Source organism: Furfurilactobacillus sp. WILCCON 0119 (assembly GCF_053471565.1).
Window position 1 is genome coordinate 7971 of record NZ_JBPCCV010000004.1, and the last position, 57671, is coordinate 65641.

Genomic DNA, 57671 nt, shown 5'->3' on the forward strand with positions numbered 1-57671 from the left:
GCTAGCGCAAACGCGAAACAAATTTTAGACTTCGACTCCTGTAAGACAAACAGCCCCCTCACTGACATGGACCGTCAGTTTGGGAGGCCACGTTTTTTGCTAGCGCAAACGCGAAACAAATTTTAGACTTCGACTCCTGTAAGACAAACAGCCCCCTCACTGACATGGACCGTCAGTAAGGGGGCTGTTTGTTTTACAGGAGGGAGCCTTAACAAAATTTGTTTCGCTCTCTACTTTGTCATAAAGATATAAATATCCGCACTCGACAAGCCGATTGTGAACTTCACGCCCTTCGAGTAGATGGGATCAATGTTTGTTGAACCCTTTTTGGCCTTCCTTGTTTCCTTACCGAAGTCCTTCATCACCTTCTTGGCGTCCGCGCCCGTTCCATTAACAAGTAACGCAAAGCTGGTTCCAAACTTCTTTTGACCACTCTTTTGCTTAAAGTTCTTTGTTGGCACGATCATGGTCGATCCCATCACCTTACCATCCTGCACGTTCATCCGGATCTTATAATCCTTGGTGCTCACAACGGTGTGCACACCATTTGACGGTGTTTTGGTTGGCAACAGCTGGCCTTTGACCTGTTGGTTAGCTGTCGCCATGGCCGTTTGAACGTCCTTTTGTAAACTTTGCACCGTGGTCATCGCCTGCGCACTTGGTTGTTGCTTCAGACTTGCGGCAGCGGCCTGCAACTGAGCGGCCTTCTTTTGGTCAGCCGGGCTTAATTGCGAACCAGCCAACGCTTGGTTAAACGACGTTCGGAGTGTTTGGTAATCTGCGAGTGCCGTTGCGGCCGCAACATGAACCGTTTTGTGGTCACTGCCAGCCGTTAACTTCACCTGCTGGTTCTTCGTTGAGCTGGGCACCTGAATGACAAACGTTCCGTTGCGAACAGTCAGCGTTTTCTTAGCCTGATCATCCACTTGATACGTGACCTTTTTGGCACTTGTGTTTCCTTTTACAGCCGCAACCATTCCATTTTGGTGATACGTTGTCTTAGTCGTCGTCAGTGATGTCCGACCACAACCGGCCAAACTCAGGGCCGAAACGGCGGCAGCAAATAGCATTAATGATTTTCGTTGCACGACTATTCCTCCCCTTCATCCATACTGATGTTTCCAGAAAATTGACTATTGTACAGGTCCGCATAGAACCCATTTGCAGCCATCAACGCTTCATGGTTTCCGGTTTCAACCACAGACCCATGATTCATAACAATGATGTTATCAGCATTTTGAATGGTTGATAGCCGGTGCGCAACAACGAAACTCGTCCGGTTTTCAAGTAACTGTTCCATCGCGTGTTGAATCTGCACTTCTGTCCGCGTATCAACAGAACTTGTTGCTTCATCCAAAATCAAAATTTCAGGATCAGCCACAAACGCCCGGGCAATGGTCAATAATTGCCGTTGCCCTTGAGAAATGTTCGACGCCTCTTCATTCAAGATGGTCTTGTAACCGTCAGGCAGTTTCCGAACAAATTCATCCACGTGCGCTGCCTTAGAGGCGGCCAAAATGTCGTCATCCGTGGCATCTTCACGACCGTACTTCAGGTTATCCCAGATTGTTCCCGTAAATAACCAGGTATCTTGAAGCACCATCGCAAAGTGGGACCGCAGATCTTCACGATCTAAGTCACGCGTATCGACCCCGTTTAACCGGATCGAACCACCACGGACATCATAAAACCGTTCCAGAAGGTTAATGATCGTTGTCTTCCCAGCACCAGTTGGTCCCACAATGGCAACTTGTTGACCGGCCTTAACGCCAAGGTTGTAGTCCGTCATCAATAATTCATCGTCGTAACCAAACTGAACGTGGTCCAACGTCAGCAGATTCTGATCATCCGTTTGGGGTGCCAAACCGGACTTCGTTTCCTGCATTTCCTCTTCATCAAGAACATCAAAAACCCGTTCGGCAGAGGCAATGGTTGATTGAATCGTGTTCAGTAAGTTTGCTAATTGTGAAATTGGTTGTGAAAACTGTTGAGTGTATTGCAAGAACGCCTGAACGTTCCCTAAACTAACACTCCCGTTTGCCACTTGAATCCCACCGACAATGGCCACAAACACGTAACCAATGTTATTCAGGAACATCATTAATGGCATGATGACCCCTGAAATAAATTGGGCCTTCCAAGCAGCGCCAAAGTAGGCTTTATTCTGCTTTTCAAACTCAACAATGGCGTCGTCTTCCTTATTGAAACTCTTAACCACTTCGTGACCAGAATAATTTTCTTCAACCTGGTCGTTGATCAATCCTAAGCTCTTTTGTTGTTGACCAAAGTAACGTTGTGACCGTGGTGCAACAATCCCTACAACCACTAAACTCAGTGGAATCGTTACTAACGCGATCAACGTTAACTGCCAACTGATCGTCAGCATCATCCATAACGTTCCAACAAACGTCACCAGACTGGTAATGGCCTGCGTTAAACTTTGTTGCAGCGTGCTGGCAATGTTATCCATATCATTAACCGCACGACTCATGATGTCCCCGTTGCTGTGCGTATCGTAATACTTAATCGGCACAACCCGCATTTTGCCCTTAAAGGACCGCCGCAGTTTATAAACAGTGCGTTGCGAAATCCGGGTCATGATGAATTGCTGAAGGAAGCTAAAGACCGCAGAGGCAAGGTACATCATCAAAACAATGACAATGATCTGAAAGACCTTATCAAAATTGATTGGCCAGTGACTCATGTTGATGCCGGCCTTTTGTTGTGCCGTCCCCTTCATGATCCCCTTGTAAATTTCAGTCGTCGCTTTCCCTAAGATCTTTGGCGTCCGAATTTGGAAAATAACGGATGTGATCGCAAAGACCAGGACCAAAAGCATTCCCAACCACCGGTCAGACATGTAGCGCATCAGGCGAATAAAGGTTGGCCAGAAATGATTGGCCTTTTCAACCAATCCGGCACCGCCACCAGGGCCATGACCGGGTCCGCCTGCTGGACGTGGTGCGTTTGTTTGTTTCGCATTTTGACTCATTAGAGACCTGCCTCCCCTTCACGTAATTGAGACCGCATGATTTCTTGGTAAACCTTGTTCGTTTCTTTCAGTTCGGCGTGGGTTCCCTTACCAACTAACTTTCCGTTATCAAGAACCAAAATCAAGTCTGCATCGGCCACCGTTGCAATCCGCTGGGCAACAATGACAACAACACTTTGTTGGATTCGGGCATCTTGCCGTAAGTCACCACGTAGCTTTGCGTCTGTTTTAAAGTCCAAGGCAGAAAAAGAATCATCGAAGACATACACACTCGCATGCTTAACCAATGCCCGGGCAATGGCCAAACGCTGCCGTTGTCCACCAGAGAAGTTCCCACCACCCTGTTCAACGTGGGCATCAAGGCCACCTTCTTCTTTAACAAAATCTGTCGACTGGGCAATGGCCAGTGCCTGCCAGATTTCGTCATCAGTGGCGTCATCCTTACCGTATTTCATGTTGTCACGAATGGTTCCTGTGAACAGCGTTGCCTTTTGCGGCACCATGGCGACGTGTTCATGAAGCTCCTTGACGTTTTGTTGACGAACATCGACACCGTCAACACTGACAGCCCCCTGTTCGACATCAAAGAATCGGGGAATCAGGTTGATCAAGGTTGTCTTCCCTGAACCAGTTCCCCCGATGATGGCGACCGTTTGACCGGCTTTGGCACTAAAATCAATATCCGTCAGCGCTGTTTGTTCAGCCTGTTGGTACCGGAAATCGACGTGATCAAATGCCAAACTCTTTGCAGCGGTTGCTGGTTCTGTCGCTGTTTTCGGATCATTAATTGTTGATTCTAATGACAACACTTCCTGAATCCGCGTTGCCGAAGCGGCTGCCCGTGGCAGAAAGGCCATAATCATTGCTAGCATCATGAAACTCATCAACACTTGCATGGCATACGTCATGAACGCGATCATGTTCCCAACCTGCATGGTCTGCGTGCTGATCAATTGACCCCCGAACCAGACAATCGCAACGTTTGTCCCACTCATGACCAACGTCATCACTGGCAGTGCAAACGCCACAATGGTATTAACCTTAATCGAATTCTTTGTGTAATCTTGGTTCGCTTCTTCAAACCGATCTTGTTCAAACTTGTCCTGACGAAAGGCCCGGATGACCCGAACACCCGTCAGTCCCTCACGGAAAACTAAGTTCAACCGGTCTGTTTTCGTTTGCATTGCCCGGAATAATGGAATGGCTAACCCCATGATGACACCAATACAAATAAGTAACACTGGAATTGAAACCACGAAGATCAGGGACAACTGATGGCTCTTGTTATAGGCTAAGAAACTGGCACCGATCAACATAATTGGCGCCATAATCATCATCCGCAAAGCCATCATGGCCACGTTTTGAATTTGAACCACATCGTTTGTTGTTCGCGTAATTAATGATGATGTTTCGACCTTGTTAAACTCATCGTTGGAAAAATTCATAACCTTCCGGTAAATGTCACTCCGTAAGTTTTGACCCAACTTTTGTGATGAGCGTGCTGCCAAAAACACGTTACAAATTGCGGCAGCAACCGATAGTACAGAAAATCCGATCATTTCGAACCCGATTTTCCAAATGTAGCTAATGTCCCCCTTGGCCACACCATTGTTGACGATGTCAGACGTCAAACTTGGTAGGTTCAAGTTGGCAACGACCTGAACAATCATGAATAAAACGGCACCCAGTACCGCCCATGATGAAATTCGGCCCTTTGCTATTTTCAGCATTTAGCACGTTCCTCCTACTTCTACACGATAGTTATGTAACAACATTCATTTCCGATAATGCCACTCATTATGCACCATTAACGGCGGAATCAACCCCATTTGCCGCAAATAATGCTGCAAATTAATTCACGTTAACGCACATAGATGAATAGTACACGTTTTGCGGGATTTCACAAAACGTTTCGAATGGAAACAGTAACGAGTATAGCACTAACTCTTTCGCTAGGAAACAATTGTTTATTGCCCCCGTTTACTTCGACTTAAAAACGTCAATAAGCGTAATCCGGCTTCTTCCAGATTACGCTTATTGACGTCATGCTTGTTCCACGTGAAACGGTCCTTATTCAATGCCCACCCGGGCAAAAATCTCATCAACATAGCGAAGGTGCCGCTGCACATCAAATGCCTGCGCGATGTCCGTTGGCGTCAAATGTTCATTAACATAGTCGCTTTGTTCCACCAACGTTTTAAATGGCGTTCCCGTTGTCATCGCTGTTTGGGCTAACTGTTGGACATGATCATACGCAACTTCACGGCTCAATCCTTGATCAATTAACGCTAACAACACCTGCTGGCTAAAGACAAGACCACCGCTCGCGTCAATGTTTGCCTGCATTCGTGCTTCATTGACCACTAAGTTACCGACAATTTTGTTTAACCGGGTCAGCATGTAATCCAGTAATTCAGTGGTGTCCGGCAAAATAATGCGTTCAGCTGAGGAATGCGAAATGTCCCGCTCATGCCACAACGCAACGTCTTCAAACGCCGTCATCATGTGCCCCCGGATGACCCGAGCTAAACCAGTAATGTTCTCTGAGCCGATTGGATTATGTTTGTGCGGCATGGCCGACGAACCCTTTTGACCAACACTAAACGGTTCAGCCACCTCGCCTAATTCCGTTCGTTGAAGCCCCCGAATTTCGGTCGCAAAATTCTCTAGGCTTGTCGCAATCAACGCCAACACGCTCATGTAATGGGCATGAAGATCCCGTGGCAACACCTGGCTGGTTACCGGTTGGGCCCGAAGACCTAACTGGTCACAAACGTCCGCTTCAACTTGTGGCGGAATGTTGGCAAACGTTCCAACTGCACCACTGAGTTCCCCCACCGCCATCTCAGCTGCCGTGGCTTTGAACCGTGTAATGTCACGATTAAGTTCATCCACCCACCGGGCAAGTTTCAGGCCAAATGACATTGGTTCTGCCTGAATACCGTGGGTCCGACCCATCATGGGAACGTTTCGATACCGTTTGGCCTGCGCGATAACCGTGGCCCGCAACGTTATCAAGTCAGCTAGCAATAGGTCATTCGCGGCTTTTAGCTGGAGCGCTTGGGCGGTATCCACCACGTCAGTGCTTGTCAGCCCATAGTGCACCCACTTGCGCTCATCGCCTAATGACTCCGACAACATGCGCGTAAAGGCCACCACGTCATGGTGCGTTTCTGCCTCGATTGCCATCATTCGGTCCACATCAACCTTCGCATTGGCTTTCAATGCATCGACATCAGCTTGCGGAATTTTCCCCTGATTGGCCCATGCCTGGCACGCTGCCAACTCAACGGCCAACCATTGATTTAATTTTTCTTCCTGTGACCAAACTGCGCCCATTTCTGGTCGAACATACCGATCAATCATGTTTGCTCTCAACTTTCTTCATTAAATAACGTTATTTTACCCAGACATCCTGCAAAATCATGGTCTGTTCACGATCAGGGCCAACGGACAGGGTTACCAGTTCTAATCCCGTTAGCGCCGTGATCCGTTCAACATAGTGTTGCGCATTTTCTGGCAATTCGTCAAACGTCTGGCACTGCGTAATGTCTTCTGTCCAGCCAGGCAACGTTTCATAAACAGGTTCGCACCGCAGTAGGGCCTCGCGACCAGCTGGATAACGATCAATCTGTTCACCATCAAGTTTATATGCCACACAAATCTTCAACTCTGGCAGCCCACTCAACACATCCAAGCAGTTCAACGCCAAATAGTTTAGTCCCGAAACACGTTTAGCATGCCGGAGCACCACTGTATCGAGCCAGCCGATCCGCCGGGGGCGTTTCGTTACCGTTCCAAACTCATGGCCGACTTCCCGAATGTGATTCCCAATTTCATCATTTAATTCTGTTGGAAATGGTCCCGCACCAACCCGTGAGGTGTACGCCTTGGCCGTTCCAATAACGGATGTCACCTTATTTGGGCCGACACCGCTCCCGATTGTCACCCCACCGGCCACCGGATTTGAGGACGTCACGTAGGGATACGTTCCGTGATCAATATCCAGCATTACACCCTGGGCCCCTTCAAAGACAACCCGCTTTCCTGCGGTCAATACCTCATCAAGAATCGCTGAAGTATCGGCAACGTACGGTTGTAACCGTTTTGCGTAGCCTTGATATTCCGTTAGTAGCGCCTCAAAATCTAGTGGTTCAGCACCATACAGCTTTGCCAAGAGTTCGTTTTTCGCAGCCACATTTCGGGCAAGCAATTCTTTAAACGTCGCTTCTTCTAGTAAATCTGCAATCCGAATGCCCGTCCGTGAGGCCTTATCCATGTAAGCTGGGCCAATTCCCTTATTCGTCGTTCCAATTTTATGCCCATGCTTTCCCGCTTCTTCCAGTTGATCCTGTAAGATATGGTACGGAAAAATCACGTGGGCACGGTTCGAGATCTTCAACTGCGCTGTTTTAACGCCACGGTCATGCAAGTAATCAAGTTCGGCTAATAAACTTTTCGGGTTAATCACGACCCCGTTACCAATCAAACAGGTCTTATCTGCTTCAAAGATACCCGATGGCAATAACTGAAGTTGATACTTTTCACCATTGAATGTAATCGTATGTCCAGCGTTATCACCACCTTGGTACCGGGAAACAACATCGGCTCCTTGACTCACAAAGTCCGTAATCTTTCCTTTTCCTTCATCGCCCCATTGACTACCAACGATCACTACAGCTGTCATCTTTTCACCTCAAATTAGAATTGTCGAACAACAAAGAGAATTGTAACAGCAATCATTCGGATAATCAACAAAAGCAGAATAAAAATAACGATTTTAATTTTATTGTTCTTTTTTTGGTGAATTTACGTTTGACATTCTCTTTTTTTACGGTTATTGTACTCCTGTTGACGAACTTGATTTACATTCCCGCTAAGAAAGAGGTTCTTGTTCAATATGGAAATTTTCGATTACGAAGATGTGCAACTAATTCAGAACAAATGCTTAATTGATAGTCGGACCGAAGCCGATCCAACGACCGTGTTCGGCGGTCATCATTTTAAGCTTCCCGTTGTCCCTGCTAACATGGCCACCGTTATTGATGCACCGTTAGCCACCTGGTTAGCCGAACATGGTTATTTTTACATCATGCACCGGTTTAACCCAGAGACACGGTTAGCATTTGTTCAATCGATGACTGAAAAAAACCTCATCAGTTCCATTAGTGTTGGTGTTAAAGAAGAGGAATATTCGTTTATTGATACTGTTGTTGCCGCCGGCTTGACACCAGATTACATTACCATCGACATCGCTCACGGTCATGCCAACAGTGTCATTAAGATGATTCAATACATCAAGGCCCAGTTACCCGGTAGCTTCGTGATCGCCGGAAACGTCGCCACTCCCGAAGCTGTCCGTGAACTTGAAGACGCTGGTGCCGACGCAACAAAGGTTGGTATTGGGCCCGGGAAGGCTTGTATCACTAAGCTTAAAACAGGTTTTGGAACCGGCGGCTGGCAGTTAGCAGCGGTTCGGTGGTGTGCTAAGGCCGCCCGCAAACCCATTATCGCTGATGGCGGAATTCGTCATAATGGTGACATCGCAAAGTCATTACGCTTTGGCGCCAGCATGGTCATGGTCGGTTCACTCTTTGCCGGCCACAAACAATCACCCGGAACAGATCTAATGATCAACCAACGTCATTTCAAACAGTATTATGGTTCTGCCTCCGCACAACAAAAAGGCGCTCATAAAAACGTGGAGGGAAAGGATCTGTTAGTTCCTTACCGCGGTGACATCAACGACACCCTTAATGAAATGACGGAAGATCTTCAATCCTCCATTTCCTACGCAGGAGGAAATGATTTAACGGCACTTAAAACCGTTGATTACGTTCTGGTTCGCAACACCATTACAAATGGTGACTAATAAAATTCAAAAGGGACGCCCCGTTTATAAACGAGGCGTCCCTTTTAAATTATGTTATCGTTCTGAGACCGGGTTGACATGCTGTTCACGTTCCGGACGTAGCAACGCGTTAAGGATAACGGCTGTAACACTAGCCATGACGATTCCGTTACTCAATAATAGCTGCGCCGTTTTTGGTAACGTTTGGAAAATGGCTGGTTGAACCGTGACCCCTAGCCCTAAACCAATAGAAACAGCTGCCACCAGCAAATTTTTATTGTTACGAAAGTCGACACGGCCCAGCATCCGCACACCCTGTATGGCAACCATGCCAAACATCACAATCATGGCACCGCCAATTACTGGTGCCGGGATAATCGTTGCTAGCGCCCCAACCTTCGGCAACACGCCTAGCGTCATCAGGAAGCCCGCCGCGTAAATCACCGGTCGACGACCCTTTATCCCAGACATTTGCACCAGGCCCACGTTTTGTGAAAACGTGGTGTATGGGAAGGTATTGAAAATGCCACCCAGGGTCACAGCCAATGCTTCAGCACGGTACCCTTTTTTTAAATCCTTTTCTTCAACCGGCCGATTCATGATGTCCCCCAGTGCGAAGAACACCCCGGTTGATTCAACCATTGAAACCAATGACACCATGATCATCGTCAAAATTGAGGAAAGTTCAAAATGTGGTGCCCCGAAATAAAAGGGTTGGGGAAGGTGGAACCAACTAGCCGCCAACACTGGTTTCAGGGAAACCATTCCCACCAAACCAGCAACCACGGTCCCGGATAACAGACCAATCAGGACGGCAATTTGCCGAATAAAGCCTTTTCCCCACACGTTACAAGTAATAATTGTCGCCACGGTCAGGAACCCAACACCAAGATTAACCGGGGAGCCAAAGTTCTTCGCTGCTACATTCCCGCCACCTAAGTTAAGAAACGCAATGGGAATCAACGTCAACCCGATTACCGTAATAACAGTCCCCGTGACCAATGGTGGAAACAACTTACGCAGTTTAGCAAACACACCCGCAATCAGAAAGATAAAAATTCCGGCGGCAATGATCGCCCCGTACATCGTTCCAATCGTGAAGCGTTGGCCGATCATCTGTAAGGGTGCCACTGCCTGAACCGCACAGCCAAGCACGACAGGAAGGCCAATCCCAAAAACACGGTTTGTAAAGATCTGAAGAAACGTTGCCAATCCGCACATAAAAATGTCGACGGAGACTAAATACGTCATCTGTGAGGCATTAAAGTGAAGCGCTCCACCGATGAGTAGTGGCACCAAAAGCGCACCTGAATACATCGCTAATAGATGCTGTAATCCCAACATTGCCGCATGTGATTCCTGAACTGCTCTTCGCTGTTGTGCCATGTGTTATTCCCCTTCGTGTGAAAAGACAACGTGACCATCCTCAAATCCTGCAATACTGGCTAACGCTAACAACGGAATCCCTTGATCGACAATCAATTCATGCCCCCGCTGGAACCGTTTTTCGATCACCACGCCAACGCCACTAACACTGGCCCCTGCGCGTTGACAAATCTCTAGTAATCCGGTGACGGCCTGACCGTTGGCCAAAAAATCATCGATAATAAGCACCCGGTCATTTTTATCAAGAAAATGCTTTGAAATTGAAATCTGGTTCTCGACTTGCTTGGTGAATGAGTAGACCTTCGCCGTGTATAAATCATCCGTGAGGGTCAAACTTTTGTGTTTTCTCGCAAAGACCATTGGAACTCCTAGCGCCAAACTTGCCATCAACGCTGGTGCAATTCCGGACGATTCAACCGTCAGCACCTTCGTTATCCCACTCGTGGCAAAACGCTCAGCAAACGCTTGGCCCATGTCACGCATAAGTTGCGGATCCACTTGATGGTTCAAAAACCCATCAACCTTTAAAATATCCTCACCCAACACGCGACCTTCTGATTGAATTCGTTCTTCAAGCTGTTTGATTACGATAACCTCCATTTTTAAATACAAAAAAGCTCCTTTCGCGAACCACGCAAAAGAAGCTGATAAAATCATCGCTAATTTTGCTTATAGTCCGGAATTTAAGGTTCCAGGTAGAGACAGCCATCCATATCATGGCCCTATATAAGCTTTTTCGTACACTGTTTTGAACTTGTGCTTCACAGGTTATCACAGGAAATGACTTCCTGCAACTCCCTTTATTGATATTCGTTAATGTTTTGGGTGCCATATTCAAACAGTTGGTTGGCGTAATCACGATCACCCTGTTGCTGTTTGATCTGCGCCTTTAAGGTTCCCAATTGGTCCGTAATGACCCCGTCAACGTCCATGGCCATCACCTTTTTCATGTTATCTGGATCATTAACGGTCCACGCAAACACCTTCTTATTTTGACGGTGCGCACTGCTGACAAACCGGTCATTTAGCGTTGTGTATTCCATGGTGTAAAAATCTGCTTTGGTTTGTGGCAAGCCCACAAAGTTATATGGCAAAATGTACCCCACCGTTAACTGCGGCCGTTGCGTTTTCAACTGCTCAACAATGCCATAATCCAGTGAGTGAATAATATCATGGTGTGCCAACAGTGAGTCACTATACCGTGAAACAAAGCGTTTCACTAAGGCATGCCGATCCTGACCACGATTCATTTTAATTTCAACAAGCAGTTTTTGGTGCATATCATGTGCAGCTTGCAGGTACGCGTCAAATGAATCAATCTGAGCCTGTTCGCCGTTTTCATGAATTTGTGTCTGGGTCAAACTAGCCAGCGATTGCTTGGCAACGGCCCGGTTCTCACCAGCAAGCCCGCTCAAGTTTGGATCATGCATCACCACAAATTTATGATCGCGCGTTTCCTGAATATCCATCTCAACGTACGCCGGGTGCTCTTTATGCGTTTTAGCCAGTGCACCCACCGTATTTTGAATCCCATTGCCATCGTCAACACCGCGATGAGAAATGGTTTGCGGGTCAACAATCAACAGCCCGGCAAAATAACTATACCCATAGCCTGCCATCGTAATCGCAACGACGGTCACAGCCACTGGAACCGCGATTCGCCACCACGTTTTTGCCTTGACCACCGGCAGATCCGGTAGATCAGTTAGCGCCTGCACATCGTACATACTCATCAACTGCACACTAAGGTCCAACACCCACACGGTTGCCAAAATCGAAATGGTATAACTCACTAATGACAAGAGGTTAAAGTTAATGATGGCCGCCGTCAGGGCAACGGTATGCCCCTGACCGTCAAACCAGCGCTGCCCACCATAAAAGGCCCCCAGCATTAAGGCATACAAAACGGCAATACTGGCAATAATCCCGATGAGGCGCACCGTGATCCACCAAAAGCGCCCCCACGTTCGTTCCCATGATTGACGCACGGCCTGCCGGACGGTCGTTCGCTCAAACATTAAAATAGGAATAACGAGTAGCAAACGATTGCCAAAATAATAACCAGCAACATAGGCCACCACGAGTAACCCAGTCAGGAGCGGTTTCGTTAAAATAAATTCAACAATGAATTCCGGGACCTGAACCTTTGCCAATAACGGGGTGTTGATGAAATTCCCACCAAACGGCACGATCAGTAAAAAGTACAGGATAAAGAACCCAAACGTCCCCACCGATAACCGTGGCAAGCGATGTGTCAGTTCACCCAGAATTTGCCGAATCGTCGGCCGCTGATGTTTCCGCTGGTAGGCCACCATTAACAACAAGTATGAAAATTGCAGATAAATCGCAATCATCATTACCAGTAAAAGACCAACCAACGCCACAATTGCCCACGGATGGGCCTGAGCAACAGCGCCAACGTTGTCATAGGATAAATACGGAATTTGACTCCACCGTAAAATCCCCGCTCCTAACCATGAAAACAGTGGAATCATCAATGCGTAGACCACGATTGCGGTAAACGAATAATGTTTGAAAAAATACCAAAATGCGCGTAAAAATCGCCAAATACTGATGCGTTTTGTCCCCTTCATGCCCTTGCTCCTCTAAATAAACTCAAACCCTTTGATTTCATTATCCGCGCATTAACGAAAAAATACTTTCTTTTTTTATTTAATCCGCGCCAAGATAATAACGGCACCGGTAAAAAACTACCGGTGCCGTTATTACGTAAATCAATATCCGTGAAGCTTACTCATTATTTTTGTGATTCATTTTTATTGTTTAAAAACAGCTGAATGTACAATTGTTCCGCAAACGGTTTAATTGAATGGTCACTACGGTAAGAATTTCCTAACATGATCACCGCATCTTGACCATCCTTTGAGACACACGACATCGATTGATAACCGTAGCCAAGACCGTGATTCACCGCTGCATCATACAAGTTATAGGTTCCACCACCATACGTACTTGAACTTCCAGACGTGTACAACGTTTTGACAGCGGCTGGTGAGATAACCTTGCCTTGCAACACGCCGCTTATCAGCGTGTACAGATCGCGCGCTGACATGGCAACCCGTCCCGTTCCAAGTTCGTCATGCCAAAAGGCATCAGGGGTTACAACTGCCTTCCCGTAATCAACGTCACCCGCGCTATTTCCTTCATAGGCAACCGCGACATGCTGATCCGTTGACGGCATGAACACCGTTTGCTGTAAACCAAACCGGTGAACAAACTGCTTTTCAAACAGCGTTTGGTACGACTTACCGGTGATTTTCATTAACACACCAGCCAGTAAATTGTAATTGACCTGTGCGTAGTGCCACTTCCCATACATGTTCTGGTCAAACGTCACGTGGTTAAGATCATAATTGACCACTTCTGCGTCCGTCTCAACCATTGTTGGCCCAACTGGATCCGCTAAATGTAACCCGGAAGTCATGTCGAGCATTTGCCGAATGGTAATTTCGTTGGCATGCGGTAGCGTTGGGTAAAAACGGCTAATATGATCGTCTAAAGAAAGTCGATGTTTTTGAACCTGCTGCATGATCAACGCTCCCGTAGCAAGCTTTTGAATCGAATCAATGGGGTACGCTGTATCCTGGCGATTCTGTCGTTTTGTGGCTGCATTTGACTGACCAAATTGCTTTTCGTACATCACCTTACCATGACGAACGATCAGGACAGACCCAACGAACCGAATTTGCGCCATCTTGTCATCTAACGAAGCAGCCTGGCTTTTATCTAGGTCCACCGCCATTTTTTGTGCCGTCCATGTTGGTGTCGCGGCTTTAGTCGACCGCTGCTTTGCTGGCGCAACGCTTGACCGTGTTGTTCGATGAACTTCATGATTAACAACACTCCATGCTGCCAAACTTGCAATCAAGACCAGGATCACAGCACCCCAGACTTTCACTTTCTTTGACATGACTCCTAAACCCCCGAATTATCTTTATGCCGTGCAATTATAACAGTCTTCCTGGCCTTTTCCCATCGTTGTCATTAATTCCAAGAATTGTTTAACTTTACATGATGATTAAATCTTTAATTGCGAATAATTTTGTTATTTTAGCTTATTACTTCACCCATAGTGAGATGCCCCAGATGTTCACTCGGACTAGCTCTTTTTCTTTATCAATCCTTACGAAACAGCTACTTGTATCCACGAAAAAACGTGCTAGAATTTGGTCACGGTTAATAATAACCGACACGTTAACATTTAGGAGGGTCCTCAAATGGGACTATTAATTGGACTAGCTCTGTTACTTATCTTTGGGCGGTTCATCGGTAAAACGATTTTTTGGGTGTTAGGCACCGTGGTTGTTATCGCTGCCTTTCTGTTCTTCATTCGCATCGCTTTTTGGCTTGCGTTACTTTTCGCCGTCATCGGTGGCCTTTCATTTTTAAGTCGAACTTAGCCCACTCACATTAATTAAAATTTTCTGACTACTGTGGCGCCTGCTTAGGCAATCGCGCCCAAATAAAAATAGCCACCTTCCCAATGGGACGGTGGCTATTTTTATTTGACGTTAGCTTATTGTTTCACGTGAAACCTGATTATTCAGCTTCACTGCCAAGCCACCGACCAACAACGGCCGCAATTGCTGCACCAAGAACTGGTGCCACTAAGTAAACCCAGTAGTGTGCCAATGCTGATCCACCTGCAAAGATGGCTGGACCAAAACTACGGGCTGGGTTCAATGAACCACCCGTTAAGTTTAAGGCGACTAAGATCAAGAATCCTAGTGTCAACCCAATGGCCAATGGTGCCATTTGAGCGTTACCGTACCGTTTGCTGGTCACCATTAAGATAACAAACACAAATAAAAATGTAATCAGTGTTTCAGTTGCAAACGCTGCGCCAGCAGAAATGTTTGGAAAATCTGTTTGGCCGAATCCAACCCGTTGTGGTAGGTTCAGTGCATGCTTCATCATGCCAATCACCGCAGAACCGGCAATTGCGCCTAAAAATTGCGAAATCACATATTTAACTGCATCGATCGCACTCAAGCGACCGTTGATGAGCATTGCAACGGACACTGCAGGATTAAAGTGACCACCCGAAATGCCACCCACTGCGTAGGCCATCATCGTAATCGCCAATCCAAATGCCAACCCAATTGCTAGTGGTCCCCCCTTAGTCAGGGTCACCGTTCCGGTCCCAATAAAGACCAGCATAAACGTTCCAAGAAATTCAGCTACTGCGTTCTTCATCATTATCGCCTCCAATGATAGATGTTTTTTTGTAACCTATTCATGGTACACCAAATATGCTTGATAAAGATAACAAACAACCTCGTTAACTATTTAATTACATAAAATACATTGATTTACGACGAAAAAACCACTGCCATTACTGGCAGTGGTTTTATATGCTCACTTCTATTGATGTTGCTCTGCAATTACTCGAATCCGTCGTCCAGCAGTCCACAATAAAATACTGGAGATCCATGACGCCAAGATGAGGCTAATAACCGCCTGCCAGTAAAAGGCATTCGGTCTGGTTAACCACTGCTCGCTGATCTGGTTCACCTTCGTGTACTGCCAAACACCGACAATTGCCGGCACTAAAACAATCAAGTACACCGTAAAGTTTGCACCAGAGGACATCATCGTCCATGCCAGTACAACACCAACAAAAATATTAATAAGACCCGCCCATTTTAGTAACCCACGGACGGCGCCAACTGCCTCGTCATGCCACTGTTGATTCATTGAAGATTCGTCCTTTGCTGTAAAGTTGATCTTTACATTATCCCACACTTCCAGCAAACAAACTACTTTCTCCCGGCAGGATTAACCTTGGTGTTCTTTCAAGACTTTCTCACCCAGCGGGGTTAATCCAGTCACAGTGAAATCCGTTGCTTCAATGTATCCAGCCTGGATCAATGGGCGTGGATTACCACCAATTGCATTGTCACAGTAATCAACAAAGTGGCTCAACGGGGTTCCCGACTCCACGCGCCCATCTGCAATGGCGCTCAAAATGTCAAAATCTGTTGCCGTTAATTCCATTATCTTCACCCTCCTTTTTATTTGCTATCAGTATACCCAACTTGTTAAACAACAGGCATTATCATTCCTCATAACTTTAATCTATTAATTTAATTAGCAAACGACAGGCACATTATTCGCGAGCTTACCATAAACTTGCTATTCTAAACTCAACAAGTCACTCACTTTAGAAACACAGCTCAGGAGGAATAATTTATGCCAAATGCCCTGTTAAATATCGCAACCCTCAACACAATGCTAACGGATCACCCAACGGCCCCCGTGGTGTCGCTGTACGTTAATATTGATCCTGCCGATCGTCAACACACTCGGTTACGGGTCCAAGAGCTACTTCGGCAAGCTAAAACGACTGTGATCGCTGACTTTGGCGCCGACTGGTGGACTCCGTTTGAACACCGCCTTACCAGTGCGCTTAGTGACGACACCCTTTTCGCCCAAAACATTAAAGAGAGTCTCGGCGTCCTCGCCACATCACAACAAATTATTGTTGACCACTTATTAACCGCTGTGGAAGATCATGTCAGCGTGGCAACCACGCCCGAGTTAAGGCCGCTTCTTTTCGAACAACAAACTGACTTTGACTTTGATCTGCTCGCGCTTAATGGTGATTCTTTCCGTCTTTACCAAATTCAAAATCATCGGGCCATTCCAATGCCATTGCCGGATGACGCGCCAACTACTTTAACAAAGGCACTCGGTGATCAAAAGCGCGGCGGTGATTTAAACGCTGTCAGTCGTGGCGATCATGCTGGGTTCCACGGTCATAATTCCAAGGACGCAGAAAAAGAAATCGACTTAACAAACTACTACAAAGCTGTCGAGGACTTTATGCAAGCTAATCACCAACAATCAACTCGACCACTCATTCTGTTTGCCCTTCCGGAGAATCAAGCCCTCTACCGGCGCATTAGTCGGTTAGCACGCCTTTCCACAACATACGCATTGCAAAACTCTCCGGCCGGTTTAACAACTGCGCAAATTCAAACGCAGATCAACCCACTGTTCGAGCACCACGCCCACCTCGCAATCGATCAGGCCTTGAACGATTACCAGTCCGCTGCCAATGCAAACCGTCAGCTCAACGTACCGTCTGACATCGCAACTGCGGCCTGTCAAGGCCAAGTCGAAACATTCATTGTCTCCGAAACGAGCGCTTGGCACGGGACGTTGACTGACGATCAGTTTACACCAACAGATGATGGCCAGGACATCCTTCCAACCCTGTGCACCGCGGTCTTACAAAATGGCGGTCAGGTTGTGGTAGTGCCTGAGGACCAATTGCCAGATGGTCAGCCAGTGGCCATCAGCCGGTACTAGCCTAAACAACGTTACAAAAAATAGCGAAAACAGCCACTTTTCTTTAACTAGAGAAGTGGCCGTTTTCACATCGTCAGTATTCAATCCGTGAATCAAATCAATCTCTGATTAAACCAATTAAATAATTAATTGATTATTTCTTAAGAAAGTTTTTCCGGGGTCAATTCTTATGGATAATCAAAAATGCAAAAATTTTTTGATTACGTTTTTTATGCGAACAATCCCTTTCATACCAGGATTTAACTGCCATAACCACATCAACATTTCATCAAAATAAATCATTAAATCTGAGGTTTTTAAGTTTGCTTTTAGGTTCAATGCGTATATTATAAATATCGAAGGAGTTGATACCCCTCACTCCTTCGACGTAATGTATCTCCCCCCAGATATGTTAAGACTCTCTCTAGAATGATGGCCGACTTAGGATTCCCCGATCCTAAGTCGGTTTTTTTGTATCTTCGTTTACCACCACCATGGGTTACCAAAAAGTGCCTACTTGTTCTAGCCATGGTCGTCACTTATTCTTAAGAAGATAAAACAATCAAGGAGGCTCATCATGGACTTACAATTAACAAACAAACTTGCACTGGTCACTGGTTCAACAAAAGGAATCGGTAAGGCAATTGCCATTGAGTTGGCACGTGAAGGCGCCACGGTCATCATTAATGGTCGGAGCGAGGCAAGTGTCGCTGCAGCCATTGCCGACATTCAGGCCACTGTTCCCACAGCAACACTTCAACCAGCTCCGTATGATTTAACAACCGAAGCCGGTCGTGACCAACTGGAAACACGTTTCCCAACGCTTGATATTTTGATTAACAACATGGGAATCTTTGAAGCCATGGATTACTTTGACATCGATGATGCCACGTGGGAACGATACTTCAAAACAAACGTCCTCAGTGGTAACGCCCTGGCTAAATTTTACCTACCGAGCTTACTTAAGCAATCCTTTGGCCGGATCATCTTTATCGCTAGTGAGGCTGCCATTCAACCATCACCAGAAATGCCACAATACAGCATGACAAAGGCGATGGAACTAAACCTTTCAAAAAGTTTAGCGACGCTCACCCGTGGGACTGGTGTGACGGTTAACACCGTGATGCCAGGTTCAACGTTAACAGAGGGCGTTGTGGACTTCATTAACGACCTTTATCCCGATGACAGCCTCTCCTTTGCAGAGAAAGAACGTGAGTACATGGCGAAGAACCGGCCCACTTCAACGCTCGGTCGCTTAATTCGCCCCGATGAGATCGGTAAACTCGTAGCCTTTGTTGCCAGTCCTGCCGTCGGCGCCTTCAGCGGTAATGCAATTCGTATGGATGGTGGTATCGTGCCAACCATGTTCTAGTTCATTTTAAAAAACACCACTTGCTCGATGAACCCAAACTAAAAGAGCGGCTGACTTCCCAAATTTTTCGGGACGGTCACCGCTCTTTTAGTTTGCTCAAATTCGATTAGTAACGTGTTGTTCGTTTGTACTGCCACTGACGAACAATCATTACGACCACCAGCATTGCAAAGACCGCAATGGCAGCTGTTCCAAACAAGAACTTGTATGACGTCATGTCAATCAAGATTCCCCCTAATAGCGGTCCTAACGCTCGACCGGCCGCGGCCGCGGCGTTAACGGAGCCCTGGTACTTTCCTTTCACTGACAGCGGCGTTAGTTTATTCACCATTGCCGGAATCGCTGGAAATGCCGTCGCTTCACCTAACGTTAACACTGAGATGGCCAGAACAAAGCCGGCGTAATTTTTAACAAATAGCAAGATCACAAATGAGCTCGCAAAGGCTAAAATTCCAGGAATAATCTGGTAGTACGGATTCCGAATTCGATCACCCAGTGCATTGACCCCTAACTGGAAGACCAAAATCAACCCGGCGTTAATGGTCCACAGGAAGCTGTACTTGGTTAAGGGAATGCCTTGATCTGTCATGTAGACCGCCATGTTTGAAACCCACTGTTCATACATGATCCAAATAACGATCAGTGTGATAAAGAACGTCCAGATAATGATGAGGTTCGGTCGCGGCAATTTAAACTTCGTGGTTTCGTGCTTAGTCGGGGCAGCGTGTGCTTTGACAACCGGCACGTTAAACTGCGTCATCGCAATGAAGAAGTACAGCACATACATGGCCGCAGCAATTATGAAGAGGTAGTGCACACCATGCTGGTAAACGAACCCCACCATCATTGTTCCAAACACAGTTCCGAGGTTTTGCATAAAGTAGATCATGTTAAACACGTACCGGCTGTCATGTTTCTTAATCGTCGTTCCCAACGAATTAATCAATGTAATTAACAGCCCACTTCCAAAGCCCATAAAGACCAGCCCAATTGGAAAGGCCGGCCACCCATGCCAGAAGATCAGGAAGACGGCAGTCAACAGTTCGTAAACCGTTGCCACCAGGGTCAGTTTATAGGCGTCAATTCGGTCAAACAACCAGCCACCGAGGTAGGAGCCAACAATTGCGGCTGCGGAATTTAAAAATAAGACCAGTCCCACGACGGTTAGTGATTCATGGAGCGCATCATGAATGTAAATGGTCGTTAACGGCCAAATAAAACTCTGCCCCATATTATTCAGAAGTCCCGCAGCTAGGAGCCATGGTAACTTGATTTCTTTTCCTGTAGCTTGTTGTTGCATTGTCCTCTCCTCCTCAGTGTTTACTATTTCCGGGGAAATAATTGACCATCCAATTAACGGGTACGCATCGACTGATGCGTGCCCGTTAGGATAGCACTTGTTCAACTTGTTATCGCCGTTTACCCCTGTGGTGTGTACGCAATGTTTGAGAACTTGTTAAACGACTTTACGAACAGTAGCTTAACGGTCCCCCGCGCACCAGAACGGTTCTTTTCAATAATCACTTCAACTTCCCCAACGTTTTGATCTTCATCATCACGAGGGTCATTACCGTTATCATCGTCATCATTATCCCGTTGATAGTAGTCATCACGGTAGAGAAAGGCAACGATATCGGCATCTTGTTCAATTGATCCAGATTCACGAATATCAGATAACACTGGTCGCTTATCCTGTCGCTGTTCCAAGCCACGAGACAATTGGGATAGTGCAATCACTGGTACCCGTAGTTCTTTGGCCAACTTCTTGAGTTGCCGCGAAATGTCAGAAACTTCTTGTTGCCGGTTTTCCTTATTACCACCTTCGATCAGTTGCAAATAATCAATGATGATAATGCCAAGCTCATGTTCCTTCGCAAGTCGCCGACACTTGGCGCTGATTTCAGCCATCCGGTTCCCCGGTGTATCGTCAATGTACACACTGGTCTTTGACAACGCCCCCATGGCAACCACTAAGTTTTGCCACTCTTCGTCCGTCAATTGCCCCGTCCGCAAATGGTTTGCATCGATGCTCCCCTCTGCACACAGCATCCGGTTAACCAATGATTCTGCACCCATTTCCAAACTAAACATGGCAACCGTTTTGTTTGTCTTTGTCGCAACGTTTTCAGCGATGTTAAGCACAAACGCAGTCTTCCCGACCCCGGGACGGGCGGCAAGAATAATCAACTCATCCTCGTGAAGCCCCGTAGTCATTTTATCTAACTCATGGAAGCCTGTTGCTAACCCCGTAATTTCGTTTCCATTTTTCGACAACTCATTCACGGTATTCATCGCTTGATTCAAGACATCAGCAATCGGTTTAAACCCACCGCTACTCCGATCATCCGCTACCCGCATGATTTCAGTCTCAGCGTTTTCAAGTAGCGTTGCGACGTCATCTTCTTCGTTGTAAGAGCGGGTGACGATGTCCGTTGCCGTTTTGATCAGACGCCGTAAAACGGCTTTTTCCTGAACAATGCGGGCATAGTAGCCAACGTTGGCAGCCGTTGGGACCGCCTGCGCTAGCTCTGCAATGTAACTCACGCCGCCGACATCATCGATCTGCCCGTTGCCCGTTAACGCGTCGTTTACCGTCACGGCATCAACAACGGTTCCGTTGGCATTCAAATCCATCATTACTTGAAAGATGATTTGGTGGGCACGCCGATAAAAGTCCTCAGCCTGTAAATACTCCATCGCTGCTGGTAACGCGTCGTTGCTTAAAAAAACGGCCCCTAAAACAGCCTGTTCGGCTTCAATATTTTGTGGCGGGGTTTGCTCCCGCAAGTCTACATTATCCATGTTCTCTCCGCTTATTTCTTTACGACTAATACTATCCAAGTTATCCCATAAGCTCATTGAGTAAACAAGCATTAAATTAAAGCGACTGGTTTCCCAAACGTTGGGAGATCCAGTCGCTTTAATTTAAGCAGCATTCTCTGGTTCATAACTTCCATTCCCAATCGACAGCGGCTGTTCACAATAATGGAAATCCCGCTCCCGAAGATGATCCACTACTGGGCAACCACATGAACGCGGATTTTAGCCGTTACCTGGGCGTGCAGTTTAACCGAAACGTTCGTATACCCGAGCACGCGAATTGGATTTGGTAGATCAATCTTGTGTTTATCTAATTTTAAATTGAACTGTTGTTCTAGGGCCTGTGCAATTTGTTTTGACGGAATCGAACCAAATAACCGACTGTCAGAGCCAGCTTTGGCTTTAATTTCAACAACGGTTTCATCGGCTTCAAGGGTTGCCTTCAACGCCTGTGCATCAGCCAATTCAGCAGCTTCTTCACGTGCTTCCGCACGTTGTTGGCCCTGTAACTGACTCATTGCAGCGGCGGAAGCGACCTTCGCCTTACCATTTTTGATCAGAAAATTTTGTGCGTAACCATCAGGAACATCCTTGATGTCGCCACGCTTACCACGGCCCTTAACGTCTTCCAAAAAGATTACTTTCATGAGTTTACTCCTTTGTTTTATTTGATTCAGTTGTTTCTTCAATCAATAAATCGAGTAACGTCTGCCGAACTTCACTAACACTTTGACCTTCGACTTGCGTTGCGGCGTTTTGCAAGTGACCACCGCCACCCATCTGTTCCATGATAACCTGAACGTTGACCTCACCAGTTGACCGCGCTGAAACACCAACCCGCCCATCCTGACGAAGCGTAATGACAAACGAAGCGTCGATCCCGGCCATACTTAACAACGAATCCGCGGCTTGAGCTGCCGTGACAGAATCATAGCTTTGCTGATCCTCTCCTGCAATCATTGCCGCATTATTGTTAACCAGCTCAACTCGACTGATCAGGTGGTTCCGTTTCATGTAACTATCGGGGTTTTCTTTGTTAAACTGTGCAATCAACCCCGCGTCGGCACCCGCTGACCGTAAGTAACTCGCCGCATCAAACGTTCGCGTCCCCGTATGATCCGTGAAGTGTTTGGTGTCAATTTCAATCCCTGACAACATTGCGGTTGCCTCAATTTTATTGATCGCATTTGCTTCCTGTGGTTGGTACTCTAACATTTCAGTGATCAACTCACAAGTGGAACTCGCATATGGTTCAATGTAAACCAACACCGGATTTTCAGGAAATTCTTCGCCACGCCGATGATGATCAATGATGACCGTTCGATTTTGGAGCTTCTCATACACATCACGTCCCATTGAGAGTGACGGTTTCGAGTGGTCCACCATGACTAAGAAACTCTGATCCGTAGCGCGGTTAACGGCGTCAGCCGGGGTAATGATTGCGTCTTTAATTTCTGAATATCGATCAACAGCCTGTAACAACTGCTGAATATCAGAATGACTTTGCTGGGCCTCATCCAAAATGATCCAGCATTTCTTTCCGTTCATCTGGGCGATCCGTCGAATCCCCAGACATGCCCCGAGAGAGTCCATATCAGGCGTCTGGTGGCCCGCAACAAAGATCTGGTCCGATTGACTGAATAATTCCTGTAGCGCCTGAGAAATCATTCTAGCCCGCACACGCGTCCGTTTTTCCATTGGATTGGTCTTTCCACCATAAAAACGGGCTTCTTCGTCTTCGGCTTTCACCACAACCTGATCACCACCACGACCAAGAGCTAGGTCAAGGTTACTTTGTGCCAATCCTGCCAATCGGTTAAGATCCTTTAACCCATACGAGATCCCCATTGATAACGTTAGTGGGTAATTTTGCTTTGAAGTCGTCTCCCGAATGGTATCCAGAACCTTAAATTTATCGTCTTCCAATCGCTCCAGATCATGAAGATGACCAATCAACAGGTAGTGATCAGAATTAAGCCGCCGCAGGTACATATTGAACTGTTTTGTCCAATCGGCCAGGGTGCTCGTCACATAATTCCGCAACGTCGAAACATCTGAATCACTCATGCTCTGCGTGACTTCATCGTAGTTATCGAGCGAAATGTTCCCCAGGACCAGTTGTTCATTGTGGTAGTCCTGTTCGATTTGAGCATAGTGGCTCACATCCATTAAGTACACGACGTTTAGTTCATGTTGAACTAGCAAATAAAATTGCTTCCCGGCCCACGTGATTGTGCTGTATGTCTCATCATCGCCATGCTCAGTGATTGCTGTGGCCAACTCCTCATCGACATCAGCGATGGCCTTCCCCAAAACGTCCGTTTCACCAAAATATTGCTGTAAGTACGGATTGATCCAGGACACGCGTTGATGATCATTAAAAATCAAAATCCCCATCGGCATTTTGATTAAGGCTTCTTGTTCGCCACGTTTGATTCGATACGATAGATCCGCAATAAACTCCTGCGTATCAATACTAATTTCTTGAAGCGTATTAAAAATAATGATTAACAAAGCGGCCGCCGCAATCAATACGACCAACCCAAAAATCCAGTTTACGATAAATGCCGCAACGATTCCAAGAAGCGCCAACAGTTGACCCTCAATGGCAACCCAGCGCAACCGTGTATTTTGCATAAACACAGGTAAGCGGAACCGTGCAAATAATTGCCTCATGTTGTCCGTTCCTTTCTGTAAATCCTGATAACATTTTATCACACCTCAGGAAGGCAAAACACTCGTGACCGTCGACACCACGTTCTGTGGTCCCCTAAATCGTCCCAATTTAGCGCAATAAAAAAAACAGCCCCCAGCGGGAGCTGTTTAAAAGACAATTAGTCTTCAGCAACGAATGGGAGCAAGCCCATAATCCGTGAACGCTTGATTGCCACCGTCAAACGACGTTGGTTCTTAGCGGACGTACCAGTTACTCGACGAGGTAAAATCTTGCCTCGTTCTGAGATAAACCGTTGCAACAATTCTGTATCTTTGTAATCGATGTATTCGATGTGGTTTGCGGCGATGAAGTCTACCTTACGGCGACGACGGTTACCACCACGACGACGTTGATCTGCCATAGTTATAATCCTCCGATCTTCTAGTTATTAGAATGGAAGGTCGTCATCCGAAATGTCGATGCTGTCACTGTTTCCAGCAAACGGATCGGCTGGTTGGCTTGGTTGGCTACTTGCAGCTGCGCTGTTTGTATTCCCACCATTGTTGCCACCAAACGGATTGGCGCTTCCTTGTTGAGGAGCGTTATTGTTGAAGCCGCCGTTGTTACCTGCGTTGTTAGTCCGTTGCTCACTTTGTGAACGGGATTCTAATAAGGCAAAGTTTTCAACGACCACTTCAGTCACGTAAACGCGCTGACCTTGTTGGTTATCATAGTTCCGGGTTTGAATCCGACCTTCGATTCCAACAAGCGAACCTTTGTGGGTAAAGTTAGCGAAGTTTTCCGCTGACTTCCGCCACACAACGCAGTTGATAAAATCAGCTTCTCGTTGACCTTGCTGGTTCGTAAACTGGCGGTCAACGGCTAACGTAAACGTAGCAACCGCTGCTCCTGATTGTGTGTAACGAACTTCAGGGTCACGGGTCAAGCGGCCAGTTAGAACGGCGCGATTAATCATGGTTGAAATGCTCCTCTCGAAATTTTGTTAATTTAAACGGATGCTTATTCAGCGTCGCGTTTAACGATCATGTGACGTAAGATTCCGTCACTGATCTTAGCCAAACGATCAAATTCGTTTAAAGCTTCGGCTTGGTCAGTGGTCAGGTTGATAACGCGGTAAGTACCTTCGTTAAAACCTCCGATTTCGTACGCAAAGCGCCGAGTTGACCAGTCCTTTGAATCAGCAATTTGGGCACCGTTGTCCGTCAAGATCTTGTCAAAACGATCAACTAAGGCTTGCTTAGCGTCGCTATCTAAACCTGGGCGAACGATGTAGGTGATTTCATACTTAGTTGCTAACATCGACTGTCTACCTCCTTATGGTCTTTAGACCCGCGTTCAATAACAACGGGTAAGGAGTCATTCACCGAAAAGGGTGAACGCTCACGAACTAAAAGTATAGCATGACACTTCTTAAATAACAACCCACCCTCCTCAAGGGTGGCATTAACATCCGTGACATCTTAACCGAATGACCCGCGTAACACTGACGTTCGTTCACACATAATTAACATACGTGATGTGCGCCCAAAGATTTTTTATTGAGCTCATCTTTTAAAATGACCACCACTGGCCGACCGTAATCAACGTTAATAAAAAAACTGGCTGACGTCCTGTAGTGATCGTCAACCAGTAATTCATTAACCATAAATTTAGCTTACTTAAATTTTACGGCCGTTCCATAAGCGGCGACCGTTTCCATGTCCTGACTAATGGAATCGGAATCGTAGCGCATCATGACCACGGCGTCTGCGCCCATGGCTGCAGCGTTTTCACGAAGGCGCGTCACCGCAATGTCGCGGGCTTCACTCAGTAATTCTGTGTATGCCTTGATCTCGCCACCAACGATGTTTTTCAATCCAGCACCGATATTTTTGACCACGTTTTTGGACTGTGTTGTTAGCCCAAACACTTCACCAATTACTTCGTATTCTTGACCCGGAATATTTTCTGTCGTCACCACTAAAACGTTTACTGCTTCAGTCATTAGCTCATCCCCCATTATTTTGTTGTCTTTATTGTGCCGATTTTAGAACAAACTTGCAACAAACTCACCTCGACTCAACCTAAATTTATGCATTCTTCGATCAAACACAACAAAAAGGACTGACAACCCATCATTTGGGCAGTCAGTCCTTTTCATTCATACATATTTATTTTCGACCAGTGATGTCACTTACTTAGTCATTATCCTCGTTTTGATCTGCTTCCGCACGATTCAACAGTTCGTTGACCTGTTCGGTTGCATCACCAGCTGGTTCATTTGCTGAGGTTGTGCCATCAGCACTGGATTCTTCTTCGACAACAGCTTCAGTCGAAACGTCTTCCAATTCTTCTGGTTCAACCTTGGCCATGGTCGCAACCTTGGCATCCTCATCGATCCGAATCAAATGCACCCCAAGGGTGGCCCGACCTGTTTCCGACACACTGTTGATGTTGAAACGAATCATGACACCCTTATCGGTAACCAACATGATGTCTTCCGTGCCATCAACGGTCGTTAACCCAGCCAACGGTCCGTTCTTTTCAGTAACGTTAACGGTCTTGATCCCCTTACCACCACGACCCTTAATTGGGTAGTCGCTGGCTTTGGTTTGCTTCCCGTAACCCTTTTCGCTAATGACCAGCACGTGGCTGTCTGGTGTCAGGACGTCGGCACCAACCACAAAGTCATCATCGCGTAACCGAATCCCACGAACACCGGCAGCAGAACGGCCCATGTCACGGACATTTTCTTCCGCAAACGACACGGCGTACCCTTCATGCGTCCCGATAATCATGTTTTGATGACCATCCGTGATTGCAACGTTGATCAGTTCATCGCCGTCATGCAGGTTAATGGCTTTCAAACCGTTACTTCTGATGTTGGCAAATTCCGTGACGGCTGTCCGTTTAACGACCCCTTGAACGGTCGTAAAGAACAGGTACTTGTCGCTTTCACTTGGGTCACCCGTTACGTTAATGACGGCCTGGATCCGTTCACCAGCATCCACGCCCAATAGGTTGATGACGGGGATTCCCTTAGCGGTCCGCCCGTATTCAGGGATTTCATACCCCTTCATCGAGTAAACCTTCCCGGTATTGGTAAACATCATCAGGCGGTCATGCGTTGAGGTTGAGATCAAATGCTCAATGAAATCATCATCATGAACATTCATCCCCTGAATTCCCCGACCACCACGGTGTTGCGCCTTAAATTCGGTGGTTGGGAGCCGCTTAATGTACCCATTATGAGTCAAGGTAACAATAACGTCTTCTTCTTCGATCAGGTCTTCATCTTCAATGCTCGAGATGTCCCCAACTTGAAGTTCAGTCCGCCGGTCGTCACCAAACTTATTTTGGATTTCCAACAATTCTTGGTAGATGATTTCGTTGATCCGGGCTTCGTGCGCCAAAATATCTTGATAATCAGCGATGTCCGCCATCAAACCATTATATTCATCCTCGATCTTGCCACGTTCCAGACCCGTTAGTCGAACCAGCCGCATATCCAAAATGGCCTGTGCCTGCTTGTCAGACAGGGAATAGTTCCCCATTAATTGTGTCTTTGCCACATCCGCCGTTTGGGAATTCCGAATGATCGAAATGATGGCATCAATGTGATCCAGGGCAATTCGTAACCCTTCCAGAATGTGCGCCCGCGCTTGGGCCCGTTTTAATTCAAATTCTGTCCGACGCCGAATAACACTTTCTTGGTGACGCAGGTAGTCCGTCAAAATTTGCTTTAAACTAAGCACTTTTGGCGTCCCGTCTTCAATGGCCAGCATGTTAAAGCTAAACGATGTTTGGAGCATCGTCATTTTATACAGGTTGTTCAAAATGACGGAGGCTGACATATCGCGACGAACATCGATCACAACACGAAGTCCTTCACGGTCAGATTCATCGTTAATGTCCGTGATCCCTTCGATCCGTTTATCACGAGCTAACTCAGCGATGTGTTCAATTAACCGCGCCTTGTTCACCATGTATGGTAATTCCGTCACGATAATTCGTTCACGCCCGTTTTTCGCCGTTTCGATGTCAACCTTTGAACGAACGGTAATGGAACCCTTCCCGGTCTCGTAAGCTTTCCGAATCCCGGCTTTCCCCATCACAATGGCACCAGTTGGGAAATCAGGTCCCGGAATGGCCTCCATCAAATCAGCCGTGGTTGCTTCAGGATTATTCATCAAAATGTGGATCCCGCTGATAACCTCAGATAGGTTATGCGGTGGAATACTTGTTGCCATCCCAACGGCGATCCCAGAGGCCCCGTTAACCAGTAAGTTCGGGAACCGTGCGGGCAGAACACTTGGTTCGCGTTCCGTTCCGTCATAGTTATCCTGAAAATCAATGGTGTTTTTATTAATGTCCCGCAACATTTCCAGGGCAATTTTACTCATCCGGACTTCGGTATACCGCATGGCAGCGGCACCATCACCATCGACGGACCCAAAGTTCCCGTGACCATCAACAAGCATGTACCGGTAACTAAAGTCTTGCGCCATCCGAACCATTGATTCGTAAACGGCACTGTCACCATGGGGGTGATACTTACCCAAAACGTCCCCAACGATTCTGGCTGACTTTTTGTACGCCTTGTCTGGCGTGTTCCCTAATTCGTGCATATCGTACAGAATCCGGCGGTGAACCGGCTTCATTCCATCACGCACATCAGGTAACGCCCGGGCAACAATAACGGACATCGCGTAGTTCAAAAATGATGTCCGCATTGTTTGCGACAGGTTAACGTCCGTGATGCGACTCGGTAAATCTTCGCTCATTTCGCTACTCCTTTATCTTCGTTCAACACTTGTTCTTAGCCAACACACTAAGCATCCAAGTTTTCAACGAACTTAGCGTTTTCTTCAATGAACTTCCGACGTGGTTCCACCTTGTCACCCATCAGCATGGTAAAAATCTGATCGGCTTCAATGGCGTCCTGGGGATCAACCCGCAGCAACCGTCGTTGTTCTGGGTCCATTGTGGTTTCCCACAATTGTTCAGCGTCCATTTCACCAAGCCCTTTGTACCGTTGGATCGTTGGTTTTGGCGATGGTGGTAGCTGGCCCAAAATCGTGTTCAATTCTTCGTCAGTATCGATGTACCGCATCATTTTCCCTTGGGCCACCCGGTAAAGCGGTGGCTGGGCAATGTACACGTAGCCGGCGTCGATCATTGGCCGCATGAAGCGGTAGAACAACGTCAGTAACAGCGTCCGAATGTGGGCGCCGTCGACATCGGCATCCGTCATGATGATCAGCTTGTGGTAATTTGCCTTTGAAATATCAAAGTCTTCACCAAAGCCCGTGCCAAGTGCGGTAAACAGTGACCGAATTTCTTCGTTGGCCAACACCCGGTCCAAACTAGCCTTTTCAACGTTCAGGATCTTCCCACGAATTGGCAAAATGGCCTGCGTCAGTCGTGAACGACCTTGCTTAGCTGAACCACCGGCGGAGTCCCCTTCGACGATGAACAATTCTGAAAGGACTGGATCTTTTGACGTATTGTCCGCCAATTTCCCAGGCAGGTTTGAAATTTCCAACCCTGACTTCTTCCGGGTTACTTCACGAGCCCGTTTTGCGGCAACCCGGGCTTTTGACGCCAAGATTCCCTTATCAACGATCTTCCGGGCCGTGTCCGGATTTTCCATCATGAACCGGCTAAACGTGTCACTAAATAAGTGATCCGTTGCGGTCCGGGCGTCTGAGTTCCCAAGTTTAGTCTTCGTTTGCCCTTCAAACTGAGGATCCGGATGCTTAATGGACACAACTGCTGTCAGTCCTTCACGCACATCATCCCCAGACAACGGATCATCGTTGTCCTTTAACTGGTTACTCTTATGCGCATAATCATTGATCACCCGCGTTAGGGCTGACTTAAACCCAGTTTCATGCGTCCCACCTTCGTAGGTGTGGATGTTGTTGGTAAACGTCAGCAAGTTACTGTGGAAGTCATCGGTGTACTGCAAACTTACTTCGACCACGATGCCATTTTGGGTGCCTTCAACGTACACTGGTTCGTCGAACAGAACATCCTTCCCGTCATCAAGGTACTTCACGTATTCCTTGATCCCACCTTCAAAGTGGAAAACTTCTTTGGTGGGTTCTTCTGGCCGCTTGTCTTCAATCGTGATCTTCAAGCCCTTGTTCAAAAAAGCCAGTTCACGAATCCGCGTGGTCAACGTCTTAATGTCATAAACAGTCGTTTCACGGAAGATATCTGGATCCGGCGTGAAGTGAACAATGGTTCCGTGCGCATGTGGATCTGCTTCACCAATGACCTTCATTGGCGTTTTCACATGGCCCGTTTCAAAGTCCATGTAGTAGACCTTACCATTTCTTAACACACGAACATCCAACTCGGTTGAGAGCGCGTTAACAACGGACGCACCAACCCCGTGCAGTCCACCAGAAACCTTGTATCCGCCACCGCCAAACTTACCACCGGCATGCAGGATCGTGTACACCGTTTCCAGTGCTGGTTTCCCGGTCTTCTTTTGGATATCGACAGGAATTCCCCGCCCATTATCCGTAACGGTAATGGAATTATCTTCTTCAACAACAACGTTGATTTCGTCGGCAAACCCAGCTAAGGCTTCGTCAATTCCGTTATCAACAATTTCCCACACCAGGTGGTGAAGTCCTTGTGACGTTGTCGTCCCAATGTACATTCCGGGGCGTTTCCGAACGGCTTCAAGCCCTTCCAACACCTGGATCTGATCGGCATTATACTGGCCGACCTCCGCTTCACGAGTTGTTTCATCATCAGATGCAACCTTTGATGCTTGGTCTGCCTCTGCTTGTTCAGCCCGTTCACGTTCTTCTTGAGATAAATGTTGCTCATCTTGTTCAGCCAAACTTATTCCTCCTCAAAACCAACCGACGCAATCGACCACCTAATCACGCATCATCCGACTCACTGGGTGCGGCCGTCAGCGTGCCACTAGCGATGTCAAACACCGTTGGTGGATTAATGAGTTTTTGCGCAATCCCGCTCAATGACGTTGTGGTCAAAAACGTTTGCACCTTATCTTGAATGGACCGCAATAAATGTGTCTGGCGGGCATCATCTAGCTCGCTTAACACGTCATCCAGCAAGAGCACCGGGTACTCACCAGTGATGGCTTTCATCAAATCGATTTCGGCCAATTTCACTGACAGCGCGGTTGTTCGTTGCTGTCCCTGCGATCCAAACGTTTGAACGTTCTTTCCGTTTACTAAAAATTGAAGGTCATCACGGTGGGGGCCAAGTAGCGTTGTCCCCTGTTCGATTTCCTTACGTTGTTGCTTTTCATACTGTTCCTGGTACACGTGATACAACTCGTCAACAGAGGCATCCCGTGTCGCCTTAATTTGGCTAACGTAGTCAAAGGCTAACTGTTCACGCTCCTGAGAAATCACTTCATGGACTGCCTTTGCCCAATCAGCTAACTGATCAAGAAAATCGAGCCGGGCAGCAACCAGTTCAGCCCCAAACGCTGCTAGTTGATCACTTAGAACGCCCAGGTACACCAGATCCTTAGCCTGTTTTCGCTGAAGTTGGCGTAAATAGTTATTCCGCTGCCGCAAGACCATGCGGTACTGACCAGCGTTATAAAGGTATTTAGGGCTCATTTGGCCAAACTCTTGGTCAATAAAATGGCGCCGCACAGATGGCGACCCCTTCACGAGTTCTAAATCTTCCGGTGCAAATAAAATGACGTTAAGGTTCCCCACATAGGCCGATAACCGGGCCTGTTCGAGGTGGTTCACCTTCGCCTTTTTCCCCTTTTTACTAAACGTTAGTTCTAGTGGCGTTGTTGTCGTTGCTTTATGGATCCGTCCAGAAACCAGTGCTTCATTCGCCTGCCAGTTGATCAAATCACGATCATTAGCAGTCCGGTGCGACCGAGTCAACGCCAACACATAAATTGCCTCCAGGAGATTCGTCTTCCCCTGGGCATTTTCGCCTAGCAAAACGTTCACACCTTGGTTAAAGTTCACGTCAAGTTCGTCATAATTACGAAAATTCTTGAGGTGCAAACTTTCCAGGTACATTTAGTCGTCCTTTTCCGTTGATGTTGCCTGATTTTCACGAATAAAAAAGAGCCCAACGTCTGGGACATCAACAGAATCACCAGCAAAAAGTTTCCGCCCCCGCCGATCATCCGGTTCACCGTTAACGGAAACCGCATGTTCACGAAGGTACCATTTTGCTTGACCACCAGAATCAACAACAGATTCTTCTTTCAGTAACTGGCCCAGCGTAATAAAGGCCGTCTTGATTAAAACTTCTTTTTTCATGATTAGCACCATCCTTACTTGCAGTAACCATTATACCGGTTTGGCAGGGTAAAAACAATCAATTAACCGATTTAGACGCGCTATCGTCGCGTCTAAGCAATTTTAAAGACCCGATACCATCGAGCCCCTAAAATGGCTGACAGCGCGTTTAAATGCCAAATATTAAAATTAATGCCGAATTTTTACTAAAAATCGGTGAGCAATTAATTCAGCTGGTGAATTTTCAAGGGGATAAACCGTGGTATTCATGAAATATGGAACGCAATCATTGCCCATTTTCATCGCCTAACACGCTGTGGTCTTTCAAATATCCACTAAAAAATGCGTTCAGGATTTTTCCTGAACGCATTTTTTCGATTAATTAACTTTAGAACGTCCGCACGGGTGTGATCAATTGGATAAAGTTATCCTCATCTTCACTTGGAACCAGCGTAAACGGCCGCAATGCTGACGTAAAGCTCAGCTTGATCTGTGCCTGACCAAAGGAACGCAGCGCATCCTTTAGGTAGTCCGGGTTAAACGAAATTTCAAGATCCTTCCCAGCCAGTGAAATGGCGGACAGGTTTTCTTCTACCGCCCCAACGTCTGGTGAGTTTCCAAAAATCGTGGCCGTCTTGTCGGCATCTGCGAGCGTCAGTTTAACAACGTTATTCCGACTTTCATGAGACAGCAATGACGCCCGTTCGATGGCAGATAGCAATGCTGGCGCAGAAATTTCCATCGTCGTATCGGCTTCACTTGGAATCAAACGGGACGTGTCCGGGTAGTTTCCTTCCAACAACCGTGAGTAAAACGCAGTGTCGCCTAACAGGAACAAGACCTGGTTTTCAGCTAACCGCATTTTTACGTCCTGACTGTCTTCACCAATCATCCGTGATAATTCAATCAATGATTTTCCGGGAATGATGACATCGTGTGGCGTTGTGGCTGGTGTTGGCAACGTAATCTTGCGCTGACTCAACCGGTGAGAATCTGTCGCCACGGCCGTAAATTGATCCCCTGCTAACGTAAAGTGGACCCCCGTCAAAATTGGGCGACTTTCTTGGTTTGAGACTGCGATAACCGTTGTGTTGATGATTTCGCGGAAAACATCACCAGCAAGTGTGACTTCATCTGTGCTTTCAATTTCTGGTAAATGAGGATAGTTATTTGCGTCCAACCCGTTAATGGTAAACGCTGCTGCTCCAGAGGTGATGTTGGCTTGGAAGCCTTCCTTAACGGAAATGGTCATCGTTGATTCTGGAAGTCGCTTAACAATTTCACTGAAGAACCGGGCTGGTAACACAATGTTCCCTGGTTCAGTTACTGTTAATTCTGCGTCATCATCGTCCACACGGAGCGTGGTTTCGATGGAAATGTCCGTATCTGAACCAGTAAACGTAATGTCACTGTCTGTTACGACCAGCTTTAATCCAGTCAGAATCGGAATTGTCGTTTTTGTGGAGATGGCACGTGAAACGTCATTGAGTTTTTTGATGAAACTTTGTCGATTAACCGTAAATTGCATAATTTGTCTCCTAAAGTTGATCACGTAATGGCGGGGCGAAGCCCCATTACTTATTTAAGATAAATAAATAGTCGTAGTAGTAGGCCATGTTGATACTGTGGATAACCTGGTTGCGACCAGTGAGGGCAAGTTTTCCACCTGTGGATAAGTGGTGGAAAACTCTCGGACCCTTTTCTTAGTTATCCACAGGCCAAAATAGACCTCGTTTTCATCATACGCTAGTTCAGGTTACCGTTGTATCTCAATTTTAAGCTGCTGAATGTTCTCTGCAAGCTTACTATCGGTCGGTAAACTCTCTGCAATCTTATCACATGAGTGTAATACAGTCGTATGATCCTTACCGCCAAAGGCTTTACCGATTTTTGGTAGGGAAGAATTCGTTAACTCACGGGCTAGGTACATTGCGATCTGCCGAGGCACCACGATTTCCTTCATCCGTTTTTTACCCTTAAGGTCCGTCAGATTGACGTCGAAGTAATCGGCGACCTTCTGTTGAATGAGTTCAATCGTTAGGGTTGGCTTGTTTTCAAGGTTCAAGCTCTTCAGCGCGTTATGCACGAGTTCCTCGGTAATCCCAGTCTTTTGGAGATGGGCGTAGGCCTGAACACGGGCCAGGGCGCCCTCCAATTCGCGGACGTTACTGTTGACCTGACTGGCGATGATTTCGAGGGCGTCATCTGGAATTTCAATGTGCTCACGCTCGGCTTTGTTCCGAAGAATGGCGATCCGTGTTTCGAGATCGGGGGCCGTGATGTCGACGGATAAGCCCCATTTAAAGCGGCTAACTAAGCGATCTTGAAGCTTAGGAATTTCGTTTGGCAGGCGGTCGGATGTGAGTACAATCTGTTTACTATTGTTGTAAAGCTGCTCAAACGTGTGGAAGAATTCTTCCTGCGTCCCTTCCTTATCCGCAAAGAACTGAATGTCATCAACCAGTAAGAGGTCCACGTAACGGTACTTTTGGCGGAATTGTTCCTGCGTCTTATCCCGAATGGACATGACCATGTCATTTGTAAATTCTTCACTGGTGACGTACATCACGTTGGTATTGGGATTAGTCGCGATCATTGCGTGGCCAATGGCGTGCATCAAGTGGGTCTTACCAAGGCCCACGCCACCATAAAGAAACAGCGGGTTGTACAGCGTTCCCGGTTCCTCAGAAACAGCCATGGCAGCCGCGTTGGCCATTTGGTTCCCCTTACCAATGACGAACGTATCAAAGGTGTACTTTTCGTTTAGTGAGTCAGCATGATTACTGACGGGCTTAACGGATTGTTGTTTATCGGCAGCTGGCGCCTGCTCGTCCACAATGGCAGCCGGTGCTTGCCCTTCAATGATATATTCAGGCTCAAGTTCAGCTTGAAAATCAGAAAAGGCAAATTCAACTAATTTGGGCGTTAATGTCCGCTCCCAGTAGTCTTTATGCAGTTGTGATGGCACCTGTAAACGAAAATGCGGTGCTTGGTACGATAGTGGTTGGGCGGATTCAACCCAAGTATTAAACGTGACGGGTGACAAATTAGAGCGAAAACTTTCCTTTAAGCCATCCCAGAGTGTGTTTTTATCGACCACAAAAAGTGCCTCCTAGAATGATGAATTCATGAATTTAGCGAAAATATCGAACCAAGTGAACGAAACCTTGGTGTGCAGGAACCACTTTAGCATGAAAAAAAAGAGTTTTCCACAGCTTCCACAGAACTAATTACGAATGTTCCACAGGGATGAGGACAAGTTATCCACAGGGATGTTGTTAGCACGGGATTTTTCCGCTGTGAAACAAGTTATCCACCGGTCAATGTGTGTAACTAGCTGTGGTACAAAAGCGTTTCTAAAAGTTATCCACCGAAAAAAATCGGGTTGTGGATAACTTTTAAACTGGCTGTGGATTTGTGAATTTCTATGTGGACGAGTTGTTAATAAAAAAAGTCACTGCGTGTTGCGTCCACCGGGGTTGTGGATGGCTCAAACGGGACTGTGGATAACTTTCGCAAAGTTTACTGAAGGAAAATTCGTTTAGCTATTTGCAAGGGCGGTCGACTATGCTATTATATTTAGGAACTGCATGAGTTTTATCTCGTGCGTAAGCTAGCTTATTAGCTGCTAAATATAATCAGAAACGCTGGATATCCAAAATGTGTCGTCATTATTTAGATATCTTTGTCGTGACGACCCTAGAAGGAGGTGCATCCACATGAAGAGAACTTACCAACCTAAGAAACGTCACCGTGAGCGTGTTCATGGTTTCCGGAAACGGATGAGCACAAGCAACGGCCGTAAGGTGTTAGCACGTCGGCGCCAAAAGGGCAGAAAAGTATTATCTGCATAAAAACAGGCCACTGATATTTTTCAGTGACCTTTTTTATTTTTTTGGCGGTCATTTTATGGACGTTTCAATAAAAACGTCGACCTTGAACGAAGGAGAACTTGACCAGTGAGAAAATCATACCGGATTAAAAAGGAAAGCGAGTTTCAAACCGTGTTTGAAATGCGCAACTCCGTGGCTAACCGGCAGTTTGTCATCTACACGATGGCAAAACCAGAGCAGCCACATTTTCGCGTCGGAATTTCTGTCGGGAAAAAAATCGGGAATGCTGTGCACCGCAACTGGGTTAAACGGCGAATTCGCCAGTCGTTACTGGAATTGAAGCCAATGCTACGCCAGGATGTTGATTTCTTAGTTATCGCACGGCCATCCGCAGATGGGTTGTCTATGGAAGATACGAAACGAAATCTGATTCATGCGTTGCGCCTAGCAAAGTTGTTACCAACGGAGTAAACATGGCGTTAGCTAGTAATTTATGAGAATAATGAGGAAAATATTGTGAAGTCCAACGGGAACCGTTTTGGTAAAAAGCGTCGGCGGAGCTTAGCCTTGGCAATGGTCGCAATGGCCAGTTTGTTCTTGGCTGCGTGTGGTCGGACCGCGATTACCAGTAAGAGTACGGGTTTTTGGGATCATGTGATCTTATATAACCTGAGTCAGTTCATCATTTGGCTGAGTCACGTGTTTGGTGGTTATGGGATGGGGATCATCATGATTACCCTGATCATTCGGATCATTATCTTGCCATTGATGATCTATCAAACACGGTCAATGCGAAAGATGCAGGAAATTCAGCCACAAATTTCAGCACTGCAAAAGAAGTATTCATCACGGGACACAGCAACGCAGCAAACGTTGCAGGCCGAAACACGGAAGTTGTATGCCGAAGTTGGTTACAACCCAGTTTCTGGTTGTTTGCCAATGTTGGTTCAATTGCCAATTATCTGGGCATTGTACCAGGCCATCTACCGGACGGCCGCATTGAAAACAGGGTCGTTCTTGTGGATGCAATTGGGGGATCGTGATCCTTACTTCATCCTGCCAGTTCTGGCCGCTATCTTTACTTTCTTGAGCTCATGGTTGAGTGTTAAGAGTCAACCAGAAACAAACTCAATGAACGCAGTGATGGTGTGGGGAATGCCGGTCATCATCTTCTTTACAGCCATGTCTGTTCCAACAGCATTATCGCTTTACTGGGTGATTTCTAATGCGTTCCAAGCGGGCCAAACCCTGCTGATTCAGAACCCATGGAAAATCAACCGTGAACGTGAAGCCAAGGAATCGGCAAAACGTGAGCAAGCACGTGCACGTGAACGCGCCATTAAAAAAGCGCGCCGTGGTAAACGAAAATAGTTGAACAAATAAAAAACCGGATACCCTATTGGGTATCCGGTTTTTTATTTGTCCAAACTACTTTTCGTCGTGAAGATCGTGATTAACAATTTCTAGAATGCCACCGATGTGGTCTTCCATTGTATCGATCTCAGTTCGGGGAAAAGTGGCAAGGAGTGATTTTGCCATTTCTTGGATCCGTGCGTACCAGTGTTGATAAACAGCTTCGCCACGTTCCAATAATTTAAGATTGTGAATCCGACGGTCCATGCTTCCTTCGACCTGTTCAACGAGGTCGAGGTGCATGAGTGCCGTAATCCGTGTGGAGAGTAAGGGGCTTGAAATTCGAAAAGTTCGGCTAAGCTTTGTGGACGTGATCCCAGGTTCAAGACCAATTTGGGTGATGAGAAGAATGTCACGGAAACTGAGCTTATTTAAATCAGCCACATCAACGGTAATTTTTTGAAGCGCGTAAATCTCTGTTAAGTAGCCGTGAATAAGGAGTGTAGTCACCCGGTCGATATCGGCTTGAGAAGGGGTAGTTGATTCTGTCACGTTAAGAGCTCCAATCTTAATCATATAGTTTAGAACATTAGCAATAAAAATAAGTGCTAATTTTAGAATAGGCAGAATCAGTATACAGTTCAACCGTTTAATAGTTACAAGTATGTGACAAATTAGCGGCAAATGAGTGTGAAGGCCAAAAAAATGACTAAGAATGCCCCTTTAACAGTAATTGAACGGGTACAATGAAAAAAGGAACGTGGCTAATTAACAGGAGGAACAAAATGGCACAAACAAAGCAGCACGTAGCAGTTTATGTGACGGGCGGCATTGCCGTTTATAAAGCAGCAATGGTGGTTCGTGGATTGATGAAGGCGGGCATGACGGTTCGCGTGGCGATGACTCCGGCCGCAACCAAGTTTGTCACCCCGTTAACATTTGCTGCACTGACGAAAACACCGGTACTAACAGATCTGTTTGCAAAAGAGAATGAAGCAACCATTCCCCATATCGAGTTGGCTGACTGGACGGATGTTGCCGTTGTGGTGCCGGCAACGGCCAACATCATTGCGAAGATGGCAACGGGTCTGGCTGACGAGGTCGTTTCAACGAGTTTACTGGCCACCACAGCGCCAAAAATTGTGGTGCCAGCAATGAATGAACACATGTGGTTAGCCAAGGCGACCCAACGAAATGTATCGCTACTAGAACAAGATGGGGTGACTGTGATGGCGCCTACAACCGGCGCGTTGGCGGAAGGTTATGCTGGATTAGGCCGACTCCCTGAACCAGATGAAATCGTTACGTTTATTGGCGATCAGATGCATGAGTCCGGGTCATTAGCTGGTGACCGGATCATGGTCACGGCCGGTGGAACTAAAGAACGGTTGGATCCGGTACGTTATTTAGGTAATGATTCATCTGGAAAGATGGGGTACGCAGTGGCCACGGCGGCCGCTCGTGCGGGGGCAACAGTGACGTTAATTTCGACGGTCACCCGGCCCACTGTGCCTGGGGTCGAAGTCGTCCCTGTGACCACGGCCGCTGAAATGTTGGCGGCAATGGACGCACGGTTTGATGATCAGGATGCGGTGGTGATGGCAGCGGCCGTCGCTGATTTTCGGCCGGCAACCACAGCCTCACAAAAAATAAAAAAGGTTCCCGGTGAGGACGCGCTAACGCTTCAATTGGTGAAAAATCCAGACTTACTGAAAACCTTGGCGGCCAAACGAACGCACCAAGTCATGGTGGGCTTTGCGGCTGAAACGCAAAATTTATTGGCAAACGCAACGGCAAAGTTAACGGGGAAACACCTTGACCTGCTGGTTGCAAACGACGTCTCACGGCCGGAGAGTGGGTTTAATGCGGATGACAATCAAGCAACACTGTTAATGCCGAATCAAGCACCACTTGTGTTGCCACTCATGCCAAAGTCAGCGTTAGCTGAGAAAATTATCGAACAGGTAGCGACGCTAGTGCACGATAAAAAACGTTAAAAAAGCGTTCACATCGGACGGCTCAGGCAGGCGAATGGGAATGAACATGCTACAATGGAACAAGTTTAGGTAAACGTGGAGGACAAACCGTTGGCACAGTATCGAGGAAAGACCGTTGAAGACGCGATTCAAACGGGATTAGCAAAGATTCAACTTGATCGCGATCGGGTCGAAATTAAGGTGATCAGTGAACCCATCACGGGCTGGTTTGGTCGCTTAAAGCAAGCTGCCGTTGTGGAGATCAGTGTAAAAACGGGTGTGCAGGTGACCGGAAATGCCCATGAAGACGCGGCGGAAGTCGCCGGTGGTTCCAGCCATCCGGCGGCCCCGGTCGATCACCCACATAAAACTACAGCGCCCACGAATCAAAAAAACGCTGCTGTGCGCGACGAGGAGTTGGCCCGGGATGTAACAGCTACGGCAGCAGTTCGTGAACGCGAGGGGGCCCATCCCCATGCTAGTAGCCACCAAGCAGCCACTGTGACCGAACCAGCGACGTCGGTGGAAGCTAGCGGCAGTTTGTCGTCGGCTGAATTACGGGCCCGTCAGGAAGCCAATCAGGAACGGCTCAACGCCAACTTGGAGCGAGTTGCCAACTACCTGCTGGATGTTTTAGCTGAGATTGGGGTTGATGCAGACGCCGAGGCTGAAACATATCACCACGGTGCAACGATTACGTTTATGACGGAACAAGAAGGGTTATTGATCGGGCGCCACGGCCGGACAATCAACGCCCTTCAGGTGCTGGGCCAAACGTTTATGCTGCGGCTCGGGATGCAACACTTTGAGCTGATGTTAGATGTTAGCGGGTACCGGGATCGCCGGACCGCCACGTTGCGCCGCTTGGCAGATGCCACGGCCCGGGATGTGATTGCCAGTGGGGAAGACATCCGGTTGGATCCCATGCCATCATACGAGCGCAAAGTGATCCATGGTCAGCTTGCTAAAAATGATCACGTCACCACCTTTTCACAGGGGCGTGAACCACGGCGGAGCGTCGTCGTTACGCCGCGGTAATCGTTTGACAAATTCGGGCGATGCCTTTAAGATATACACATTCAAAATGAACAATTACTGGTTAAAGTAGTCAAAGTGCTTTTCCCACGTGTATTTACGCGTGGGGTGGCACTTTTTTTATGCCGTTAAACCAGCCGAGAGGAGCTCATATGTCTCAAGCAATTACAGAATTCGACACCATTGCCGCCATTTCAACGCCACCTGGTGAAGGGGCGATTTCCATCGTTCGCCTAAGTGGTGAAGACGCGGTGGCGACGGCACAAGGAGTGTTTAAGGGCCGCAACCTCAGTCAGGTTGCCAGCCACACCATTAATTATGGCCACGTGATCGATCCCGTTAACGGGGATGAAGTGGATGAAGTGATGGTGTCCGTAATGCGTGCGCCAAAGACGTTTACCCGTGAAGACGTGATTGAAATTAATTGTCACGGTGGGATCGTTGCGACAAACCGAATTCTGCAACTGTTGTTGAGCCATGGCGCCCGGTTGGCAGAACCCGGTGAATTCACAAAGCGGGCCTTTTTAAACGGTCGAATCGATCTCTCTCAGGCCGAAGCCGTGATGGATCTAATTCGTGCAAAAACGGACCGGTCCATGAAGGTCGCGTTAAACCAATTAGATGGTAATCTGGCAACGTTGATTCGGAACCTGCGCCAAGATATTTTGGATGTGTTAGCACAGGTTGAGGTCAACATCGATTATCCAGAATACGATGACGTTGAAACCATGACAACCCGGCTGCTATTAGAAAAGGCAACGGATGTTAAAGCCAAAATTGCCGAACTTTTATCAACGGCCCAGCAAGGAAAGGTGCTTCGTGAAGGCCTGGCAACGGCCATTATCGGGCGCCCAAACGTAGGGAAGTCCAGCTTGTTGAACCACTTACTTCATGAGGATAAGGCAATCGTAACGGATGTTGCCGGGACAACCCGTGATGTCATTGAAGAATACGTGAACGTGAAGGGGGTTCCGCTGAAGCTTGTTGATACAGCCGGAATTCGTGACACGGATGATAAGGTCGAAAAAATTGGGGTTGAACGCTCTAAACGGGCGCTGGAAGCCGCTGATCTGGTCCTGCTGGTCATTAATGGGAGTGAACCCTTAACGGCTGAGGATCGCGAGTTAATTGACGCAACGGCCGATAGCAAACGGATTGTCATCCTCAACAAAACGGACCTACCACAGCAAGTTGACTTGGCCGGGTTGCAGGCGGCGGTCGGTGAGAGTGCGGTGATTGCGACGTCCGTTTTGACCAACGACGGGATGGATCAGCTTGAGGATCAAATTGCCGATCTATTCTTTGGCGGGATTGAAAATAGCCAAACGACGGTGATGGTCACAAACGCGCGGCACATTGGGCTGTTAAACCAGGCCATGCAAGCACTGGATGACGTGATGAACGGGATTGCTGCGGGGATGCCGGTCGATTTAGTTCAGATTGACATGACCCGGGCGTGGGACCTCCTGGGTGAAATTACCGGGGATTCCGTTCAGGATGAACTGCTGACCCAGCTGTTCTCGCAATTCTGTTTAGGTAAATAACGTAGTTCCATGGGGAACGATCCGCGTGGCGGATGATGAAAGGATTAAATGACATGATTTCAGAAGGAAAGCCTTACCAGGCTGGTGAGTACGACGTTATCGTCGTGGGTGCTGGTCACGCTGGTTCTGAAGCGGCGCTGGCGGCAGCCCGCATGGGGAACAAAACGCTCTTAATGACGATTTCACTTGAAATGGTGGCCTTTATGCCATGTAACCCATCTGTTGGGGGGCCAGCCAAGGGCATCGTTGTGCGTGAAATTGACGCCCTTGGTGGCGAAATGGGGCGAAACATCGACAAGACATACGTGCAGATGCGGATGTTGAACACCGGGAAGGGCCCTGCTGTCCGGGCGCTACGGGCGCAAGCAGATAAGCACGCCTACCACGAAGAAATGAAGCTCACCATGGAAAAGGAACCAAACCTGACGTTACGGCAAGGGGTGGTTACTGGATTAATGGTGGATGATGGCGTTTGTCACGGGGTGATTACGGCAACTGGTGCGCACTATGAGGCCAAATCCGTTGTGTTGACGGCCGGAACGGCTTCTCGAGGAAAGATCATCATCGGAGAACTGATGTATTCATCGGGCCCGAATAACTCACAACCATCTATTGAGCTGTCTGAAAACTTGGAAGAACTAGGCTTTGATCTGGAACGGTTTAAGACCGGAACCCCACCACGAGTGGATGGTGGAACGATTCATTATGATGAAACGGAAGAACAACCTGGTGATGACGTGCCAAACCACTTTAGTTTTGACACACCAGACGAAGCATACATTGACGTGAAGAACCAACTGAGCTGTTGGTTAACGTATACCAATGAGCACACCCACGAAATTATTCGTGAAAATTTGGACCGCGCACCGATGTTTTCCGGTGTGATCGAAGGGGTTGGTCCCCGGTACTGTCCGTCAATTGAAGATAAAATTGTGCGGTTTGCCGATAAGGATCGCCACCAATTATTCTTAGAACCAGAAGGTCGTAAGACGGATGAATGGTACGTTCAGGGACTATCAACGTCCATGCCAGAAGAAATTCAGCAAAAGATTGTTCACTCCATTAAGGGACTTGAAGACGCTGAAATGATGCGGCCAGGCTACGCCATTGAATACGATGTTGTGGCCCCATACCAATTACGCAATACGCTAGAAACGAAGCTCATTAAGAACCTGTATACAGCAGGGCAAATGAACGGAACGTCTGGCTATGAAGAAGCCGCTGGGCAAGGGTTGATTGCCGGAATCAATGCAGGTCGGCGGGCCCTTGGCCAAGCTGACTTTACGTTGAAGCGTTCAGACGCCTACATTGGTGTCATGATCGACGACTTGGTGACTAAGGGAACCAAGGAACCATACCGGTTGTTGACGAGCCGGGCCGAATACCGGCTGATCTTGCGGCATGATAACGCAGACTTGCGGTTGACGGCGATGGGCCATGACCTTGGTCTGGTTGATGACGCCCATTACGATCATTTTGAAGACAAGCAGGCAGCGATTGAGGGTGAACTGAAGCGGTTAGCGTCAGTTCGCGTTAAGCCTAACGAGCAGGTCAACGCGTGGTTGGCTGACCATAATGATGCGCCATTGAAGGATGGTGTGTTGGCAGCCGATTTCTTACGGCGGCCAGAAGTCACGTATGCTGATGTAATGCAGTTTATTGAGGCCCCAGCAGAACCACTTGATCGGCGGGTTGTCGAACAAGTGGAAATTGAGCTGAAGTACGCCGGCTACATCAAGAAGGCTGAAGAAAAGATCGCAAAGCTGAAGCGGATGGAAGCAAAAACCATCCCAGCGAACATGGACTACAACGCGATTGAAGGTTTAGCAACGGAAGGCCGGCAAAAGTTGATTAAAATTCAACCGGAAACACTGGCCCAAGCGAGTCGGATTTCAGGGGTCAACCCAGCCGACATTGCCATTTTGTCCGTTTACATTGAACAGGGACGAATCGCTAAAGTAAGTCAGTAACAGTGGTGTGTTTCACATGAAACAATGAAAAGAGCCCTTTGATCAGAGAAAATTTCTGATCAAAGGGCTCTTGTTTGTTGGTTAAAGGGTAATGGCCCGCCAGTGCCAGCGATCGTGTTGCCACGTCTTTGCAAGGAGTTTATCTGCCCGGGTTAGCGCATGTTGATCAACCAGCTGAGCCAACAATTGTGAATAAGTGATGAGTGCAGCTGGTGCAACATCATGGTCGGTAAGCGTCGTAACGACATCAGGCAGTTGATAATCAAAAATGGTGGCAAGACCAGAAACGGTTGCCCCTGAGTGACGGACGTTCGCAGCGGTTTCAACAAGGCGATTACCGGTAGTGATGACATCCGTTAGCAAGACCACGTGGTCCGTTTTGGCTACGCGGATCGCTGGTTGGCCCTTCGTTGCTGTCGCGTCAACAAGTGGTAAAGCAAGCGCTTCGGCAACCAGTGCTGCGTAAGGAAGATCGGGGGGTGACGGACTCATAATGACGGTCGCTTCAGGGAACCTAGTGGTGATCAGATCAGCTAAGCAACACACGATCAGTTGGCGAAGTGGTGGGCGGCCAATCGTTGCGTGAATGTCCGTATAGATGGGGGCCATTAACCCACTTTGGTGTTGAAACGGGTGCTGTGGGTCGAGCTTTATGGCGCCAAGCGTTAGTAACTCATTCGTTAAGATGGCAGTCTGAGTGGGTTGAATTAGCATGTGGCGAGCTCCTTTATAACGGCTTGGTAGGCGGTTAACGGATTGGCTGCCTGGGTAATGGGGCGACCGATGACGAGAGCTGAACTGCCAGCGGCAATGGCGGCCGTTGGTGTCATGGTTCGTAATTGGTCATCTGTGGTACTGCCAACGGGGCGAATGCCCGGTGTGACCAGAAGAAAGTCGTCAGGAACCCACTGCCGGAGACGGGGAAGTTCTTGTGGCGAGCAGATAATGCCGTCAACGCCAGCTTGGTTGGCAAGAGCGGTGAGGTGGTTGACTTGATCCGTCATGGTTCCAGTGACCCGCTGTTCGTGATTGAGCGCCAGTTCTGAAACGGACGTCAATTCTGTGATGGCAAGGAGTTTGGGCGGGGTGACGTGGGCTGTTAACGCGCCGAACCGAAGCCCTCGTTTGGCGGCAATCATCATTTTGGTTCCGCCAAGGGCATGAACAGTGGTGTACTGAACACCAAGCTGGCCAATTTGAAACGCGGCCTGTTCAACGGCTGTCGGAATGTCATGAAGCTTAAGGTCGAGGAAGATGTCACACCCCCGGGCCTGTAAATGGGTGATGAGGCTTGGGCCCATGCTATAAAAGAGGGCCATCCCCACCTTGATAACGGGGTGATGGTGCGGGGTCAGCTGGTCTAGTAGCTGATCGGTCGCGGCAAGACTGGCAACATCTAATGCAAGAATGATTGGTTTCAAAATGAACATTCCTTTCAACCACCTGGGCACAAAAAAACCAATGGTCTTCTGCCCGGCTAACCGTTCAGTCTCCCCATTGGTGACGTAATTGTGGATTATGATTGAGCTAGCTTATCGACCTCACTGGATCGAGTTAAAGCGGCATGATGTATTTGTTGTTCATAAGCATACTGGATTTTAAAAATCTGTCAATGATTTTATCTAACGATTTTGGCGATTCGATTAGCCCTGTGCGAGGGTTGCGGCATGAGCACCAGCTGTTCTGCCTGAATAAAAGGCATAGCCGACGCAGGTCCCGGGCATGTTTGGCCCGTATGTGTCACCGGCAAGGCCAGAGGCGTCGTTTCCGACGGCGTAAAGTCCGGTAATGACCTGACCGTGATCGTCAAGGACTTCATTTTCAGGCGTTACTTTTAGACCACCCATGGTACAAAAGGCGCCAACACTGAGATCAAACGCGTAGAATGGGCCTTTTTCTAACGGCACCATGTACTGGGCGTCCTTACCAAATTCGGTATCCTGATGATTAGCGGTATCATTGTTATATTGGTTGATCGTGCTGGTCAAGTTAGCGACGTCAACGTGCATTTTCGCTGCTAATTCCTCAACGGTGTCAGCCTTAATGATAAACGGTCTTTCGGCGGCCACTGCGGCGTCGATTTCTTCTTGAAGCTTCGTCATTTTCTGGCCACGTTTGACGTAGACCCCGAGGCCCATGTAATTTCCCGTTTTTGCCATTTTTTCAATGACTGAAGAATCTAGGAGGCTGAACACTTTATTTTGGGTGTAGAGGGCGTTACCGGCGTATGAGAAGTTATAAACGACGCTTTCATCGACAAACCGGTGGCCGTCTTCGTTGACCCATAGAAGTGGTTGCTGACCGGCGGCCGCGTTCATTTCTGAGCCCATCATTTTAAACGATGGTTCGTCAGGGTCGTTTAGGTAGCCACCAAATAGCATGGCGGTCCCGAGGCCGTACTGCTCTGCGCCAACATTCCAGGCCATTTGAAGGCCGTCACCGGTGCCTTTACCGGAGCTAACGGTCACCAACCGGTCTGTATCGTAGTGGGTGTCAGTTTGCATTAACTGGTGGTTATTGAGGTAGCCACCGGTTGCTAAGATGACGGCTGCTGTGGTGATAGTTTCTGTCGTGTCCGTGGCAAGGTCATGGATGGTAATTGAGGTGATGTGCTGCTGATCCGTTGCGATGGCGGTGGCTTCAGTCGAGGTGCGGATGTCAACACCAAGCGCTTCTGCCTTTGGAAGCAGGGCGTCGTGGATGACCGCGTTCCCCATGCCCTTGTAGATGTGCCACGTTGCTTCGCCATCACCCATGGCCTGAACGCCCTCGTATTCCACCCCTTGGTCCTTGAGCCATTCGACGGTGTCAGCACTTTGGTCAATATAGTTTCGCCAAATGCGTGAATCAGCGCGAAACTTGGAATAGGTGACTTCTTCCTTCAACACGGCGGTTTTGGAAACGTTAATGTGTTGTTCCCTTTGTAGGTAAGAATCAACGGCAAAGAGGCCCTCCGTGTAGTTACTGCTTCCACCGGTGTTTCGGCCCTTTTCCAACAGTAAGACCTTTGCACCACGTTGCGCTGCGGTAACGGCAGCACTTGTTCCTGACGCACCAGTTCCGACAACAACGACGTCATAATTATGAGTAGACATAAGCTTCCTCCAGCAAGTATGTTATTTAGTGATCAATAGATTTTAAAAATAAAGTGTCTGTATAATAGCGGTAAGTGATTCATCACCCACGCTTATCATAGTGCGTGATGAAGCGGTTTAAAATTGAGCAAAAGGTTCGCCTGGGCAACCACTGGTTCGGGTCAAAGGGTGCATGATGATGGAAATTGAACGGCTAAAAACGTTTTTAAACGTGGTTCAATACGGGAGTTTTCAGCAAGCTGCTCAGAAGATGTATCTGTCACAACGAGCGGTATCAAAACAGATGACGATGATGGAAGATGAACTGGGGGTTCGGTTATTTGAGCGTGGGCAAAACAGCATTTCATTAACAACACAAGGACACTTGTTTTACGCATCAGCACAGGATATTGTTAACAATTACACGAATGTTTTAGCAGAAATTCAACGTGCTAAGGCCACTGAACAGCAACGGCTTCGAGTTGGTTATTTCTCAGCGTTTGAACAGCGGTTACTACAAAGTGTCTTGTATGAATTGCTTGATCAAGATCAGCACCTTCAGTTGACGGTAACCGAGGGTAGTAATGAGCACCTCATTCATGCAGTGGTAGATAGGACTTTGGACGTTGCCCTTTCCATCAGTTACGGGCACCCAGTGATGATTGAAAATCCCGCTGTCACTGCGGTGCCAATTTTTACGGGCACAATGGTGATGGGAATCAGTAAGCTGAATCCGTTGAGTCGCCAGAAATCGTTAGCCGGAGCGGACATTGGTGAACTGCCGATTCTGTACTATAGTCCCGAAAATTCAACGTTTTTACGTGAAAGCTTTGTGTCGAGCGTGCCGCAGTTGGCTAATGATAAAAAAGTTCATCGCGTAACCAGCGTTGAACAAATGAATTTACTTGTGTCGTTAAATAAGGCCGTTGCGTTTTACCCGAGCGGTCTTTTACCTGCCCCTTTGGATTCACACATGACGTTTGTACCATGGGCGGAAGCGGCTGGACAGCGGTATACAATCGATGCGGTTGTTAACACTACGAACCAAAATCCCCTTGTGCCACACGTTTTGGAAGCATTGCGACATGTGGACCGATAATAAAAAAAGTCCTGGTCAGTTGACCGGGACTTTTGCATAGAAAAGGAATATTGTGCATGCTTATTTTTCGCCGCTAATCATGTAAGAACCCATCCACGGACCGGACCACCAGCCGTTTAGGCCGCAAGATTTCGTGGTGATGTTTTTTAAGTCGTGCAGTGCCGCTGCATACGCTTTTAGGTTGTGATCGGTATCAACAATAAGTAATTGCCCACCAGGTTTTAACACACGAACCGCCTCATGGAGCGCCGTTATCCGATCAGCAGCTGGCTTAATGTTGTGAAAAGCAAAGCTAGAAACGACGAGATCAAACTGGTTATCTTCAAGGGTTAAATGCCGCATATCGGCCGTGATAAGCTTGGTGCGGTCTGCAACACCAGCTAGCTTAAGGTTTGCTTCAGTAGCCGCTAATGAATTACTGGACTGATCACGATTTCGCCACAGATCCACCCCGATGGCTTGACCGTCAGCCATTAATTTTTGGGCTAGCGGAATCAAAACAGCGCCATGACCAGTGCCAAGATCAAGCACGTGACTTGTGTCAGGAAGCGATAATTGAGCGATGATTTTTTGCCAAATGAGAAACTTCCCACGAATTGAAGTGTGAAGAAACAACCCGCTACCAATCAGTAAAACAACGCCAAAGATAAGGCTGATTGGCCAGGTGGCATAATCGTGGCTAACCGCGACGCCAATTAAGACGCCCAGGCCACCGAGAAACCAAAGAAGTGGGACGAGCGGTGCATCAATCCCATAACGAATTTTATTCATGAGCTTTCCTACTTTCCTGCTTAGAAACATTAATGATTATAGCATGATTATTTTATGGATGATGATGATCTGAAAATTTAGCAACGTTTAGATGACAGCAATTTTCGTATTTGAGCGTATAATTTAGAAAACAAAACGAGTGGTGTTAATCAAGAGGAGGTAAACGACATGCTGTATCAAAGTCATTATCAATCGCCACTGGGAGATATTGTCTTACTGAGCGATGAGGAAGCGTTAATGGGTCTGTGGTTTGCGGATCAGAAGTATTATGGGGCCGGGTTTGATTTGGCCGACGTGACGGTGGGACAATCGGCACCCATTAAACAAGCAATGGTGTGGCTGACAGCATATTTCGCTGGCGAACAACCAGATATCGGCGAGTTAAAATTAGCACCACAAGTGACCGCATTCCGGCAATCAGTCCTGGCAGCGTTGGCGACGATTCCTTACGGGACAAGCCTGACCTACAAGCAAGTTGCACAATTGGTCACGGATGATGATGCAAAGGCGGCCCAGCTTGCCCGAGCCGTTGGTGGTGCTGTCGGTCACAACCCGATTTCCATCATCATCCCGTGTCACCGGGTGGTTGCAACAGATGGGGCACTGACAGGCTACGCCGGTGGAATGAATCGTAAAATTGCCCTATTAGCGTTAGAAGGGTTTGACCGGAGTCATTTGGAACAGCAACACATTTAAAGTGTGGAAGCGGAGGGGCTATCAAGTGACGACGGTTGATTTGCGTGGTCACGGGAAGCAAGTGTACTGTGGTCTTATTATACCCACTGGGGTACCGTGCGAGATTTGTTGGCAGGCATCGAAAAACTAGGTGGCCATGGGATTTTAGTGGGCCAGCAGCTAGTGGCAACCATTAAACAAGCGGGCACTGCACTGAGCCAGCTAACCGTGCCCACCCTCATTTTGATGGGGAGTGAAGACCATGACTTTGCGAATCCTGAGCAAGAAGCAAAGGCGCTCGTAAGTGCGATGCCAGCGGGACGTGGTCGTTATGAAATGTTGCCTGGTGCCGGCCACTACGGCCAGGCGCAAGTGCCAGAGCTGGTTGCAGAGAAAATGATTGCGTTTCTTAACGCTAACGATTGAACTTACAAAAAACAGGCTCGTCAAGTTAGAAAAATCTGACTTGAAGGGCCTATTTTTGTGTTACCGAAAGATTGACTGGGACACGCCCCACAGGGAACCGGGGTTAATCCGGGTACCGTAGCGCGTCATCATTTCGCGATACAGTTCATCAGCCGAGTGAGTGGTTTCGGCCAGTTCGTTAAAGGTGGAAATGTAAGCAATCGTTTCATCAAGAATCTTGGGATCATCATCGTTTGTGGGCACTTTGTGGCCAGCGACGACGTGTTCTGGGTGAAGGGTCTTCATGTGTTCATTAACCTTGATCCAATTTTTACGGGCATCAAGGGTCGTTTCAGCCATGAAAGGGTGCACGCCGTTGTAGGTTGCGTCACCAGCGACAATTAATTTGAGATCTGGGACCCATAAACTGGTCGAATCGTGCGTGTCTGTGAAGTTATCGCTCAAAATGTCGATCTGATGGTCTTCCAACTCGAATTGATCAGTAACGACTTCATCCGCGCCAACTAAATGTGCTGGCACCTGGCCAGGGAAAAGCTGTTGCCAAACGGTGGTCACCATTGCTGGCATAATGACGGCAGGAATGGCGTCAGCCGTGGCTTGTGTGGCAATGACCTTGGCATTTGGAAAGGCGTCTTTGAGCATTGCAGCGCCAAAGAAATGATCGGAATGGGCATGGGTAATGTAGATAAACTTCAAATTGACCTTGTGCTGTTTAATCCAGTCGATGAGTTTATTGTTCGCCTCAATTGATAAAAACGTATCAACCAAGACGGCGTCACGGTCACCGTAGATAAGCGTGGCTGTGTTAGCGACCCACTGAAGGTCTTCTGTCCCGGCCGGAATGTTCCGGGTTGAACTGTCACGAACGTCGATGTAAGTATCATAGTTTAAAGTTGTCATTGTTATCATCCTCCTGCATGCTGTTGTTGATGGTGTTTAATATAAAGTCGGAATGAAGAAGAAACAATAAACAAATTTTCCCATCTGTGTCATAATACACATATGAGAAAAATGGTGGTGTAAATAATGAATCAACCGAGTGATCGACGAATTTTACGAACACAGAAAAACATCAAACAGGCGTTTACTGAACTGTTAGAACAGAAGCCGTTTGATAAAATTACTGTGGCCGAAGTGGCGGAGCTCGCTGATATTAATCGGCGTACGTTTTATCTGCACTATGAGGACATTTATGCACTGTTAGAGCAGCTTGAGCTTGATCTGATTGGTGAGTTTAATGATGATCTGCAGATTAGTGCTCCCCAAATTCTGCATGAGTTTCAAACGCAATTGCTCGTTTTCCTGGGGCGGCGAAAGCAATTAATGCACGCGTTGCTCAGTAATCCGAACAGTCAGTTTTTAGGTAAAGCAATGGCATTGGCGATTGAACGCGACCTTGCTCACAGTAGTTACACGACAAAAACTGAGCGGAAGTATTGCTGGCAATACATTGAACACGGTCTGCGGGGCGTGCTATTAGATTGGTTAGTAACGGCCTCACTACCACAAGCAAAAATGGCTGACTTCATTACCCGTGAGGTCGAAAGTTCATTGGCAGTAAATTGACTATTGCAAAAAATGGTGGAGTGCTTATACTAATAGACAACTCTTATTAGTCGGTAACGATTAATCAAACAATTTCATACGAGTCGTTAACGTGTTTTGCCACAGACTCCATAAATGGGGAAGTCCATCATTGGTTAATGACGTAGTACAAGTATCTTTGTATTACGTCACTTTTCTTTTTACAGTCGTATTTGTGTGCAAGACACAGATGCGGCTGTTTTTTGTCACAGAAAGGATAAGGAAATTGCTAGAACATTATTTTAAATTATCTGAGAACAAGACCAACGTTCGAACCGAAGTGTTGGCGGGATTAACAACGTTTGTGGCCATGGCCTACATTATTTTCTTAAATCCGGCTGTGCTTTCATTAACGGGGATGCCGAGCCAAGGGGTGTTCTTGGCAACGATTTTAACCACCATTGTGGGGACGTTGATTACAGGTCTCTTTGCAAACTTACCCTATGCTTTGGCGCCGTCGTTAGGGATGCAGGCGATGTTTACATACACGATTGTATTTGGCCTTGGCTTTACGTGGCAACAAGCGCTCGGGATGGTCTTTCTGGTAGGGTTGGTAGACGTCATCATCACCCTAACCAAGGTTCGGGCGATGATCGTTAAGGGAATTCCCAATTCGCTGAAGCACGGGATTGCAGCGGGGATTGGGTTATTTATCTCTTACATCGGTTTAAATAATGCCGGCTTTTTGAACTTTAACATTGGGTCTAAAAGCATCCTTTCAGTCAATGACACTGCTTACCATGGGCAAACGATCCACCATGCGATTGAGAGTGTGATGTCTGGTTCAGGAACAACGCCAGGAATCGCGCTGTTTAACACACCGGGAGTGCTCTTAGCGCTGATCGGATTAGTGGTGTTGATCTTATTGGTTATCATGAACGTACCTGGTGCGTTTATTATTTCTGTGATTATTACAACGCTAATTGGAATTCCGATGGGAGTGACTAATACCCATGTTCAGGGATTGGCTGCCTTCCACACAACGTTTAAAGATTTTGGTTCGATTTTTGGGCAGGCACTGGGAAGTAAGGGACTCGGGTCCATGTTTACCACGCCTGGACATATCTTAGTGGTGATTTTAACGGTCTTCTCGATGGGACTCTCCGGTTTGTTTGATGCAATCGGAACATTCATTGGAACGGGGATGTCGACCGGGATCTTCTCTGAAGCAGATCAAAAAGAATTTTATGAAGGTAAAGGCTTTAAGTCTAAAATGGATCGGGGGCTAGTCTCGGATACGTTTGCAACCATGTTCGCCGGGATTTTAGGAACGTCAAACACAACGACGTTCATTGAAGCTTCTGCTGGGATTAAGGCCGGTGGACGGACCGGGTTGACTGCTGTCACAGTAGCTGCCGGATTTGCATTATCCTTAGTCTTTGCTCCGTTTGTTAACGTTATTCCGGGTGCCGCAACCGCTCCAATTTTGATTGTTGTCGGCATTATGATGATGAATGAATTTAAGCTGATTGATTGGGAAAATCTTGAAGTTGCGGTGCCAGCGTTCTTCACGGCCGCCTTCATGGCGTTCTCTTATTCCATTTCATACGGAATTGCTGCTGGGTTTATCTTCTATATCTTAGTGAAATCGGCCAAACGTAAATTTAACGAAATTAGCCCAATTCTGTGGGTGATCACCGCATTATTCTTATTGAACTTTGTTGTGTTAGCATTAAATTCAAAATAAATTGCTTGATGGGAAAAAGGCCGCTAACGGAAGTTAGCGGCCTTTTTCATGTGTTATTTATATTGATTGATCAATTTTTTTAACTCTGTTTGAGCAGCCGTATCAGCAGACACTTCAAACTGTTCATCTGGTTCGTGAGCAGTGGTTCCTTCGCCACTGGTTTGACCAAAGCCTGTATTTGTCGAAACAGGTGTCCCATTACCGGTTTTTAGTTCATAGACAACGCCGTTATCGCCAAGCAAATACTTACTGACTGGTTTATCAAAATCCATTCCACCGGCATTGTAGTTTCCTGCAAAAGAGCCCTGATACAAGTCTTGCTTACCGGTGTCACCATTTTTGGATTTATAAAACACACAGCCACCCACTGAATGAATGCTGAAGGCGCTGGCACCAGGGTTTTCATTGTCCTGAACTTGGACACGCCCATCAGGCGTATTTGCATACCAATCGCCACTTCCCGCAGCCCCGTGGTCAAAGTACCAATCACTAACTGCCATGTGGCCGATTAAAGCACGCCCATCTGCCCAAGTTAAAAATGAATCATTGATTTGTCGTTTTTGCTGGTAACTAAGGGACACCGGCGTTGATGAAGCGTCGTGTTCACTAGTTGTTGAACTTGAGGACGACTGGTCAGTGACTGAATGATTTGAGTCAGTGACGGTGGTTTTTTTTAAAGAAGGATGATCTAAGAGTGAATCATTTTCACTGGTAGCGCTATTCTGACAGCCAGTTAGAGCCAGAAGTGTAAGAACTGATAATGATAGGATGAGGGCTTTTTTCATGAGGTTCTCCAGATTTAAGGCTTTAATTATCATTACTAATCACCAGTTATCGAATTAGTAATAATTTTATACTAAGCCAAAATGAGCTGTTTTTCACGGAAAATTATTGAAGTGACATACGTGAAAATGTCTGAAGGAGGGTGGTGAATGTTTGAGGTGATAATGCTATGTCATGATGTGAATTTAAAAAGCTAACACAAATGACAATTAGTGATTCGTCATTGTGTTAGCCCTTTACGTATCATCAAGGTTTCATGATTGTTAAATTTGGTGGCGGTTGTTTCACGTGAAACGGTGCTTATGTTGCGCTTCGCCATTAAGGCTTAATGTAAGCAAAACCACGGCTTTGTAATTCCGCTAAGTCGACCACGCCCGCTGGAACAATCGTGGCAAATGCAGGAATGTCATCTTCGGAGAGGTTATGTGAGTTCATTGCATTATGACATGCGTGAAAGGCGACCGTTGGCAATTGTGCCATGGCAGCTTGCAAAACGGGGTCTGTGAATCCTGTAATTGCGTCACCGTTAATTACTAGAACGAGTTCAGCAGTTGGGGCAATAGCCAAGAAATTATGAAGATTTCTCAAGGCGTGTTCGATTTTATTGGGTTCATCTACATGGAAAACGGCCTTCATTGGTTGCATGTGTTATTCCTCCTGTGATGGCTAGGTTCGGTACTGATCATTGAACTCAACTGTATCACCAAACGGCCAATAACTTATGGTTAGCGTCCCTGGAAGAAAGTCTGAGTTAGCGATGGCGTGTTTTGTTCATACTGTGCAGGATTAGCCAATTAACCAGAAGAACGACGGCTAAGCCCATTAGGAAGCCGCCAAATGAAGGAAGATTGGCCATGGTGAGGATAATCCCGATCACTAGCGTCAGGATTAAAGCAGCGAGGGCCTTTCTTGAAGTCAAATGAGCCATGATTTCTCGCCCACGTTTAGAATGATGATTGATGCCCAATATTTCCTTAAGGTTGTTAAGGATAAATAACGCCGCAACGTTAATCATGCCAAAGAGAAAAATGGCTAAAGATAAGTCGTGTGACAGTTTGATCAGGTTGAATGAATCACTCGTCATTAAGATGATAAAAATAATGTCGACAGTAACGAGTAATGCAGTCAGTGGTCGAAGCCGTTTTTCAACTTCTTTCTTCTTTAAATAGGTTTGCATGTTGGCGTCCTCCTTTAACAAGATGTCTAACGAAATATCGAAGTAGTCGCTGATGGCAATGAGGCTAAGAATGTCAGGGTAGGATTTTTGATTTTCCCAGCTCGAGATTGTTTGTCGGGTGACCATAAAATCGGTTGCGACGTGTTCTTGCGTCAAGCCTTTATCAAGCCGTGCCTTTTTTAAACGTTGGCCAAATTCCAAAGTAATCACCTTGCTTTCTGAAATTAGTGTAGGCAATTATGGTTGTGATTGGTAGCAATGATTCTATGCGACCGCGATATGACGGGGATTTGAAGGATTATTTTTATGGCTGGTAATGTTGCCATGTTTAATAAAAGTGCTTTTGAGCGCACAAAAAAACCAGCAACCACGGCGAGTTAACGCTTCGTGAAAGCTGGTTAATGTTATATGATGGATCGCCAGGGGATCGAACCCTGGACCCACGGATTAAGAGTCCGTTGCTCTGCCAGCTGAGCTAGCGATCCATATCAATTCAACTTTTATATAGTATCATATGGTTATTTGTCTGACAACAATTTTTTGAAAAAAGCCTGAACTTTTTTGCGATGAAACTGGATGTGCCAGTAGGAACCACGGAACTACTAAAAGCAACTTAGATATCATAGCATGTTCATCATCAGTTTGCACGCATTTTTTGAAATAATTGGCGAATGGCGGGGATTCATCAGGATTAAGCCACAGGTGGTCTGTGCTATAATATGTAAGGTTACCCTTAAATGAAGCGGTAACGAGCCTTAGTCTTTCGTATTTAAATACGCACTTCGGTGGAGGAAGTTATTAAATGAGTAAAATTTTAGTGGTTGATGATGAAAAGCCAATTTCTGATATCATCAAATTTAATTTAGAAAAAGAGGGGTACGAAGTTGTGACCGCAGCTGATGGTGAAGAAGCCATTGCTAAGGTTGACGAAGAAGACCCTGATTTGATCTTACTAGATTTGATGTTGCCAAAAGTTGACGGATTGGAGGTTGCCCGGCAGGTTCGGACAAAGCACACGACGCCAATCATTATGGTAACGGCAAAGGATTCTGAAATTGACAAGGTCTTGGGCTTAGAACTTGGGGCCGATGACTATGTTACCAAGCCGTTTTCAAATCGAGAATTAGTGGCGCGGGTAAAGGCAAACTTACGTCGGCAAGATACTGTGGTTAAGAATGCCAACAATGCTGAGGCTGAATCCAATGTGATTGAAGTCGGCGATTTAAAAATCGATCCCGATGCCTACATGGTTTCAAAACGTGGGGAAGACATTGAATTGACGCACCGTGAGTTTGAGCTTCTTCATTACTTAGCCCAGCACATTGGTCAAGTCATGACCCGGGAACATTTATTGCAAACGGTCTGGGGCTACGATTACTTTGGTGATGTCCGGACGGTCGATGTAACCATGCGGCGATTACGTGAAAAAGTGGAGGATACACCAAGTCATCCGACATGGTTAGTCACTCGTCGTGGGGTTGGGTACTACTTACGCAACCCTGAAACAGATTAGTGTAAAAGTGGAGTAATCCTGACTGTGAATAAGAAGATTCGTTTTTTTCAATCGATAAATTTTAAAATAGCGCTTGTGTTTGCCCTGATGTTACTGATTACGTTGGAAATCGTCGGGGCTTTTTTCGTCCGCCAATTGGAGCAACAGAACCTAAGTAGCTTCAAACAGCAGATTCAGTTGCCAACGTACATTGAAAATTCCTTGTCGGATCAACTGGTTCGAAACAATACGTCGTCCGCAAATAGCCGCATTAAAAGTATTTTGTCTGACGTGAATAATTCGAACATTACTGAGATCCGGGTGATCGACAGTAAGGGAACGGTGCGTGGCACGAGTAACGTTAATGATCAAACGGTGGTTGGTCAAAAGACCACGGATAATAACGTCAAGAACGCCATCTATAATAACCGTTCTTATCAGCGTGATGTGTACGACACGCGGGATAACACACGCTACTACGTTTCAATCATTCCGTTAATGAGTTCTTCTGGTGGAAATGGGAACTCCCTAGTGGGG

General features: G+C 47.1%; 53 protein-coding genes, 1 tRNA gene and 1 riboswitch (1 of these 55 only partly in view). Of the genes, 18 read left to right on the forward strand and 36 right to left on the reverse strand.

Going from position 1 to position 57671, the window contains the following annotated elements; translation table 11 throughout:
• Nucleotides 1–230: 230 nt before the first annotated feature.
• From ACRYI5_RS07160 to ACRYI5_RS07180, 5 genes are all read right to left on the reverse strand, one after another.
• Nucleotides 231–1088, reverse strand: a complete 858-nt coding sequence (locus ACRYI5_RS07160; protein WP_448224799.1) for a hypothetical protein — start codon at nt 1086–1088, stop codon at nt 231–233.
• A 2-nt stretch (nt 1089–1090) separates the two neighbouring features.
• On the reverse strand, nt 1091–2992 hold the full coding sequence (locus ACRYI5_RS07165) for an ABC transporter ATP-binding protein (RefSeq protein ID WP_448224800.1): 1902 nt from the start codon (nt 2990–2992) through the stop codon (nt 1091–1093).
• On the reverse strand, nt 2992–4722 hold the full coding sequence (locus tag ACRYI5_RS07170) for an ABC transporter ATP-binding protein (RefSeq protein WP_407881116.1): 1731 nt from the start codon (nt 4720–4722) through the stop codon (nt 2992–2994). Before ACRYI5_RS07170 ends, ACRYI5_RS07165 begins: the two co-directional genes overlap by 1 nt.
• 340 nt (nt 4723–5062) lie before the next feature.
• Nucleotides 5063–6358 (reverse strand): adenylosuccinate lyase, encoded by a 1296-nt coding sequence (purB, locus tag ACRYI5_RS07175; protein ID WP_448224801.1) that lies wholly within the window; start codon nt 6356–6358, stop codon nt 5063–5065.
• 31 nt (nt 6359–6389) lie between these two features.
• Entirely contained in the window at nt 6390–7679 is a 1290-nt protein-coding gene (locus ACRYI5_RS07180; protein WP_448224802.1) for an adenylosuccinate synthase, read from the reverse strand.
• A 213-nt stretch (nt 7680–7892) separates the two neighbouring features.
• Between ACRYI5_RS07180 and ACRYI5_RS07185 the strand changes: the two genes are divergently transcribed.
• Complete coding sequence (locus tag ACRYI5_RS07185) at nt 7893–8864, forward strand: GMP reductase (RefSeq protein WP_448224803.1); 972 nt, start codon at nt 7893–7895, stop codon at nt 8862–8864.
• A gap of 54 nt (nt 8865–8918) precedes the next feature.
• Here the strand turns inward: ACRYI5_RS07185 and ACRYI5_RS07190 are convergent, their stop codons facing one another.
• From ACRYI5_RS07190 to ACRYI5_RS07205, 4 genes are all read right to left on the reverse strand, one after another.
• Nucleotides 8919–10229 carry a nucleobase:cation symporter-2 family protein gene (locus ACRYI5_RS07190; RefSeq protein WP_448224804.1) on the reverse strand — a complete coding sequence of 437 codons (1311 nt, stop codon included), beginning with the start codon at nt 10227–10229 and terminating at the stop codon, nt 8919–8921.
• A gap of 3 nt (nt 10230–10232) precedes the next feature.
• Nucleotides 10233–10814 (reverse strand): xanthine phosphoribosyltransferase, encoded by a 582-nt coding sequence (locus ACRYI5_RS07195; RefSeq protein ID WP_448224956.1) that lies wholly within the window; start codon nt 10812–10814, stop codon nt 10233–10235.
• 67 nt (nt 10815–10881) lie between these two features.
• Nucleotides 10882–10979, reverse strand: a riboswitch (purine riboswitch).
• A gap of 50 nt (nt 10980–11029) precedes the next feature.
• On the reverse strand, nt 11030–12823 hold the full coding sequence (locus ACRYI5_RS07200; protein ID WP_448224805.1) for a glycerophosphoryl diester phosphodiesterase membrane domain-containing protein: 1794 nt from the start codon (nt 12821–12823) through the stop codon (nt 11030–11032).
• A gap of 164 nt (nt 12824–12987) precedes the next feature.
• The gene (locus ACRYI5_RS07205) at nt 12988–14160 is read right to left on the reverse strand and encodes a serine hydrolase domain-containing protein (RefSeq protein WP_448224806.1); all 1173 of its coding nucleotides are present in this window, start codon (nt 14158–14160) and stop codon (nt 12988–12990) included.
• 307 nt (nt 14161–14467) lie between these two features.
• Between ACRYI5_RS07205 and ACRYI5_RS07210 the strand changes: the two genes are divergently transcribed.
• Nucleotides 14468–14650 carry a hypothetical protein gene (locus ACRYI5_RS07210; RefSeq protein WP_407881124.1) on the forward strand — a complete coding sequence of 61 codons (183 nt, stop codon included), beginning with the start codon at nt 14468–14470 and terminating at the stop codon, nt 14648–14650.
• Nucleotides 14651–14789: 139 nt separating this feature from the next.
• Here ACRYI5_RS07210 and ACRYI5_RS07215 read toward each other — a convergent pair whose 3' ends face one another.
• The 3 genes from ACRYI5_RS07215 to ACRYI5_RS07225 all read right to left on the reverse strand — a co-directional run bounded on the left by ACRYI5_RS07215 (nt 14790) and on the right by ACRYI5_RS07225 (nt 16247).
• The gene (locus ACRYI5_RS07215; RefSeq protein ID WP_448224957.1) at nt 14790–15446 is read right to left on the reverse strand and encodes an MIP/aquaporin family protein; all 657 of its coding nucleotides are present in this window, start codon (nt 15444–15446) and stop codon (nt 14790–14792) included.
• Between the two features lie 168 nt (nt 15447–15614).
• Nucleotides 15615–15947, reverse strand: coding sequence for a hypothetical protein (locus ACRYI5_RS07220; protein ID WP_448224807.1), 333 nt, complete (start codon nt 15945–15947; stop codon nt 15615–15617).
• 81 nt (nt 15948–16028) lie between these two features.
• The gene (locus tag ACRYI5_RS07225) at nt 16029–16247 is read right to left on the reverse strand and encodes a hypothetical protein (RefSeq protein WP_407881128.1); all 219 of its coding nucleotides are present in this window, start codon (nt 16245–16247) and stop codon (nt 16029–16031) included.
• A 195-nt stretch (nt 16248–16442) separates the two neighbouring features.
• Between ACRYI5_RS07225 and ACRYI5_RS07230 the strand changes: the two genes are divergently transcribed.
• Both ACRYI5_RS07230 and ACRYI5_RS07235 read left to right on the forward strand, forming a co-directional pair.
• Entirely contained in the window at nt 16443–17564 is a 1122-nt protein-coding gene (locus ACRYI5_RS07230; protein WP_407881130.1) for a baeRF6 domain-containing protein, read from the forward strand.
• Nucleotides 17565–18120: 556 nt separating this feature from the next.
• Entirely contained in the window at nt 18121–18915 is a 795-nt protein-coding gene (locus ACRYI5_RS07235; RefSeq protein ID WP_448224808.1) for an SDR family NAD(P)-dependent oxidoreductase, read from the forward strand.
• 106 nt (nt 18916–19021) lie between these two features.
• On the opposite strand, the gene ACRYI5_RS07240 is transcribed toward ACRYI5_RS07235, so the two are convergent.
• From ACRYI5_RS07240 to dnaA, 14 genes are all read right to left on the reverse strand, one after another.
• On the reverse strand, nt 19022–20215 hold the full coding sequence (locus ACRYI5_RS07240; protein ID WP_448224809.1) for an MDR family MFS transporter: 1194 nt from the start codon (nt 20213–20215) through the stop codon (nt 19022–19024).
• Between the two features lie 119 nt (nt 20216–20334).
• Nucleotides 20335–21717 carry a replicative DNA helicase gene (gene dnaB / locus ACRYI5_RS07245; RefSeq protein WP_407881135.1) on the reverse strand — a complete coding sequence of 461 codons (1383 nt, stop codon included), beginning with the start codon at nt 21715–21717 and terminating at the stop codon, nt 20335–20337.
• Between the two features lie 212 nt (nt 21718–21929).
• Nucleotides 21930–22382 (reverse strand): 50S ribosomal protein L9, encoded by a 453-nt coding sequence (gene rplI / locus ACRYI5_RS07250; RefSeq protein ID WP_407881136.1) that lies wholly within the window; start codon nt 22380–22382, stop codon nt 21930–21932.
• A 4-nt stretch (nt 22383–22386) separates the two neighbouring features.
• Nucleotides 22387–24411: a DHH family phosphoesterase gene (locus ACRYI5_RS07255; RefSeq protein ID WP_448224810.1), complete on the reverse strand. Its 2025-nt coding sequence runs from the start codon at nt 24409–24411 to the stop codon at nt 22387–22389.
• Nucleotides 24412–24569: 158 nt separating this feature from the next.
• Complete coding sequence (gene rpsR / locus ACRYI5_RS07260; protein ID WP_017262420.1) at nt 24570–24812, reverse strand: 30S ribosomal protein S18; 243 nt, start codon at nt 24810–24812, stop codon at nt 24570–24572.
• 27 nt (nt 24813–24839) lie between these two features.
• Complete coding sequence (ssb, locus tag ACRYI5_RS07265; RefSeq protein ID WP_407881140.1) at nt 24840–25367, reverse strand: single-stranded DNA-binding protein; 528 nt, start codon at nt 25365–25367, stop codon at nt 24840–24842.
• A 44-nt stretch (nt 25368–25411) separates the two neighbouring features.
• On the reverse strand, nt 25412–25711 hold the full coding sequence (rpsF, locus tag ACRYI5_RS07270) for a 30S ribosomal protein S6 (RefSeq protein ID WP_448224811.1): 300 nt from the start codon (nt 25709–25711) through the stop codon (nt 25412–25414).
• A gap of 355 nt (nt 25712–26066) precedes the next feature.
• Nucleotides 26067–26396, reverse strand: a complete 330-nt coding sequence (locus ACRYI5_RS07275; protein WP_448224812.1) for a heavy metal-binding domain-containing protein — start codon at nt 26394–26396, stop codon at nt 26067–26069.
• 193 nt (nt 26397–26589) lie between these two features.
• Nucleotides 26590–29175 carry a DNA gyrase subunit A gene (gene gyrA / locus ACRYI5_RS07280; protein ID WP_448224813.1) on the reverse strand — a complete coding sequence of 862 codons (2586 nt, stop codon included), beginning with the start codon at nt 29173–29175 and terminating at the stop codon, nt 26590–26592.
• Between the two features lie 47 nt (nt 29176–29222).
• Nucleotides 29223–31250: a DNA topoisomerase (ATP-hydrolyzing) subunit B gene (gene gyrB / locus ACRYI5_RS07285; RefSeq protein WP_448224814.1), complete on the reverse strand. Its 2028-nt coding sequence runs from the start codon at nt 31248–31250 to the stop codon at nt 29223–29225.
• 43 nt (nt 31251–31293) lie between these two features.
• A complete protein-coding gene (recF, locus tag ACRYI5_RS07290) occupies nt 31294–32430 on the reverse strand; it encodes a DNA replication/repair protein RecF (protein WP_407881093.1) in 1137 nt (378 codons plus the stop codon).
• Nucleotides 32431–32676 carry a S4 domain-containing protein YaaA gene (gene yaaA, locus ACRYI5_RS07295; RefSeq protein ID WP_407881092.1) on the reverse strand — a complete coding sequence of 82 codons (246 nt, stop codon included), beginning with the start codon at nt 32674–32676 and terminating at the stop codon, nt 32431–32433.
• A gap of 367 nt (nt 32677–33043) precedes the next feature.
• Nucleotides 33044–34183 (reverse strand): DNA polymerase III subunit beta, encoded by a 1140-nt coding sequence (gene dnaN / locus ACRYI5_RS07300; protein WP_407881090.1) that lies wholly within the window; start codon nt 34181–34183, stop codon nt 33044–33046.
• A 228-nt stretch (nt 34184–34411) separates the two neighbouring features.
• Nucleotides 34412–35755 (reverse strand): chromosomal replication initiator protein DnaA, encoded by a 1344-nt coding sequence (gene dnaA / locus ACRYI5_RS07305; RefSeq protein WP_448224815.1) that lies wholly within the window; start codon nt 35753–35755, stop codon nt 34412–34414.
• A gap of 619 nt (nt 35756–36374) precedes the next feature.
• Between dnaA and rpmH the strand changes: the two genes are divergently transcribed.
• The 3 genes from rpmH to ACRYI5_RS07320 all read left to right on the forward strand — a co-directional run bounded on the left by rpmH (nt 36375) and on the right by ACRYI5_RS07320 (nt 37859).
• Entirely contained in the window at nt 36375–36509 is a 135-nt protein-coding gene (gene rpmH, locus ACRYI5_RS07310) for a 50S ribosomal protein L34 (protein ID WP_002828338.1), read from the forward strand.
• Nucleotides 36510–36614: 105 nt separating this feature from the next.
• Nucleotides 36615–36959: a ribonuclease P protein component gene (gene rnpA / locus ACRYI5_RS07315; RefSeq protein ID WP_407881086.1), complete on the forward strand. Its 345-nt coding sequence runs from the start codon at nt 36615–36617 to the stop codon at nt 36957–36959.
• Nucleotides 36960–37061: 102 nt separating this feature from the next.
• A complete protein-coding gene (locus ACRYI5_RS07320) occupies nt 37062–37859 on the forward strand; it encodes a YidC/Oxa1 family membrane protein insertase (protein WP_407881101.1) in 798 nt (265 codons plus the stop codon).
• Nucleotides 37860–37916: 57 nt separating this feature from the next.
• On the opposite strand, the gene ACRYI5_RS07325 is transcribed toward ACRYI5_RS07320, so the two are convergent.
• Nucleotides 37917–38393 carry a MarR family winged helix-turn-helix transcriptional regulator gene (locus tag ACRYI5_RS07325; RefSeq protein WP_407881085.1) on the reverse strand — a complete coding sequence of 159 codons (477 nt, stop codon included), beginning with the start codon at nt 38391–38393 and terminating at the stop codon, nt 37917–37919.
• A 233-nt stretch (nt 38394–38626) separates the two neighbouring features.
• Here ACRYI5_RS07325 and coaBC point away from each other — a divergent pair, with 233 nt between their 5' ends.
• From coaBC to mnmG, 4 genes are all read left to right on the forward strand, one after another.
• Nucleotides 38627–39838: a bifunctional phosphopantothenoylcysteine decarboxylase/phosphopantothenate--cysteine ligase CoaBC gene (gene coaBC, locus ACRYI5_RS07330; RefSeq protein WP_448224816.1), complete on the forward strand. Its 1212-nt coding sequence runs from the start codon at nt 38627–38629 to the stop codon at nt 39836–39838.
• Nucleotides 39839–39928: 90 nt separating this feature from the next.
• Nucleotides 39929–40855, forward strand: a complete 927-nt coding sequence (jag, locus tag ACRYI5_RS07335) for an RNA-binding cell elongation regulator Jag/EloR (protein WP_448224817.1) — start codon at nt 39929–39931, stop codon at nt 40853–40855.
• Between the two features lie 149 nt (nt 40856–41004).
• Nucleotides 41005–42396, forward strand: coding sequence for a tRNA uridine-5-carboxymethylaminomethyl(34) synthesis GTPase MnmE (mnmE, locus tag ACRYI5_RS07340; protein WP_448224818.1), 1392 nt, complete (start codon nt 41005–41007; stop codon nt 42394–42396).
• A 53-nt stretch (nt 42397–42449) separates the two neighbouring features.
• Nucleotides 42450–44366: a tRNA uridine-5-carboxymethylaminomethyl(34) synthesis enzyme MnmG gene (gene mnmG / locus ACRYI5_RS07345; protein ID WP_448224819.1), complete on the forward strand. Its 1917-nt coding sequence runs from the start codon at nt 42450–42452 to the stop codon at nt 44364–44366.
• Between the two features lie 81 nt (nt 44367–44447).
• Here mnmG and ACRYI5_RS07350 read toward each other — a convergent pair whose 3' ends face one another.
• The 3 genes from ACRYI5_RS07350 to ACRYI5_RS07360 all read right to left on the reverse strand — a co-directional run bounded on the left by ACRYI5_RS07350 (nt 44448) and on the right by ACRYI5_RS07360 (nt 47461).
• Complete coding sequence (locus tag ACRYI5_RS07350) at nt 44448–45080, reverse strand: orotate phosphoribosyltransferase (protein WP_448224820.1); 633 nt, start codon at nt 45078–45080, stop codon at nt 44448–44450.
• Nucleotides 45074–45790 carry an orotidine-5'-phosphate decarboxylase gene (gene pyrF / locus ACRYI5_RS07355; protein WP_448224958.1) on the reverse strand — a complete coding sequence of 239 codons (717 nt, stop codon included), beginning with the start codon at nt 45788–45790 and terminating at the stop codon, nt 45074–45076. Before pyrF ends, ACRYI5_RS07350 begins: the two co-directional genes overlap by 7 nt.
• A gap of 219 nt (nt 45791–46009) precedes the next feature.
• Nucleotides 46010–47461: an FAD-dependent oxidoreductase gene (locus ACRYI5_RS07360; protein ID WP_448224821.1), complete on the reverse strand. Its 1452-nt coding sequence runs from the start codon at nt 47459–47461 to the stop codon at nt 46010–46012.
• A gap of 178 nt (nt 47462–47639) precedes the next feature.
• Here ACRYI5_RS07360 and ACRYI5_RS07365 point away from each other — a divergent pair, with 178 nt between their 5' ends.
• A complete protein-coding gene (locus ACRYI5_RS07365) occupies nt 47640–48539 on the forward strand; it encodes a LysR family transcriptional regulator (RefSeq protein ID WP_448224822.1) in 900 nt (299 codons plus the stop codon).
• Nucleotides 48540–48599: 60 nt separating this feature from the next.
• Here the strand turns inward: ACRYI5_RS07365 and ACRYI5_RS07370 are convergent, their stop codons facing one another.
• Entirely contained in the window at nt 48600–49310 is a 711-nt protein-coding gene (locus ACRYI5_RS07370) for a class I SAM-dependent methyltransferase (protein ID WP_448224823.1), read from the reverse strand.
• Nucleotides 49311–49478: 168 nt separating this feature from the next.
• On the opposite strand from ACRYI5_RS07370, the gene ACRYI5_RS07375 reads away from it, so the two are divergent.
• Entirely contained in the window at nt 49479–50006 is a 528-nt protein-coding gene (locus ACRYI5_RS07375; RefSeq protein WP_448224824.1) for a methylated-DNA--[protein]-cysteine S-methyltransferase, read from the forward strand.
• 96 nt (nt 50007–50102) lie between these two features.
• On the forward strand, nt 50103–50411 hold the full coding sequence (locus ACRYI5_RS07380; protein WP_448224825.1) for an alpha/beta fold hydrolase: 309 nt from the start codon (nt 50103–50105) through the stop codon (nt 50409–50411).
• Between the two features lie 60 nt (nt 50412–50471).
• Here ACRYI5_RS07380 and ACRYI5_RS07385 read toward each other — a convergent pair whose 3' ends face one another.
• Nucleotides 50472–51311 (reverse strand): MBL fold metallo-hydrolase, encoded by an 840-nt coding sequence (locus ACRYI5_RS07385; RefSeq protein ID WP_448224826.1) that lies wholly within the window; start codon nt 51309–51311, stop codon nt 50472–50474.
• 126 nt (nt 51312–51437) lie between these two features.
• Here ACRYI5_RS07385 and ACRYI5_RS07390 point away from each other — a divergent pair, with 126 nt between their 5' ends.
• Nucleotides 51438–51977, forward strand: coding sequence for a TetR/AcrR family transcriptional regulator (locus ACRYI5_RS07390; protein WP_407881064.1), 540 nt, complete (start codon nt 51438–51440; stop codon nt 51975–51977).
• Nucleotides 51978–52221: 244 nt separating this feature from the next.
• Nucleotides 52222–53682 carry an NCS2 family permease gene (locus ACRYI5_RS07395; RefSeq protein WP_407881062.1) on the forward strand — a complete coding sequence of 487 codons (1461 nt, stop codon included), beginning with the start codon at nt 52222–52224 and terminating at the stop codon, nt 53680–53682.
• Between the two features lie 53 nt (nt 53683–53735).
• Here the strand turns inward: ACRYI5_RS07395 and ACRYI5_RS07400 are convergent, their stop codons facing one another.
• The 4 genes from ACRYI5_RS07400 to ACRYI5_RS07415 all read right to left on the reverse strand — a co-directional run bounded on the left by ACRYI5_RS07400 (nt 53736) and on the right by ACRYI5_RS07415 (nt 56127).
• Nucleotides 53736–54467, reverse strand: coding sequence for a hypothetical protein (locus tag ACRYI5_RS07400; protein WP_448224827.1), 732 nt, complete (start codon nt 54465–54467; stop codon nt 53736–53738).
• 316 nt (nt 54468–54783) lie between these two features.
• A complete protein-coding gene (locus ACRYI5_RS07405) occupies nt 54784–55110 on the reverse strand; it encodes a DsrE family protein (RefSeq protein ID WP_448224828.1) in 327 nt (108 codons plus the stop codon).
• Nucleotides 55111–55216: 106 nt separating this feature from the next.
• Nucleotides 55217–55843 carry a helix-turn-helix domain-containing protein gene (locus ACRYI5_RS07410; RefSeq protein WP_448224829.1) on the reverse strand — a complete coding sequence of 209 codons (627 nt, stop codon included), beginning with the start codon at nt 55841–55843 and terminating at the stop codon, nt 55217–55219.
• Nucleotides 55844–56054: 211 nt separating this feature from the next.
• Nucleotides 56055–56127 (reverse strand) — tRNA-Lys (locus ACRYI5_RS07415).
• 317 nt (nt 56128–56444) lie between these two features.
• Here ACRYI5_RS07415 and yycF point away from each other — a divergent pair.
• Complete coding sequence (gene yycF / locus ACRYI5_RS07420; RefSeq protein WP_407880928.1) at nt 56445–57155, forward strand: response regulator YycF; 711 nt, start codon at nt 56445–56447, stop codon at nt 57153–57155.
• A gap of 24 nt (nt 57156–57179) precedes the next feature.
• Nucleotides 57180–57671: the beginning of a cell wall metabolism sensor histidine kinase WalK gene (gene walK / locus ACRYI5_RS07425; protein WP_448224830.1), read on the forward strand. Its footprint extends 1365 nt past the window's final position; only the first 492 of its 1857 coding nucleotides appear in the window; it begins with the start codon at nt 57180–57182; the stop codon falls past the right edge of the window.

Excerpts from the sequence above, each read along its gene's own strand:
- ACRYI5_RS07165 (WP_448224800.1), bottom strand. The coding sequence starts at position 2,992 with ATGAGTCAAAATGCGAAACAAACAAACGCACCACGTCCAGCAGGCGGA.
- ACRYI5_RS07170 (WP_407881116.1), bottom strand. The coding sequence starts at position 4,722 with ATGCTGAAAATAGCAAAGGGCCGAATTTCATCATGGGCGGTACTGGGT.
- purB (WP_448224801.1), bottom strand. The coding sequence starts at position 6,358 with ATGATTGATCGGTATGTTCGACCAGAAATGGGCGCAGTTTGGTCACAG.
- ACRYI5_RS07180 (WP_448224802.1), bottom strand. The coding sequence starts at position 7,679 with ATGACAGCTGTAGTGATCGTTGGTAGTCAATGGGGCGATGAAGGAAAA.
- ACRYI5_RS07185 (WP_448224803.1), top strand. The coding sequence starts at position 7,893 with ATGGAAATTTTCGATTACGAAGATGTGCAACTAATTCAGAACAAATGC.
- ACRYI5_RS07190 (WP_448224804.1), bottom strand. The coding sequence starts at position 10,229 with ATGGCACAACAGCGAAGAGCAGTTCAGGAATCACATGCGGCAATGTTG.
- ACRYI5_RS07200 (WP_448224805.1), bottom strand. The coding sequence starts at position 12,823 with ATGAAGGGGACAAAACGCATCAGTATTTGGCGATTTTTACGCGCATTT.
- ACRYI5_RS07205 (WP_448224806.1), bottom strand. The coding sequence starts at position 14,160 with ATGTCAAAGAAAGTGAAAGTCTGGGGTGCTGTGATCCTGGTCTTGATT.
- ACRYI5_RS07210 (WP_407881124.1), top strand. The coding sequence starts at position 14,468 with ATGGGACTATTAATTGGACTAGCTCTGTTACTTATCTTTGGGCGGTTC.
- ACRYI5_RS07215 (WP_448224957.1), bottom strand. The coding sequence starts at position 15,446 with ATGAAGAACGCAGTAGCTGAATTTCTTGGAACGTTTATGCTGGTCTTT.
- ACRYI5_RS07220 (WP_448224807.1), bottom strand. The coding sequence starts at position 15,947 with ATGAATCAACAGTGGCATGACGAGGCAGTTGGCGCCGTCCGTGGGTTA.
- ACRYI5_RS07225 (WP_407881128.1), bottom strand. The coding sequence starts at position 16,247 with ATGGAATTAACGGCAACAGATTTTGACATTTTGAGCGCCATTGCAGAT.
- ACRYI5_RS07230 (WP_407881130.1), top strand. The coding sequence starts at position 16,443 with ATGCCAAATGCCCTGTTAAATATCGCAACCCTCAACACAATGCTAACG.
- ACRYI5_RS07235 (WP_448224808.1), top strand. The coding sequence starts at position 18,121 with ATGGACTTACAATTAACAAACAAACTTGCACTGGTCACTGGTTCAACA.
- ACRYI5_RS07240 (WP_448224809.1), bottom strand. The coding sequence starts at position 20,215 with ATGCAACAACAAGCTACAGGAAAAGAAATCAAGTTACCATGGCTCCTA.
- dnaB (WP_407881135.1), bottom strand. The coding sequence starts at position 21,717 with ATGGATAATGTAGACTTGCGGGAGCAAACCCCGCCACAAAATATTGAA.
- rplI (WP_407881136.1), bottom strand. The coding sequence starts at position 22,382 with ATGAAAGTAATCTTTTTGGAAGACGTTAAGGGCCGTGGTAAGCGTGGC.
- ACRYI5_RS07255 (WP_448224810.1), bottom strand. The coding sequence starts at position 24,411 with ATGAGGCAATTATTTGCACGGTTCCGCTTACCTGTGTTTATGCAAAAT.
- rpsR (WP_017262420.1), bottom strand. The coding sequence starts at position 24,812 with ATGGCAGATCAACGTCGTCGTGGTGGTAACCGTCGTCGCCGTAAGGTA.
- ssb (WP_407881140.1), bottom strand. The coding sequence starts at position 25,367 with ATGATTAATCGCGCCGTTCTAACTGGCCGCTTGACCCGTGACCCTGAA.
- rpsF (WP_448224811.1), bottom strand. The coding sequence starts at position 25,711 with ATGTTAGCAACTAAGTATGAAATCACCTACATCGTTCGCCCAGGTTTA.
- ACRYI5_RS07275 (WP_448224812.1), bottom strand. The coding sequence starts at position 26,396 with ATGACTGAAGCAGTAAACGTTTTAGTGGTGACGACAGAAAATATTCCG.
- gyrA (WP_448224813.1), bottom strand. The coding sequence starts at position 29,175 with ATGAGCGAAGATTTACCGAGTCGCATCACGGACGTTAACCTGTCGCAA.
- recF (WP_407881093.1), bottom strand. The coding sequence starts at position 32,430 with ATGTACCTGGAAAGTTTGCACCTCAAGAATTTTCGTAATTATGACGAA.
- yaaA (WP_407881092.1), bottom strand. The coding sequence starts at position 32,676 with ATGAAAAAAGAAGTTTTAATCAAGACGGCCTTTATTACGCTGGGCCAG.
- dnaN (WP_407881090.1), bottom strand. The coding sequence starts at position 34,183 with ATGCAATTTACGGTTAATCGACAAAGTTTCATCAAAAAACTCAATGAC.
- rpmH (WP_002828338.1), top strand. The coding sequence starts at position 36,375 with ATGAAGAGAACTTACCAACCTAAGAAACGTCACCGTGAGCGTGTTCAT.
- ACRYI5_RS07320 (WP_407881101.1), top strand. The coding sequence starts at position 37,062 with ATGGTCGCAATGGCCAGTTTGTTCTTGGCTGCGTGTGGTCGGACCGCG.
- coaBC (WP_448224816.1), top strand. The coding sequence starts at position 38,627 with ATGGCACAAACAAAGCAGCACGTAGCAGTTTATGTGACGGGCGGCATT.
- mnmE (WP_448224818.1), top strand. The coding sequence starts at position 41,005 with ATGTCTCAAGCAATTACAGAATTCGACACCATTGCCGCCATTTCAACG.
- mnmG (WP_448224819.1), top strand. The coding sequence starts at position 42,450 with ATGATTTCAGAAGGAAAGCCTTACCAGGCTGGTGAGTACGACGTTATC.
- ACRYI5_RS07350 (WP_448224820.1), bottom strand. The coding sequence starts at position 45,080 with ATGCTAATTCAACCCACTCAGACTGCCATCTTAACGAATGAGTTACTA.
- ACRYI5_RS07360 (WP_448224821.1), bottom strand. The coding sequence starts at position 47,461 with ATGTCTACTCATAATTATGACGTCGTTGTTGTCGGAACTGGTGCGTCA.
- ACRYI5_RS07365 (WP_448224822.1), top strand. The coding sequence starts at position 47,640 with ATGGAAATTGAACGGCTAAAAACGTTTTTAAACGTGGTTCAATACGGG.
- ACRYI5_RS07370 (WP_448224823.1), bottom strand. The coding sequence starts at position 49,310 with ATGAATAAAATTCGTTATGGGATTGATGCACCGCTCGTCCCACTTCTT.
- ACRYI5_RS07375 (WP_448224824.1), top strand. The coding sequence starts at position 49,479 with ATGCTGTATCAAAGTCATTATCAATCGCCACTGGGAGATATTGTCTTA.
- ACRYI5_RS07385 (WP_448224826.1), bottom strand. The coding sequence starts at position 51,311 with ATGACAACTTTAAACTATGATACTTACATCGACGTTCGTGACAGTTCA.
- ACRYI5_RS07390 (WP_407881064.1), top strand. The coding sequence starts at position 51,438 with ATGAATCAACCGAGTGATCGACGAATTTTACGAACACAGAAAAACATC.
- ACRYI5_RS07400 (WP_448224827.1), bottom strand. The coding sequence starts at position 54,467 with ATGAAAAAAGCCCTCATCCTATCATTATCAGTTCTTACACTTCTGGCT.
- ACRYI5_RS07405 (WP_448224828.1), bottom strand. The coding sequence starts at position 55,110 with ATGCAACCAATGAAGGCCGTTTTCCATGTAGATGAACCCAATAAAATC.
- yycF (WP_407880928.1), top strand. The coding sequence starts at position 56,445 with ATGAGTAAAATTTTAGTGGTTGATGATGAAAAGCCAATTTCTGATATC.